The sequence below is a fragment of the Collinsella aerofaciens genome (assembly GCF_039758965.1).
GTDB lineage: Bacteria > Actinomycetota > Coriobacteriia > Coriobacteriales > Coriobacteriaceae > Collinsella > Collinsella aerofaciens_BR.
The window spans coordinates 1-57,671 of sequence record NZ_JBDMSL010000011.1 but is presented as its reverse complement, the minus strand read 5'-3'; the positions used below and the strand labels follow the sequence as shown (position 1 = coordinate 57,671).

Sequence of the window (57,671 nt, the reverse complement as noted above, 5' to 3'; positions counted from 1 at the left end):
TGCGGAAAGTACGAGCTCAGCTTTGACCGTCCGCGCATCATGGGCGTCCTCAACGTGACGCCCGATTCGTTTAGCGATGGCGGGGAGCACTTCGACCCCGATGCCGCCATCGAGTACGGCCTGGCGATGCTCGACGCCGGCGCCGACATCATCGACGTGGGCGGCGAGTCCACGCGCCCCGGCTTTACCCCGGTCAACCCCGACGAGGAGGCTCGCCGCGTGCTGCCCGTGGTGCGCGCGCTGGCCAAGGAGGGCGCCATCGTCTCGATCGACACGCGTCATGTGGCGGTTGCCAAGGCGGCCGTGCGCTGCGGCGCCTCGATCGTCAACGACGTGACCGGCTTCACCGATCCCAAGATGGTCGAGTTTGTTAAGACGAGTACCTGCGGCGTCATCGTGATGCATGCCGGCGAGGTCGCCGCGCCCGCCCGCACGCACGCAACGGTGCAGCTCGATACCTCGGCAGCGGCGTTTGTTGCCGAGAAGGCCCGCGAGGCGGCTGCCGAGGCCGCGCGTGAGGCCGAGAAGCCGGCTCGCCGCCGTCGCGGCAAGTTGCTGGGCGAGCCTAAGCCGGAGGCCAAGCTTCCGGGCGGCGTGGTGCAGCCCTCGTTGCCGTTTGGCGAACCGGAGCCCACGTCCGAGCCTTCAAGCGAGCAGGAGACGCCGGCCGCCGAGCAGGCTGCTGCCGCCGAGACCGTCGCGCCCGCGCCCGAGGCCACCGAGGCCGCATCGGAGTCCAATGACCGACTGGCCGCCATGATGCGCCGCAGCGCCCGCCGCGAGGAAGCCTACGTGCCCACCTCGCAGCTCCGCCGCTTCACCCTGCCCGATTCGGCGCCCATCATGCGCCGCGTCATGGGCTTTCTGTCCGACCAGGCCCGCACGCTCATCCATGCCGGCGTGTCGCGCGACCGCATCTGCATCGATCCTGGCCCGGGCTTTGGTAAGTCGGCTAACGAAGACATCGTCATCCAGCGCGAGACTGCCAAGATGGCGTCGCTGGGCTATCCGCTCATGTGCGCCGTGTCGCGCAAGCGCTTTGTGGGCGCCGTCTCGGGCGTGACCGAGGCCGCCGAGCGCGATGCCGCCACGTTTGGCGTGTGCCTGGGCGCCATCCAGGCCGGTGCCAACATCGTGCGCGTGCACGACGCCGCGGGTTTTGCGCAGTTCCTGAACGGTTACTGGGCGGTTGCCAAGCCGCAGTCGCGCCGCGCGTTTGTGGCTGTGGGCTCCAACCTGGGGCATCGCTGCGACAACATCCGCGCTGCACGCGAGATGATCGCCGAGATTCCACTCACCTGCGTGTCCAACTCCTCCAAGATCTACGAGAGCGAGCCTGCCTACGAGACGCGCCAGGACGCGTTTGCCAACGCCGTCATCGAGATCAAGACCGAGCTGGCGCCGTTGGTGCTGCTCGACGAGCTTATGAAGATCGAGGCTGAGCTGGGGCGCGACCGCTCCAAAAAGGCCAAGGCCAACGGCCCGCGCACCATCGACCTGGACCTGCTGTGGATGGACGGCGAGACCCACGGCGGCAAAAAGCTGCGCCTGCCGCATCCGCTGATCGGCGAACGCGACTTTGTGCTGGTGCCGCTCGAGGACCTGATGCACGACCCGGCGCGGTTCTTCCGCTACAACGGTGTCGAGGTCAAGGAGCCCGAGGACCGCGTGGGCCATATCGTGGGCGAATTGGGGCGTATGTAGATGATCGAGATGAATGCTGTTGCCGCCGGCACCGAGCTCGACGCCGCGCGCGATGCGGGCCGCGAGGGTGCGTCCGCGGGCTGGTGCGCGTGGAACGCGGGCGATGCATCGCTGACGTTTTCGCTGGTCGTGCGTCCGGATGTGAATATGCATGCCTTCCACGGCCTGCCGTTTGTGGCCGCGATGGGCATGATGGACGCGCTCGTGGGCACGGCTTCGACGCCGGGGTTGGGCCTTGCCGGTAAGGTGGGTATCCAGTGGCCGAGCGATATCGTGTGCGGTGCGCCTGCGTTTGAGACGTCGCTCGCGCGTGTTGTCGTCAACGGCGGTGCCGGAGCTGCGGGCATGTTCGGTGCCGTGACGGTGGATATTGAGCGTTCGGCGCTGAGCGAGCTCGGTGTAGATGTGGCCGACGAAGCGCTGGTCGAGGAGTTGGCCGCCGCCGTGCTGGCCCGCGTGGACGCCTGGGCGGTTGTTGCCAACACGCCGCAAGGCGCCGCAGGGCCGCTGGCTCCCGTACTGGGCGAGTACTTTGACATGGTGCCACTGCTGGGTCGTCAGGTCGCGGCGGTGTCGCCCAACGGTTTGCCGCTTGCGGTCGGTGTGTTTGCGGGCCTGGACATCTGGGGTCGCGCGACCATTAAGACCGACGCCGGCGAGCAGGAGTTTCCGCCCGAGGCCGTACGAATTCGCGGGCTGTAGCGCGGGGCGTTCGCGCCCAAAGATAGACATGACAACAAGACCCTCCTCGGCCTGTGCCGGGGAGGGTTTCGCCTGTCTGAGGAATAGGCTTGGCGAGCATTTGCGGGGACTGTGGCATCGGGCGCGCTCGACTTAAGCCCCTGCTCTATCCCAGCTTCTGCATGCGGCGGTAGATTTCGCAGATGCCCTTGATGGTGAGTTGGCCGTCTACCACGTCGAAGGCATCGGTCGAGCCGGCGACGATGCCGGCGAGGCCGCCCGTGGCGATAACGGTGGCATCGTCGCGGCCCAGCTCGCGCTTCATGCGCGCGACCAGGCCTTCGGCCATGGCGGCGGCGCCCATCACGGCGCCGACCTTGATGCACTCCTCGGTATCGCGGCCGATGGCGTGCTCGGGCGCCTCGAGCGGCACGCTGGCGAGCTTGGCGGCACGGGCGGCAAGCGCGTCCATGGAGATGCGAATGCCCGGCGCGATCGCTCCGCCAATGTAATAACCGTCCTCATCGATGACGTCGATATTGGTCGCGGTGCCAAAGTCCACCACGATCGCCGGCGCGCCATAGAAGGTCTCGGCAGCGACGGCGTTGGCGATGCGGTCGGCACCAACGGCCTGGGGGCGCGCCGCCCGCAGCTTGGTTACGGCGGCCGTCTGCGGCCCGATGACGATGGCGTCCGCGGCAATGCGGTCGGCCACGGCGTGCCACTCGCGCGAGAGCTGCGGCACCACGCCCGCAAAGGCGATCGCGTCGACCGCATCGAGCGAAAGGCCGTACATCTTAAAGAAACCCATCAGGCGCACATGGATCTCGTCGGCGGTATAGGAGCGGTCGGTGGGCATGCGCCACGACTGCACCAGCTCGTCTCCGTCAAACAGGCCCATGGCCGTCTGCGTGTTTCCCATATCGATAGCGAGCAGCATGTCTACTCCCGGTGTCGGCATAAAAGGACGCGCACCATTGTATACGTGCCGTCGACGGCGCTCGGCTGCGATTCGTTTACGGTGATAGGGGCTGAGGGGTTTAAATATGAAGGAATTATGCTCTACGAGATTTTCCTTGCCGTTTACCGAACTCCCGCGTAATATTCTTTCTTGCGCACATGAGGCGCCCAGACATTGCGGGGTGGAGCAGTCTGGTAGCTCGCCGGGCTCATAACCCGGAGGTCGTAGGTTCAAATCCTGCCCCCGCGACCAAGACTTTTAGCAGCTCAGAGGCATTGTTCCTCTGGGCTGTTTTCTTTTGGCTAAATAGTGCGGCGAAGAAATAGCGAAGAAAATAAGACGGAACCACGCACAAAGAAGCCTACCGGAGTGCAATAAAGCCAAACGCTGGTAAAAAAGACCGGACTAGCACGTAGAATCTTTCTTAGTGGAAAAGGCTATCAAGTGAGGGTCCGTATGCCGGGGAAGAAAGCCGATGCAGAAGCTTTTGCAAGCAGGTGGGCGAACAAGGGGATCGAGAACCAGGACACCCAGCGGTTCTGGATCGACTTCTATCAGAACGTTCTGGGCGTGGAGGATGCGGTCTCGAGACTTGAGTTCGAGAAGCCCGTTTCCACCGACGCAAGCGCGCACGATGGGTATATCGACGTCTTCATACCGTCGGCCAAAACCCTTATCGAGCAAAAGTCGCTGGGAATCGATCTTGCCAAGGAGGAGACGCGCCAGGGCCGCAAGGTGACGCCCGCGAAGCAGGGCAACGCCTACGCCCAGGGTATGCCGCTCTCGCAGCAACCGCGCTATATCATCGCCTGCAACTTCTCGGATTTCTGGGTCTTCGACCGCGAGAGAGATTCACTCTGCCGGGAGCCTCTCTTCAGGTTGTCGCTTGCCGAACTTCCGAAGAACCTCGCCGCCATCCAGTTCCTCAAGGGCGGGGCGGAGGCCCCGGCCACGATCTCCCGCGCCGTTTCCGTCGAGGCCGGCAAGATCATGTCGAAACTTCACGACCAGGTCGCCGAGGCGTTCGATGACCCCGACGCGCCCGAGAACCACCATGCGCTCTCCGTGCTCATGACGCGTCTCATGTTCCTCATGTTCTGCGAGGACTCGGGACTCGTGGCCCCCAACGCCTTCCGCGACTACGTCTCGCACTTCCAAGCGGGCGATCTCAGGCGAGGTCTCAAGGACTTGTTTGTTTGGCTCGACACCAAGGACGAGGACCGCGACAAATATGCCGAGTCCTGGCTGAAGAAACTGCCCTACATGAACGGTGGCCTCTTCCGCGAGAAGACGGAGATTCCGCCCCTGTCCGAGAACTTCCGCCATACGCTCATCGTCGAGGGGTGCCAGGAGTTTGATTGGTCGGGCGTGAGCCCCACGGTCTTCGGCTCCATCTTCGAGGGGGCGCTGTCCCATGACCACCGCCGCGCAAACGGCCAGCACTTCACGAGCCCCGAGAACATCCACAAGGTCATAGACCCGCTCTTCCTCGACGGCCTCAAGGCCGAGTTCGACGAGGCGTGCGCGAAGCCCGTCGCGGGCGGCGCGAGAACCCGTGCGCTCAAGGATCTTCACGAGAAGATCGGTGGCATCTCCATCCTCGATCCCGCTGCCGGATCGGGTAACTTCCTCACAGAGAGCTATCTCTGCTTAAGGCAGCTCGAGAACCGTATTCTCTTCGAGCTCCAGGGCGTGCAGGCGTCAATCAGTTTCGAGGAATCCGGAGACCGAGATGTTCTGGTGAGCCTAAGGAACTTCCATGGTATTGAGCTGGAGGACTTCGCTTGCTGCGTTGCCCGCACAGCGCTCTGGATCGCTGAGAAGCAGGCGGACGCTGACACCGCAAAAGTGACTCAGCGCGTCTACCAGGAGTTGCCGCTCAGGGACTACGAGGGCATCGTCAACGCGAACGCTCTCCGCATCGACTGGAACGATGTCGTCCCGTCTGATGAAGTTGACTACATTCTCGGAAACCCCCCATTTATCGGTAATGCGCGTCTCGAGGATTCCCAGAAAGAGGACCGTGCCAACATATTTGGGAAATCGGCCGGATCGCTGGATTATGTAGCTTGCTGGCATAAAACGGCCTCGGAGTATATGGCGGGACATCACATCCGTTGCGCCTTCGTCTCAACAAACTCTATCTGTCAGGGCCAGCAGGTTGAGCCCCTTTGGAAGCCCCTGTTCGAAAACGGGGTTCATATTGACTTCGCATATCCGACTTTTGAGTGGGACTCTCAGGCCTCAGATGAAGCGCACGTCCACGTAATCATCGTCGGCTTTTCAAGGGAGCACATAAAAGAAAAGGTGTTGTTCGATCGGGAAGGGACCCCAAAGGTTGTTGGCAACATAAATGGATATTTGGCCCCAATTAAAGATATGTTCGTATCTCGTCGTTCGCGGCCCCTCTGCGACGTTCTTCCAATGGTTAGAGGTTGCCAGCCAACCGATGATGGGAACCTGCTCCTTAGTGCAGAGGAAAGAGATGCCCTTGTCGCACGTGAGCCGGAAGCGGAGGGATTGATCCGCCCGTTTTCAATGGGTGCAGAGTACATAAAGGGTACTTCGAGATATTGCTTATGGATGGATGGCATCGACCCCGCAGTCCTCACAAAGATGCCGATCACGAGGGAGCGAGTGCAGCGTGTTCGCGAGTTTAGACTCACGTCTACAAAAGAGGCAACTCGTCGAAAAGCAGAGACTCCGTGGCTGTTCGATGAGGTAAGGCCGCCTCAGGAAAAGAGTTACATTGCCTTCCCCGCTGTGTCCTCGGGCAGGAGGAAGTATGTCCCAACGGGTTTTGTAACCAACGGAATGATTCCCGGAAATAAGATTTACTACGTAGACGGTGGCGGACTATATGAATTTGGAATACTAACAAGTGCTATCCACAACTGCTGGATGCGTGCGGTCTGTGGGCGTTTGAAAAGTGACTTCAACTATTCCAATACGATCGTATACAACAACTTCATTTGGCCGAATTTGACAGATTCGCATAGGGCCGAAATTGAAATGTGCGCCCAGGCCGTCCTTGATGCCCGCAGCTCACATCAGGGGTCAACTCTCGCCGACATGTACGACCCAGACAACGAGTTTCTCTTTCCGGATCTCATGAAAGCGCATGCGGAGCTTGATGCAGCAGTTGAATCGGCGTATGGCGTCGACTTTAATGGCGACGAAAACAAGATCGTCGCTCATCTGTTCAACCTGTATGCCGAAAAGGTCGGTGAGTAGCGTGAAGGGGAGTGCCGTAAAGCCGAAAGAGGGAGCGGAGCTATCCGATCCCGATTCCGTGGAGGAGGGTATCAGGGACCTAAAGGCCGAAGCTGATCGGCAGGAGGAGGAAGCCCAGAGATATGCCATTGCTTTCCTGAAAAAGGTGATGAGGCTGAAGGGCGTGGCGATCGAGCGCGACCGTTTCCTCCGTTCTGAGTTCCGGAAGCGAGGCGTCTCGGAAGAGCGAGTGGAGCTCGCGATTTCAGCAAGTCCGGCTGCCGCTGGGGTGGATTCCAACCTTGTCGACTCTATTGCTATGGACGTTATTGATTTCGAGACGAAGAAATCGACCGTTCTTTCGTTCTCCGCGGGATTACCCGGCGGGTTAGCGATGCTCGGAACGATCCCGGCGGACGTGACGCAGTACTATGTCCACGCCTTTCGAATCATGCAGAAACTGGCGTATCTCTACGGCTGGCAGTCCTTCATCGACGATTGCGACGAGATGGACGATGAGACCTTGGCGGCTTTTGCCCTTCTCCTGGCCGTGATGGTCGGAGTGAGCGGGGCCAACTCCGCGTTGACGGCGTTTTCCAAAACGGTCCAGTCGAATATCGCCAAGAAGGTCGCCAACAAGGCTCTTACGCAGACAAGCTACTACCCGATCATCAAAAAGGTTCTTGCCGGAATCGGCGTCAAAATCACCAAAAGCAGTTTCGGCGACGCGGTGAGCAAGGTCGTTCCGGTCGTCGGCGGTCTCGTCTCGGGAGGCCTCACGTTCGTCAGCCTCAAGGGCGGGTCGAGGAGACTTGCAGGGGAGCTCAGGTCATTGCCGCAGGCGACAGGTCCCTTGACCGCAGCGGCGGTTGATTCTTTTACTGATTTTGCCGAAATGAAGGGGATGATGAGCGATGACGATGCCCAAATGGCATGAGACCATGCGGCCCATCCTTGAAGCGCTGGCGCATGTCGATGGATATCTGGCAGGCAACGACCTCCAGGATGCCGTGGCGATCGAATTCGACATGACCGATGACGAACGGGCCGAGCGTCTCAAGAGCGGCCAGTCGAGACTCTACAACCGCGTGTACTGGGGTATCACCGATTTGGAGAAGGCTAAGCTCCTGGAATACGGCGAGAAGAAGGGAACCTACCGTATCACCGATGCCGGCAGGACGTACCTCTCTGATTATCCCGGACCCATTACAGCCAAGGGTCTCTATGAGAACTGCATGGCATTCAAGAAGTGGAAAGACGGCTATCAGGCCGCAAGCAAGGCCAAAAACGCTTCAGAGCCCGAGGGCGTTTCGACGCTGGAGGACCAGGAGTCCCCTCAGGAGGCGATGGAGTCTGCCTACGGCGAGATTCGCGACGCGCTCGCCGACGACCTCATTTCGATCATCATGGGAAAAGATCCGTATTTCTTCGAGCACCTGGTCGGAAAGCTGCTCGTGGCGATGGGTTACGGCGAGAGCCTGGACTCCCGTGCCGACGTCACCAAAAAGAGTGGTGACGAGGGGATAGACGGCGTCGTCCGTGAGGACCGACTCGGATTTGGAACCATCTGCTACCAGGCTAAGCGGTGGGATCCGCAAAGGACGGTCGGACGGCCGGAGGTTCAGGCATTCGTCGGGGCGCTTTCCGGAAAGGGCGTATCGAAGGGCCTTTTCATCACCACGGCTCGCTTCTCCAAGGATGCCCGCAAATATGCTGAGGGCCTCCTGGGGCAGACGGTCGTGCTCGTCGACGGCCCCGCGCTCGCCGGCCTCATGATCGACTACGGCGTCGGCGTGAGCACGAGACAGGTCTACGAGATCAAGGCCGTTGACACGGATTTCTTCGAGGAATGACTGTCTTGGTAAGTTTGTCTGCGGACCCGGGCCACATCAGCGGTTGCTAGATCAGCCTGCCCTGAAGCCGTTCGTTGGGCATTTCGTCGCGCCGGGTAGGACCTTGATCCCGTTGCCGTCGTAGCCGTGCCAGCATGCCCCGATCCCCGCGTCGTCCGGGGACACGGTCCAGTAGCGGCAGTAACGGCAACGCGCTTCGTTCTTGTCGGGTGCCAGCAAGTCGCCAAAGGCCTCGGCCGCAGCGCGCTTTGCACTGTCGTCCGTATGAGAATAGCGTTTCAGCATTTCGACTGTCTTATGGCCGGTAATCTGCATCGTCGTCGCCATGTCGACATGGCAGTCCCTTTGCAAGATGCTGGTCGCGGTATGGCGCAGTCCGTGTATTGTGATCTCCGGCGGCAGATTGTAATTGTGCTTCTGTAGCCTGAACCACTTCTCGAACGATGTCTTAAGGGTGTGCTTGCCCCGCCTCGCCTGAACGATGGGGGTCGATCCAGTCTGGCTCAGGCCGACGCGTTCGAGCTGGGCCGCCTGCAATTCCTTCCACTCTGCTAGGACGTCGACCAATATCGGGGGGCAGGGGTCGTTCCTCACGTCCCCCGTTTTTGTCTCCTTGGTCTCCTGGCTATCCTTTTTCATCGCCTTGCTGATGCGGAGGGTGCCGCTGGAATAATCCGCCCAGGTCAATGCGAGCATTTCCGATAAACGTGCGGCGGTGCACAGGCAGATAAGGAGGCCGACGCTCTTCGCCTCAAGCCCTTTGTCAAGCACGGACCCGATGAATGCGCGGCACTCATCAACCGATAGGGCATATTTCTCCTCGGTGTCCCTTTTGGGTTTGTCGACATCCTTGCAGGGGTTCGAGCCAATGTAGCCGTATACGACCGCTCGGTCGAAGACCAGGGACAGGGTGCTGTGTATGTGCTGGAGGTACGTGCCACTGACGGGCGCCGCCCCACCGTTGCGGCGGTCGTTGCTCCGGAGGCCGGAGTACATGGCGTTAATGTCCTTGGGCCCGATGGCGCTTATTGGCATGCTTCCGATATACGGATCGATTCTCTTCAGGTGGGTGCGGTAGTCCTTGATGGTCCGTTCTGTGACCGCCTTCTGTTTCTCTCGGTCGGCGACGAAATTCGCCGCGAATGTCCGGAAGGGCTCCGCCTCCTCCTTCGCCTTGGCATCTTTTTTCATCCTATGGGCGGGCACCTCGGCGGCGGTGCCGCCGTGGTAGATGAAGTCGTTGATCTCCTTGATTGCCGCGATAGCCTCTGCCTCTGATGGGAAGTTTTCGTTGTAGACGCCGTACTTTCCGGTTTTCTCGTTGAACCCGAGGGGGAACTTGATCTGGGCCCGTCCGTCTTTGTAGACACTGTAGGAGCCCTTGTTGCGCGGGACCTTGGCCATCTCTTTCCTTTCCGGTTATCGATATAGGACACGGCGAATCCTTCAAGCGTGAGGGCGTCGCCCTCGGAATGCCCTTTTGCCCTGCGTCTCCACTCGGGCACGTCTTGGGGAAGGCCTCCATGATAGACATAGTCGTTGATGGCCTTGATCAGCGCGATGGCCTCGGCCTCCGAAGCGACCTCTTCGCGATATTCGTCGTAACGCTTCTTGCGCTCATTCCAGCCGAGCGGATACTTTACCTGCCAGGAGTTGCCGCCCGCTCTAGATGCGTAGCTTCCCTTGTTACGAGGCACCGTCGCCATGCCAACAGACCCCCTATTGAATAAAAATAGTTGCCACGCCGGCGACGGCAAACGCGAGCGCCGCGAACAGAAGCCCGAAACCGATCGACGACATAGCCAAGTCGCGCCAAGACGCCTCGACCATCGAGCCCCGATCCCCGAGCTTCCTGCGGACCACTTGATACAGCAAGGTTGCGGTGGCGACCGCCAGCCACACCGCGCCCGCGATGATAAACGGATTCATCTAGAGCCCCGCCTTTCGATTCGAATACTGCGTCCTGCACGACGGGGAACAGAACTCGCGCCTCTTCCCCCTGGTTTTGACCAAAATGCCGTTTCCGCAATTTTTGCACGTCGTGGGGACACAGCCGTATCGGTAGAAGATAGCCCCGAACATCGCCGCCGCCGTCGAGTGGAAATGGTATCTGGGCACCGGCACATCATCGAAGATCGAAGGCCCGCCTACAGACCACCCAAGTCGATCGCCGTCCTTCGTCGTCAGCCCGGCCAGCATTTTGGCAACGGACTCCACGAAGGCAATGGCCTCGTCTCTCTGGGTACCCCCGTCATCGATACCGAGATACAGCTGGGTCTTCTCGACCTCCGGCTTCCAGCCGATGTCGAAAAACGGTGCGCCCTCGCCGGTCTTTATCTGCGCGGTTATCAAAACCGCGTTGGGAACCGATCCGAAAAGAACCTTACTCTTTCTCGGCCTAAGATCGAGGATGCGCGTCTCAAGCGGATTAATGACCATATAGGAAAAGACGTTCTTGAACCACTTGGTCGAGTAGTTGAGAGTCATATCGAAGGAGGAATTGTGCTGGAACGGCAGAACGTAATAGGAGTCCTTGAGCTCCCCAGTAATCCACCAGCGACGTTTCTTTTCGAAGCGCTTGAACCCGCTTTTCTCAAGGACGTTCTCATGCCCCGACATGATGTTTGCGATCAACCTGAGCAGAACCGAACCGAGATTTCGGCATAGGACGACGTCCCTCAAGGGTTCAATCACAACGACGCAGCCGGGATCTTCTTCCCGCCATTTCTTCAACTCGTCAAGACCGTTGGACTCAATAAGCCCATGGCGATTGAGGTCGCGAGCAATGGAGGCCTGAGAGGGATAGAGTGACGAAGCACTGCCCGTCGTAGACATCCCCTCAAGGCACAGCTGGAGATAGAGGAAGTCTTCGTCACAACGGGTGAAACCACGCTCGCCGCCGACGGACTCCTCCACGACCTCGATGGCCTCGTCGATAGACAACCGCCTATTCTCCTCTTTATAGATGCTGCGGTCGATGAGGGGACCAGACTCCGAAATGGCCGTGACGAGCTCGTCGAGAGTGCCCCAGCGCATGAGGCGCTCCGCAAGTTCGAAGTCCATTGGAGCCGACTTCTCCGCCGCCTCAACCCCACGAACCACCTCGACCAGGGAGTGGAATCCGGTGCTTCGGTTCCTCGCGATGAATACTTTTCTAGCCATTACTTAATCAACTTTCTAAATAAAGCTTTATAGCGATGTTGGTTTCAACTTTAGCCTTTATCTATATCTCATTTCAATTTGATTTTTATTTTACCTTGTTTCTCTTTGTTAAGAGTGTACAATGGAATTAACGAAAAGAGAGGAGGTATATATGGACAAGCTTCTGACCCTCGAGGAGTGCGCGCCCATCCTGCGCTGTAGCTATTCCAAGGTGTATAAGATCGCGCGCGCCGGCACGTTGCCGTTCAAGCAGATTGGCAACGCATGGCTCATTCCGCGCTCCAAGCTCTACGCCGCTCTCGGCCTCGCCATTGACGACGAGGGCGGCGAAAAGAAAGGCCGCTAGCTCCCCGACCAAAGTTCGCTAGCGACCGACTGCCCCCTAATCTACGATAAGGAGAACCATGAAGGATTATAGCGGCCTCAACGCCGCGCGCTTGCGCACGCTCCTGCGCGAGCACGATCTCGACCATCCGCTCACGGATATGGACCTCGCGCTCCGCATCCTCGACATCGAGAGCCGCCTCGACGGCATCCGCGAGGATATGATCGCCGTCGACACCACACTTCAGGACCACGGCATTGAAGTCCATTATTCCTGGGAGGCCTAGCATGGCCGCCCCAGATAATGCCCGGTCCGTTCCCGGCGCGCCCGTGCCGCAGCCGCAGGAGAAGAAGGCCCCGACCGTTCATCAGGTGGTCGCGGCCATTATGTCCGATGGCATTCCGCTTGCCTACAACGAGCTCGCCGACGCGACCTTCGCGCTCGGCCCCACGCCCTGGAACGGCGTCAAGGGCGTCCGCTCCTGGACGCCGCTGGACGACGCCGAGCTCTATGCTCACCTCCAGGACACAATTGGCCTGCGCTCCGACAAGACTCTCGACCATGCCATGACCATCGTCGCCTATGGTAACTCGTTCAATCCGCTGACGCAGATGCTCGACGGCCTCAAGTGGGATGGCGAGAAGCGCGCCGGCACCCTGCTGCACACCTACCTCGGCGCGGACGACTCCCCGCTCACGGTTGCAATCGAGCGCCTGTTTCTCTGCGGTGCCGTGAAGCGCGCCTTCCATCCTGGTTGCAAGTTCGACTACACCATGGTACTTGCCGGCCGTGGCGGTATCGGAAAGTCGACTTTCGCGCGCCGCATCGCCCTCGACGACCGCTACTTCTGCGACAGTATCTACGACCTCGGTAACATCAAGGCAACGGGCGAGGCCCTGCGCGGCAAGTGGGTTGTTGAGCTCGCCGAGCTGACTGGAATCAGCGGCCGCTCGCTTGAGGCGGTGAAGGCCGGCCTAGTGCGCCAGACGGACACCTTTCGCGTAGCCTACGGCAAGCGGTCGACGGACTTCCAGCGCCGCTGTGTCTTCGTCGCTACGACCAATACCATCGGCTTCATCGCCGAGAAGTCGTCCGGCGCGCGCCGTTTTCTCCCCGTACTCTGCGGCACGGTCGAGCCTACGAAATCGGTGCACTCAGCTGAGTTTGCCCACGACGCGCGCCAGGCTATGGCCGAGGTCGTCTACTGGATGAAGTCCGGCGACCCGCGCTTCAGCGCGGTGCTTTCGGCCGAGATGGAGGGGGAAGCAGCGAAGCGCCGCGAGGGCTTCCTCGAGGAGGACCCGCGCACGGACGCCATCAACAGCTATCTCATCGCCCATCGCGACCATCCGGTTTGCACTCACGAGATCGCCGACTACGCCCTCCGCCAGGAGTTCACGCAGAAGCTCGCCAAGGACATCAGCGCCATCCTCACCGACCAGTGTCCTGGATGGCGCTTCGATGGAAAGCGCAAGTGCGGCCCCTACGGCAAGCAGCGGTGCTGGGTTTACGACCCCCGGCGCTAGTGCCAGCGGTGCCGATGTCAATGGCCGCCGGCACCGCTGACGCTACGGTTAGCTGGGATTTTCCGCGCGGTGCCGATGGTGCCGCGCCAAGCCCAGGATTTTTGCGTGCGGTTGAGGCGACCGCCGGATAGATTTCATCGACCAATCGGCACCATCGGCACCGTCATGCCGAGCCGCCCTTCCGACCAGCAGCGAACCGAAATACCTGTTATTTGCAGACCGGCACCGACCGGTACCGGTCTGCCTCTCCAAGAAAGGAACGATTCATGAACACTCTCGAAGAGAAGATCGCCCGCATTCCCGTCCCTGGTTACGCCCGTCGTCATGACGGCTACCCCAACCCGCTTCTCAAACGCGAGGTTGATGCGCGCATCGAGCGTCTGTTTGGCACTTCGACCATGACTGCCCTCGACTATATTCGCGCGGCTGACCCGGATATTCGCTTCTCGCCGGCAACCGTCCACGTTCACGGTCTGGGCATCAGGCTTATCGAGCGCGGTGGGGTTCTCTACATGGTTTCCAAGGCCTTTGCCGAACTCAACGGAAGCAACGTCCCCGGATGCGGTCTCCAGCTCATTGTAGGCGGCGACTACGACCAGGTGGGCATCCTCTATACCGCCGGAATTGACGCGAGCGGGCCGGAGGAGGCTTTCGCGCGGACCGCGTATCTCGTCGAGCTCGGCGTGCCCTGCGATCCTCTTGCTGTCGTCCCCGCCTATCTCCAGCCCCACATGCCCGTGAAGAGCCCGCGCAACATGTACCTTCTCTCTAAATACGGTGCCGACCTCGAACGCGCCTGGAAGTTCCATGAGTAGCAAGGCGAGGGATGGGCGCGTATACGTCAGGGTCAGCAGCGAGGAGCGCGCCGCCATCGTCCGTCGCGCCCGTGCGGCAGGTCTGAACGCGAGCGAGTACATGCGGAGGCGCTCGCTCGTCGACGGTGACCGGCCCGTGATTGAGACCGACGCTGAGACATTGAAACTGCTGTACCGCGATCTCAGGCTAGCGGGGTCCAACCTGAATCAGCTGTCGCGTGAGGTCCACATCACGCATGATCCTGGCCGTATCGCCCCGTTCCTCGATGCCGCGCTCGTAAAGGTCGGAGACGCAGCCGATGCCGTATCGGGCTTTCTTGCCGACGCGAGGAATGTATAGGAAGGGGATTTTCATGAACGATCTCAAGTTCAACGCGGTTCTTTCGGCTTCTTTCGCCGCCGCCCTCACCGTCGCATGCTATCCACTGACGGCACCCGTAATCTCCTGCGTTTTCGATTCACTCCCGGTCGATTGGCTCTCCTGGCTCGACTCCATCGGCTTAGACATGTGGTCGGCCTTCTGGCTCTCGGGAGCATGGCTCGGCCATATCCCGTTCATGTTCGCCGCGTTCTGCCTCCTCTTTCTCTTCCTCCTCGGCTATGTGGCCGCTAAGGACGCCGGGCGGACCCGAAGCGTCGACGACGGCATATACGGCGACGCCCACGTTGTCCGGGGCGCGGCGGGGCTCAACCGGGCTAACGATTTCTGGGATGGTCGCGGAACGCCGGCGAAGGCCGGCCTCGTCCTCGGCGCGACAGCAAAGGGTTATTGGTTCGATTCGTCCGTGCCTCATGCTCTGACCTGCGGAAAGACAGGTTCCGGCAAGACCCAGCTGCAGGTGCTGGAGACAATGCACCTGACGCTTGCGGCCGGATGGAACGTCGTCTCGACCGGCAAACCGGAGGTGCTTGAGCTCACGGCCGAAAAGGCGCGGGAGCTCGGCTACGAGATCGTCGTCCTTGATTTGACGGGATATCCGGGTGCCAGCCGGTACAACCCCATCGGGCTCGTCGCCGATGCCGTCGAGGCGGGCGACACCGATGCCGCAGTGAGGACTGCCCGGCAGGTTGCCGTCGATCTCATTCCCCTCGGCGGGGAGAAGAACACCTATTTCCCCAAGGCCGCGCGCAACATGCTCGCCGCCTGCATCCTCGTCGTCTGCACGGCCGACGTCCCGCGTAAACAGAAGAACCTTACGAGCGTCGCCGCGCTCGTCGAGCGCGGGACCGCCGGCGACGACCCGAAGGATCCGTCTGCTTCCCTCAAGGACTACATCCGCGGACTCGGCCCGACGCACCCGGCGTTCTCGCCGGCGTCCGACCTCCTCGGGGACGGCGGGGCGACGACGGCGGGCAAGAACGTCGTGTCCACCCTCAAGGAGGCCCTGAGCATCTTCTCGGACGGGGCGCTCCGCGCCGTGACGTCCGAGAGCAGCGTGTCGATCCGCGACCTCATCGAGAGGAAGACGGCCGTGTACATCGAGATGCTCGACGAGGGGGACCCGTACGGCGTCGTCTATACCTGTTTCCTCAACCAGTGGTGGCAGGTGGCGCAGCAAGTATGCAAGGAGAGCGGCGGCCGGATGCCGCACGAGACGGCTCTCGTGCTCGATGAGATCGGCAACCTTAACGTCAAGGTGGCGTGCCTGCCGGCCATCGCCACACTCGGACGAAGCATGAGAATCCATGAATACCTCTTCGTTCAGAATCTCAAGCAGCTGAATTCGTACAACGAACCCGGCGACGGCGGGGCCGGACGCGACAAGCTGGTCGGCTCCGTCGGCACCAAGGTCGCCCTGTCGCTTTCGGAGCCCGAGGATTTCAAGTTCTTCACCTCGCTCGTCGGAAAGCGCACGGTGCGCTCGATGGGGACGTCCAGCCAGAAGGGCCAGGGCCGCACGTCCGTTGGAACGAGCTACAACGAGGCGGCCGTCCCCCTGATCAACGAGTGGGAGTGGCAGCAGCGCATCCCCATCCGCGACGGCCTCATCGCCGTCAAAGGTGGTGAGAACTCGAAGCCCGGGCGCGAGGGCGTGTTCGAGTTCCCGCTCGACTACGCCAGCCGCACCCCGGCGGGCCCGTTCTTCGGGCTTGGCGACGAGCAGGCCGAGCGTGCGAAGCGGGTCACTTACTACACCCGTGCCAAGGCCGCAGCGGAGGGCGATGCGTACGAGGTTCCGGAGCCGTGGTGCCCCGAGTTCGAAGCCGGCAACGGAGCGGACGATGACGAGGTCGCGCCCGACGACGTGTTCAAGGCGGACGAGGACAACGCGACCCTTTCGGACGAGTGGGCCGCATGGGACGAGTAGGGGGACGGACATGACGGCTATCAAGCAGGTGGCGATCACGAGCGCGCAGCACATGAAGAGTTTGTCGGGCTATCTCGACCGAACGAGCGAGAAGCACGATGCGCTCGACTTCGACTCGCAGAACCTCAACGAACCGGAGAACTGGGCCAGGGAGATGGACCGTACGCGCGAGGCCTACGGCCACAACGAGCCCGGCCGCAAGGGCTCGAAATGCACCTACTGCTACCACCAGATCATCGCGTTCAACCCTGACGAGTGCGACGTCAACGGGGGAAAGATGTCCAGGGATGGCTGCATGGAGTTCGCCCGGGAGTGGGTTGCCCGCTACTACCCGAACCAGGAGGCGGCGTGGGCGCTCCATCTGGAGCACTCGAAGGACGGGACCGACCGGTACGCCGTCCATATCGCCATCAACCGGACCGACCTCTCGACCGGAAAGCGCCTCAACGACGGCAGGTCGTCCCGTCAGAAGACCCTCCACGCGGCGAGGATGCGCGAGATGGACGAGCGTTGGGGGCTCTCCCAGCTTGAGCGCGGGGCGCGCAACAGCCGCGTTCACGCCCGGCAGGAGTCGAGGGGCGAGCGGCGGGCCCGCGAGATCGGCTCGAAGGCAGCCCCGGGCTTCGAGACCGACCAGGACCATGTGCGCCGGGTCGTGCGCGAGAGCGTTCGCGAGGTCGCGGCGTCCGGCGCGCCGAACAGGATGCGCGCGCTCAACGAGGCCTTGGAGCGGAGGGGCGTCCACATGCGCCTCAGCCGCGACCGGAACCTCGGGGAGCGCGACCTCGTCTTCGAGTACCGCCCGACATACGACCGCAGGGATGCGCGCGGGCGCGCCGTCAGGAAGGCCGCGATCAGCGGCCGCAAGCTCGGTCGCGGCTTCACGAGGGGCGGCATACAGCACGCCCTGGGCATCGGTGCCGCCGTCTACCGGATGGCGGAGAGGTCGATGGACGACGGCCGGGACAACGAAATGTAGAAGGGTGCGAGATGCGCCCGGCGAGAGGAGTAATGGCTATGGAAATCAACATCAAGCTCGATGCCAAGCTCAAAATGCGCGATGGCATAGCCGAGCTGAGGCTTACCGACAATGTTCCGGATTCTCCCTGGTACCAAGATGGCGCGGGGAGGGATTTCTTCGACGCTCTCTGCCGCGTCGATGGAGATGGCGGGGGATTCCGCGTGCGCCGCGCTTCCGGTCACACGGCCGTCCTCGTGGTGCGCGACACGGGCATCGATACCGGTTGGGCGAACGAGCGACAAGCTTAATCGGCACATCTTGAAGAGGGGCCTTGGCCCCTCTTCTCGTCTCCCGGGACCGGAACGCAACAGGCGTCCCGCAAGCCCGGGGGACGGCCCCGCAGGGCAAGATATCTGTGCGTACGCGGAGGCTGCAAGTCGCCGCGTACGCACAGATACACATCTTGCATGTCCCGAGAAACGTGGGGCGAATAGCAGGAGTGCAACGGGACAGGTGAGCGGAGGTGCAGTGATGGCGACCCATGGGAGCCATCGAACGGAGCCGGAGCGAGAGCCGGCGGGGCGTGTGACACGGCGGGGCGATCGCGAGTTGAAGCCGAGTGATTGGCCCGCCGTTCACGGCCCGCCGGCGGCAGCCCGGGGTTCCAAGGGGACTCGTCCCTTTGGCGCACAGGGGTCCGGGGACGACGCGAAGCGTCCCTGGGAGACGCCGCGAGGGACACGCCGTCGCCGGCATGCCCGTGCGGGCGGCGGCCGGGGCTACTCCGCCCCGGCCGTGAAGACCGTCCGGCCCGTCTCGCAGTCGATGGTCTCGGCGTCCCCGAAACCGACCCGGACGGCCGCCCATCCGCCGGCGGCTGCCAGCGCGTCGGCCTCGGACCTCGCGGCGGCAATGATGCGCTCGAGCTCGGCCGAGCCCGCCGGCGCGGTCCCCACCTCGAACGCGCCGCCGTCGCCGCCCGACTCGTACTCGACGACGACCGTCGAGCCGAGGGCCTCCTCGAGGGTCTCGCTCAGGCCGCCCATGCCGCCGAGGGCGTGCTCGGCGACCGTGGCCAGCGGGTAGCGGGCCATCCCGGACGCCGCCGAGCGGTCGGCCATCCGGACCGTGCCGGCGGCCTCGAGCGCCTCGAGGAGCGCCGCGGGCGCGTCGGCGTCTATGGCGATGTTGCCCCGCCCGCGGCACCACTCGGCGGCCGCCGGCACGTTCGCCGTGAGCACGCCCCACTCGGCCATGTAGCCATCGGAGCGCGGGTCCGTGGCGTCGAGGAGGAGGACGGCCAGGCCGCCGTCCACGTACTCCCCGGCCACGAGGGCGAGGCGGACCGCCTCGCCCATGGAGTCGAACTCGACCGTCACCATGCGGCTACCCCCTCCTGACGGCGCTGAGCGGCTTCGGGGAGAAGTGCTCGTCGCGCTCGACGGCGGCAAACCCCATCTGGCGGTTCAGCTCCTCCATCTCCTTGATGCTGAAGTAGCCGAGCTCGTCGTCGTAGCCCTCGACGAGGCCGAACGCCTCGTCCGTTCCGTCGAACTCGAGCAGCCACCAGTCCCATCCGTTCACGCACGAGAAGTAGTGGGCGTAGACCGTGGGGTCCTCCGCCCCGTCCTGCTCGTAGAGCCTCGGCACCGTCTTGGCGATTTTCTCGGTCATCAGCTGCTGCATGTCTTCCTCCGTTCCGGGCACATGGCCCTCAACATCTCGCCCCTGCGGGCAAAGCCGAATGGCGACGCCGCGCGTCGTCGTCGGCTTTGCTCCCTGCAAAGCCATGCCGGAGCGAAGGCCTGTCAAGGTCCTCCATGACGGCCTCCACCAACCGGAGCGGAGCGGAGGTTTGTGCGGGGCCTCATGGAGCGGCCTTTACAGGGCGCAGCGGAGGCATCACCCGGCCACGGAGCCGTGGCCGCCGTCGGCGGATGCCGTAAAATGTAAAACGCTGTTTATGCTGGCCCGAACAGCACCTGCTATCATCGCCTTTCTCGCATAGAGAGGATTGTTTCGGCATGGAAGAACGTCATGTCACGACGGGGGACGGGCCGAGCGAAGCCGCTCAGCGGCTCATGGACGGTATCGGGGTATTCTCCGAGATCGAGGATTATGGCAGAAGGATTGAAGTCCTCGCCGAGGCCATGTCGGTCGGGATCAGGATCGCGGACTACGAACTGCTCGCGGCATGCGGTGCGCTCCTCGCGGCGACGAGGAACCGGAGCGAGTGGACCGGAGCTTGGCTCTAGCCGACGTCACCCTCTGCGTTCCGCATGACGACCCAACCCGCGTTCACCGGACGCGCGTGTCGGCAGGCGGTGCGGAAACGTCGTTCTTCGAGCGGGTGTTCTCGAACGCCCAGACCCACCATCGCAGGCGGTCATCTGCCCCGTGAATGGGGTCCTCCCTGTGGTAGTGCTCCAGCATGAGCTGAGTGGTCCAGCCGCCGAAGCGCACCGTGTAGACCGCCGTCTGCGCGTCGTGGATGACCGCGCCGAAGGGGTCTATTCGAATGATTTCGTCGATCGTGAAGCCGCGGCCGTCCGGCCAGCAGACGCGGACAGGCACCGTCGTTCCGTCGGCGTTAGTGCGGGCGTAGACGTCTACGTACTGCTTATGGACGCGTCTGCCGGGCTTGTCGCCGTTGGCGCGAACGGTGATGCCGCCGCCGAAGTCCTTTGTGTGGCCTATCACTCGGGCATCACCGCCATGCCGCCACCGCGCTCGACGAACCAGTCGCCGTGCTCCCACCAGACCGTTTTGCGCTGCTTCGCGATGCAGACGTCGTAACGCACACAGAGGTTACCGAAGATGGCGCGGCCGAACTCCTGGCGGGCGTAGATGCTCTCAACCTTCCAACTGCGGCCGTCCGGCCAGTGGATGGTGACGGGATCGGACGGGCCGTGGTCGGGGTCGTCCGCGCCGTTGGCGTCCACGGGGATGTAGATGCGCTGTGCATCGGTGGGTATGCCGCAGGTTCCCGCAAGCGAGTGCTTTTTCATGATCATGCGCGTACCCCCGAACATCCGTTTGTATCTCACGGGCTTCATTGTCGAACGAATGTTCTTGATTGTAAAGCGAACGTGGTGTGGGGGTTCGGTGTGCGGTGTCCGGACGGAGGGGCATGGATGTATCGCGTGGAAAGCGCCCGCGATCCGGAAGACCCGCGTCTTGGTATCATTTTGCCATCCTTGGGGAAGGAAGAATGCCATGACTCAGCTCTATGAGATAGACGGGTACCACTATATAGTCGACCTGACGCCCTATTTCGTTCTCGGCGTGCTGGTCATAGCCCTGGTCTGTGCAATCGCGGTCCTGGTTCGCAGGATTCTGGCGAGCCCCTTTAGGTATCCCTACTACGTGGCCCGCTTCGATGTGTCTGGCAGGCCAACTACGTGAAGACGTCCTACAAGGTGTCGATGGATGATTCCGAGCTTGACGTGAACTGGGAGTGGATCGTCGAGCGCCGTATCCGCCTCGCCGCCATCAACGACGAGGCGACGCTCAGGGACTATCACGCCAAGAACCAGCGAAGGCTGATGACGAAGCAGCTGCGCGAGCAGATCGCCCGCCGGGACAACTACACCTGCCAGATATGCGGGAAATACATGCCGGACGGCGTGGGCCTGCACGTCGACCATATCGTGCCGGTCGCGAAGGGCGGCAAGACCGTTCCATCCAACCTGCAGGTGCTCTGCTCGAAATGCAACGGGCGGAAGGGCACACGGTAGCGGCGCGTTGCAGACACGCGCTATTCGTCGAAGAAATCGGTGTCAACGGCCTTGATCTCGTAGACCTGTCTCGTGCTCACGCCGACGCCGTAGTCGATCATGAGGCCGCGCAGCGGAGGTGCAACCCGGTCGCGGGGCCGTGGGCACATCTCGGCGGATGCCGAGTTTGGTTTCCCAGCGCGTTTTCCCCGGAACGTAAACTATGGTTTACGTCTGCTGTGCAGGTATTCCTATGCTCTTGGCTGGGATCGAGGAGGAAGGATGTCCATGAACCCCGATAAGGATGTTAATAGCCCGAACATCAGCCAGGAGGCGCGCCGGATCGCGAACGCAATCGGGGCGTTCGGCGACCTTGGCACCGCTGACCGTCTCAATCTCCTGGCTGAGCTCATGCAGATGGCGACGACATTGGCGGACTACGAGCTCTTTGCGGTGTGCGGGGCCCTGCTCGCGGCCACCCGCGTCCGCGCCGAGTGGTGGGATGCCGCCAGATCGTCCTGGCTGTAGGCCATTGACCTCGCCGGCTCGCGGCGCAGCGCTCAGGCGAGCTATTCAATCCCGGCAGGGCGGAGCACAATATGTTTGAGCAGGACCTTAATATCGGCGAAGTGGTCTCGAACGACCGCATCCACGATATCTTCGGATGCCAAACGCAAGGCGGGATACGCCTGAGCAACTTGCAGAAACGTCCAATCTTGCTGGAAGTCCAGGCCGATATTTCGATCGGATTTCGAGGTGTTTCGCTGCATTTCCGCTGCGCACATTGAGCGAAGATTCGAAGAAGAAAAGCGCCTTACGAAGAAATAGAGTAGAAAAATACGAGCAATAGCGCCAAACATCTACAAATAAAACCGCAGGTAAACACACATGTATATTATGAGTGCCAGCCTCCAACGGGCTCATAACCCGGAGGTCGTAGGTTCAAATCCTGCCCCCGCGACCAAGAACTTGCAGCTCGTCGGCCTAGCCGGCGAGCTTTTTTGTTATTCCGGGACTGTGTTTTCGGTCCAATTCTCGGCCTCTCAAACAAAATCTCGATCTGTAACATCTAGACCCGATTTGGGCGGCTTGGTGTTACAGATCGAGATATACCGGTGGGTTGGGTCGTGTTTGTCTAAATCTGTAACACGAGGGACGGTTTTTGCCGAGTAACCGTTACAGATTGAGATTTTCTAGCAGGCGGGTTTGGTTTGTCTCGATCTGTAACAGATAGGGGCCAAAAGTGGGCCTAGCTGTTACAGATCTAGATTGTTGAGGATGGGCCGAGAGGAATGTCTCGATCTGTAACAGTAAGACCCGGTTTTGCCGCGTAACTGTTACAGATTGAGATAAACCGGCGGGCAAACCGACGGGCCGCCCTGCCCCATCCACCTGCCGCTACCTGCTGTCCGCCGATTTCCGTTGCGCTGTTGTATTCCCATGCCATATCCTCTAGACAACTACGCGGCATCATCGCCGCCGCGCCTACAAGAGAGGAATGTTCATGACCGCACCTGCATCCAAGCTGCTCCAGCCAATTACGGTTGGCCCCCTTGAGCTCAAGAACCGTATTATGTTCCCGCCGCTGACCACCGGCTACGAGGAGCGCGACGGTTCCATCGGCGAGCGCAGCCTGGCTTTTTACGAGCGCCTGGCCCGTGGCGGCGTGAGCTACATCGTCATCGGCGACGTCGCTCCCGTTATGACCGCAAGCCCCACGCCCAAGCTGGCGACCGACGCCCAGATCCCCACGTTTAAGGCCCTGGCCGACACCGTCCACAAGCACGGCGCCAAGGTTGCGCTGCAGCTGTTCCACCCCGAGTACGACGTGCCCGGTGTCGGCCGCATGGTCATGGGCTCCATGGCTGCCGCCAAGGCCGCGCAGGAGGCCAAGGCCGCCGGCGACGAGGAGACCTTTGCCGCCAAGATGGCCGAGTCCAACGAGATCCGCAATCAGGCCTACGCCAAGCTGCACCACGACATGCAGCACTTTGTGAACGAGGCGAGCGTAGAGCAGCTCACCCAGATCAAGGAGGCCATCGCTGCCTCGGCCGCCCGCGCGCAGCAGGCCGGGATCGACGCCATCGAGGTCCACGGCGACCGTCTGGTGGGTTCGCTGTGCTCGGCCATCCTCAACCAGCGCACCGACGAGTACGGCGGCTCGTTCGAGAACCGCGTTCGCTACGCGCTGGAGGTCGTCGCTGCCATTAAAGAAGCCGCGCCGCAGCTGATGGTGGAGTACAAGCTCCCCGTGATCATGGAGAACCCCGACGGCACGCCGCGCGGCAAGGGCGGCCTGCTGCCCGACGAGGCCTGCGAGTTTGCCAAGCTGCTTGAGGGCGCGGGCATCGACATGATCCAGGTCGCACAGGCCAACCACACCGGCAACATGGGCGACACCATTCCGCCCATGGGCGCCATGCCCTACAACTGGACGCTGCCCGTGGCCGAGCGCGTCAAGGCCTTGGTCTCCGTGCCGGTGGCAACCGTCGGCCGTGTTGTTTCGGTCGAGGCCGGCGAGAAGATTCTGGAAGACGGCGCCGCCGACATCATCGCCTATGGCCGGTCGCTCATGTGCGACCCCGACATTGCGCTGAAGGCCGCCACGGGTGAGCCCATCCGCGAGTGCCTCAACTGCAACAAGGGCTGCGTCGATGCGATTCAAAACCGCAAGTACATCTCGTGCGTGCTCAATGCCGAGAACGGAGATGAGGCGACCATCGCCATTAAGCCGGGCGAGGGCGACAAGAAGATCGCCGTGGTGGGCGGCGGTATTGCCGGCCTGGAGGCCGCTCGCGTGGCGGCCAAGCGCGGCTACGATGTGACCGTCTACGAGGCGAGCGATCATCTGGGCGGCCAGATTGTGCTGGCGGCTGCGCCTCCGCGCAAGGACGAGATCATGCGCTCGGTCGAGTACTACGAGAAGATTCTGCCTGGCCTGGGCGTGAAGGTTGAGCTCAACCATGCCGCTACCGCTGAGGACCTCAACGCCGCCGACGCCGCGATTGTGGCCGTGGGCGCGCACGACGTGGTCATCCCCGTTCCGGGCGCCGACTCGGAGAAGGTCGTCTCGAGCTGGGACGTGCTGGCCGGCAAGGTGGAGCTCAGCGGCCGCGTCGCCGTCATTGGCGGTGGCCTGGTGGGCACCGAGACTGCCGAGTACCTGCTGCAGCACGGTTGCGAGGTGGCGATCGTGGAGATGCTCGACAAGATTGCCGCGGGCGAGTCCGAGACCATTCTGCCGCTGATCATGAGCGACTTTGCAGAGCACAACGTGGAGCAGTACGTGAAGACCCGCCTGACCGCCATTACCGAAGAGGGCGTGGAGGCCATTCGCACCACCGAGGACGGCGCCGAGGAGCCGGTGAAGATCGCCTGCGATTACGTGGTGATGGCCGTGGGCTCCAAGGCCAACGCATTTGACCTGGACGGCGTGACGGTGCCCGTGACCTGCGTGGGCGACTGCTCGGGCGAGCGCACCGCCGACATCGCGAGCGCCATCCGCACGGCATATCACGCGGCCAACGAGCTCTAGTTGAACATCGCGGCCAGGCGGGGCGGTAGCACGGACCTGTCTCGCCCGGCTGCGTCCTATCGGGTGTCAACCGGGGCGGGATCTGCAAGCACAGCAGGTCCCGCCCTTTTTGTTTTGCTCCGGTGGATGGCAAGCGCGCTAATCATGAGGAGTGAGGACGTCTGCTGCCTTGCAGACCGTTCAGAATTGTTGAGGGAGGGGTTAATAACTATATCCTCTATACCAAAGGACATAAAGAGATGCCAATTTTGTTGACAAGCGAATGACGATTAGCCGTGAGTCAGCTACCAGCGTAAATAATCGATAAAGAAATGTCGTAATTTGGTGCCAAATGCCCAGATAACGCCGCGTCTATTTTAATTAACTGCTTTGAGCAAACAGTAAAATGCTACTATCTAACTTGCACGTAAGAAGGCAGATTAACGGTTAAGGCTAAGAAGTGGCAGGTATGTCGGAAGCAACTAGGACTCGCACGCATGCGCCCGAGGTTAGGCAGCGCGCCGTCGAGATCCTCCAAGAGGGGGTCGGTCATCGCGCCCTCGCTGCGGAGCTTGGCATTCCCCAGGCCACGGCTCGTCAGTGGGCCCGCGCGTATGCCGTGGGCGGTGCCGACGCCGTTCTCAATGCCGGTTCGCATCATCACACCTATTCGTACGACGTAAAGCTCGCTGTGGTTAAGGACCGTCTGGAAAACGGCTTGACGGTTCGCGAGGCCATGATCAAGCACAAGATTCCCAGCGAGTCTTCGGTCAAGGCTTGGTGCCGTCAGTACCGCGAGAGCGGTGAGGCCGCACTGGTCGATAAGCCGCGCGGTCGCAAGCCGCGCGTTAAAAAGGCGGAATAGCAAACGGGATGGTGCGCCCACAGGGGCGCATTTTTCTTGCTGCCCCACTGCTCCAAAGCGGACGTGCCCTTACCCCGTACGCCTAAAACTCCCCAGTTGACCGAAAACCTGCCGCCGCTGCTCCTCAATTGAGCTATAACGTTAAACAATTGCAGCGTTTTTGCATGGGGGAGTGATGGTATGACGCTACTGTATTTCCTTACCCTGTTTCCGCTGGTACCGGCGCTGGGCATGCTGCTCGCGCGCGGTGACCGCGCCCGCGATGCGGTGGGGCTCATAGGTTCCGGCATTATTATGGCGGTGACAGTTGTAGTCGCCGTCATGTTTTTTGGCACGGGTCCGCAGAGCTTTGAGGTTGCCCCCGGCACCTCGCATGTGCTCTCGATCATCAGCTCCGCCATCGACGTGATTCTGTGCGCCGTTATCCTGTACAACGCGTTCAAATATGGGAACGCGCTCACAACGGTACTCGGCATAGTCCAGCTGGTGGGCTCGCTCGCCTTTGCAGCCATGACGCTGCCCGCGGCCGAAGCCGTCACGGCGACGCCGCTCTACCTAGACTACATGAGCGTGATCATGGTCCTCGCCGTCGGCATTGTCGGCAGCCTAATCTGCGTGTATGCCTTGGGCTACATGAAGGACTTCCAAGCGCACGATGAGCACGAGGCTGCGCTGCGCGGGCAGACCGCGCCCGACCGACGCCCGCAGTTCCTGGCGCTCATGTTCCTGTTCCTCTCAGCCATGTTCGTCATCGTGACGAGCGACAACCTTGAGTGGCTGTTCTGCGGCTGGGAAATCACTACCGTGTGCTCGTTCCTTATGATTGGCTACACGCGCACGCCCGAGGCCATCAAGAACGCCTTCATCCAGATCATCCTCAACATGCTGGGCGGTATCGCGTTTTTGGCCGGACTCATGTATCTGCACGTCAACGGCATGCCGCTGACCATCTCGGGCATGATCGAGCTTTCCGGTGCTGGAACCGCACAATCCGCGCTGCTGGTGATGCCGGTCATTCTGCTGTCGCTCGCCGCCCTTACCAAGGCCGCACAGATGCCGTTCCACACTTGGCTGTTGGGTGCCATGGTTGCCCCTACTCCCACGAGCGCCCTGCTGCACTCGTCCACCATGGTCAAGGCCGGCGTCTTCCTGATGGTCAAGCTCAGCCCGCTCTATGCCATCTATCCCGTGACCGGCTTTATGGTTACGAGTGTGGGTGCCATCACGTTTTTGCTCGCCGCTCTCATGGCCATTTCGCAGAGCAACGCCAAGCGCGTGCTCGCGTACTCCACCATTTCCAACTTGGGTCTCATCAGCGCCTGCTTGGGTGTCGGTGCGCCCGAGGCCGTATGGGCGGCCATCTTCCTGATCCTGTTCCACACGGTGGCCAAGTCGTTGCTGTTCCTGTGCGTGGGCACGGCCGAGCATCATATCGGCAGCCGCAATATCGAGGACATGGACGGCATGTTCAGCCGCATGCCTCACCTGACGCGCCTGATGATGCTGGGCATCATGGGCATGTTTGTGGCGCCGTTTGGCATGCTCGTGTCCAAGTGGGGCGCCCTGGTGGCGTTTGCACAGACCGGCAACGTACTCATGATCATGGTGCTTGCCTTTGGCTCGGCCACGACGTTCTTCTTCTGGGGCAAGTGGCTTGCCAAGCTTTCGGGCGTCGACCCCACGGCTCAAAACGTTGAGGTCAATGTCCATAAGACCGAATGGATGGCCCTCAACACCATCGCCGCGCTGCTGATTCTGTGCTGCGTGGCGTTCCCGGTTATCTCGAGCGGTCTGGTGTCGCCTTACTTGGCCATGGTGTTTGGCCGCGTGCCGTACGTTATTGGCAAGGACTCCATGTATCTGATGGTGGTTATCGTGGCGTTTATCGCCGTGGTGCTGCTGACGTCGTTCCGCGTGAGCAATAAGCCGCACGTCAACGTGTACCTTTCGGGCGTGGGAACCGACAAATATCGCCATTTCCGCGGCTCGATGGGACACGAGGTGAAGGCCGAAAAGCGCAATTGGTACTCGGAGGACGCCCTTGGCGAGAAGCGTATTGGCCCCGCGGGTAGCGTCGTGTGCTGCAGCATTATCTTGTTTGCGCTGCTGTGTTGCGCATGGATTGGGCCCGAGAGACTTGCCATGAGTGCGCCCTCGGTGCTGCGCGGCAAGTATTTTGAAGGTTCGGGTGTCGTGGGCATTTTTATTGGCACCGTGGCGTTTGCCCTGCTGGCGCCGCTTGTGGGTGGCATGATCGACGGCATCGACCGCAAGCTGTCCGCCCGCATGCAGGGCCGCGTGGGCCCGCGCCTGCTGCAGCCCTTCTACGACGTTGCCAAGCTGCTGCGCAAGGCCCCCGCCAGCGTAAACACCATGGACGATACCTATATGGCGTGCGCGCTCATCTTTACCGTGGTGGGCGGCGGCATCTTTGTGTCGGGCTCTAACACGCTACTGTGCGCTTTTATGGTGACGCTCGCCGCGATCTTTGTGGTGCTGGCGTCCGCCTCGACGCAAAGCCCGTTTGCCCAGGTTGGCGCCGATCGTGAGTTACTGCAGGTTATGAGTTACGAGCCCGCCGTTTTGCTGATGAGCGTGGGCCTGTACCTTGCCACCGACAGCTTTGATTCCATCGCCGTGACGGGGCAGTCGGTCCCCATCATCGTGTACAGCGCACCCATTTTCCTCGCGTTGCTCGCGGTGCTTACCATCAAGCTGCGCAAGTCGCCGTTTGACCTTTCGTACTCGCATCATGCGCATCAGGAGATCGTCCAGGGCGTCGCCACCGAGATGAGCGGCGGCACGCTGGCCAAGATGACCCTTATGCACTGGTGCGAGACCGTGCTGTTTTTGATGTGGGTGGGCATGTTCTTTGTTTGGGACAACCCCGTGAGCTGGGTTGTAGCCCTGGTCGTGATGGCCGCGACGTATTTTGTCGAGGTCCTGATCGACAACACCTTCGCACGCAGCACCTGGCGCAGCTGCTTTAGGCTCGGATGGGGCGTGGCGCTGGTGTTTGGCCTGCTCAACCTTATGCCCATCCTCGTCGACGTGTTTATTTAGGAGGCGGCATCCATGGATCATAAAATGTCGCGCTCGCCGTGGGTTATTCATTACGACGGTTCGAGCTGCAACGGATGCGATATCGAGGTGCTGGCCTCGCTCACGCCGCTGTTCGATGCGGAGCGCTTTGGCGTGGTCAACACCGGCAACCCCAAGCATGCGGATATCTTTTTGGTGACGGGGTCGGTCAATGCCCAGAACCTGCCCGTCGTGCGCCAGATCTACAACCAGATGCTCGAGCCCAAGTGCGTGGTGGCCTGCGGCATCTGCGCGTGTTCGGGCGGCGTGTTCCGCGATGCCTACAACGTGATCGGCGGCGTGGACCGCGCGATTCCCGTGGATGTGTACGCGCCCGGGTGCGCCATTCGCCCCGAGACCGTGATCGATGCCATCGTGGAGGCGTGCGGCATCCTGGACCAGAAAGAGGCCGTGATGCGCGCCGGTGGCGATCCGCTCACCGTGGGCGGTGCCGCAACCTGGGACGGTGGCGTTGAGCTGGGCGAGGACGGGTTTGTGGCTGCGGGGGCCGGGGCTGATGGTGCCGGTGACGCGCCTGCCGAGAAACCCGCAGCGCCCGTCGCTGCAAAGGAGGCCGAGTAATGCAAAAGGCTATCTATGCCACCGTTGGGATCGACGAGCTTCTGTCGCATGTCCAGGCGCTCAAGGGTGCCGGCGCGCGCTTTGTGCAGATGCATGCCGAGCGCTGTGTGGACGACGGATCGTATCGCCTGGTCTATACGTTTATCAACGTCCGCGCTGCTCAGGAGCATATTGCGCAGGACGGTAGCTATGCGATTGAGAACCTGGTAGTCGAGGGCATCGACCAGTACCAGGAGATTCCGTCCATCAGCTCGTACTATCCGGCGGTATTCCCGTTTGAAAACGAAGCGCACGACCTGTTTGGTCTTGCCATCACCGACATGCAGATCGACTTTAAGGGCTTTTTCTACCAGGTCTCGACTACCGAACCCATGAGCGTTATCACGCCCGAGGTGAAGGCCGCGCGCGAGAAAGCCATGAAGGTGCGTGCCGCTGCCGAGGCCAAGGCGCGCAAGGCCGCGGCCGAGAAGGCCGCCGCGGCTGCGGCTGCTGCAGGGGAGAGCGCTGCGGGCGCCGGCGATGCCGCGGGCGCCGCTGCTCAGCCCGCTGCGGCTGCCGGCTCCGATGCTCAGCACGATGAGGCTGCTGCGAAGGCCGCGCTCAAGGCTGCCGAGATGGAGGCAAAGCTCGCTACCATGGATCCCGAGAAAGCGGCCAAGGTCCGCGCGGCGCTTGCCGCCAAGGCCGCCCGCGACAAGCAGAAAAAGGAGGCGTAAGGTCCATGGCACATCGCTCCGTTATTCCGTTTGGCCCGCAGCACCCGGTGCTGCCCGAGCCGCTTCATCTGGACCTGGTGATCGAGGACGACCGCGTCATCGAGGCAATTCCGCAGATCGGCTTTGTGCACCGTGGACTCGAGAAGCTCACCGAAAAGCGCGATATGCACCAGTTTGGCTACATCGCCGAACGCATCTGCGGCATCTGCGCCGTGGGCCACAGCTATGGCTATGCCAGCGCCTGCGAGCGCATGCTCGACATCGAGGTGCCCGGCCGCGTGCAGTATATCCGCACCATTTTGCACGAGCTTTCGCGCATTCACTCGCATCTGCTGTGGCTGGGCCTGCTCGCCGACGCCTTTGGCTTTGAGGCGCTGTTCTATCGGTCGTGGACGCTGCGCGAGCAGATTCTCAAGATCTTTGAGAGCACGTGCGGCGGCCGTGTGATTCTGTCGATTAACGAGATCGGCGGCCTTAAGCACGACATCGAGGACTCCGAGCTGGCGGGTATAGTCCAGACGCTCGATGCCATGCGCCCCGACTACGAGGCCCTGGTGCATACGTTTTTGGACGACGACAGCTGTGGCGAGCGCCTGCATGGCGTGGGCGTGATCAGCAAGAAAGACGCGCTGAATCTGTCGATGGTCGGCCCGTTCGGTCGCGCCTCGGGCGTGGATTACGACGTGCGCATGTTCGGCGACGGCGCCTATGCGGATCTGGCTGCGTTTGAGCCCATCGTTGCCGCCGATGGCGACTGCTATGCCCGCTGCCAGGTGCGTTGTGCCGAGGTCACGCAGGCCATGGACATCATCGAGGAGCTTGTCGGCAAGATTCCACACGACGGCATCGGCGGGCGCACCAAGCTCACGCCGGCCGACGGCGCGCGTGGCGAGGTTGTGATTGAGCAGCCGCGTGGCGAGGCGTATTACTATGTGCGCGGCAACGGCACCAAGAACCTGGACCGCTTCCGCGTGCGCACGCCAACGTCGCAGAACCTGGCGGGTCTGACACATGCGCTGCAGGGCGTGCTCCTTGCCAACGTGCCCATGATTATCCTGACCATCGACCCCTGTATTAGCTGCACGGAAAGGTAGGCGCGGCATGAGTTTGCTGACATTTGCCAAGACGGCCTTGGGCTCTATGGTCAAGCAGCCGGTCACGGTGTGCTATCCGCAGGAGAAGCTGACGGCGCCCGAGCGCCTGCGCGGACATATCGTTAACGACATGAACGTGTGCATCTGCTGTGGCATGTGCGCGCGCCGTTGCCCGGCGGGCGCGCTCGCGGTCGATCGCAAGGGCGGTGCCTGGTCGATCGATCCGTACGCTTGCGTGGTGTGCGGCGAGTGCATCGAGAGCTGTCCCAAACACTGCCTGGCTATGGACACCGCCCGTACTCCGGTTGCGGCGGACAAGACTCCCACGGTAGAAACCAAGCCGGAGTAGCGTTGGTATAGAGCTGGAATAGGGGCCGGTGGGGCAAAATTGCCCCACCGGCCCCGCGCGTGAGCGCGCGGTCGGGCCACCACGAACAAAACTATGCCGGATTACGGGGCTGGATAGCGAACCTCCGACCATACAGAAAATCGCAAAAACAAAACCGCAGGTAGACTGCTTGCTGTTTTTGAAAAAATGAAGGTATGAATGAGGGCTCCGGCTTTTGCCCCGTAATCCGGCATAGTTTTGAAATAGCACCATATCCGTAACAGCCCTTTAACTCCCGTGGACGGAGGAAAACGGACCATTTTGGCCTTGCGAGGGCTGCCACGTGACCCGTCTGCCACGAAAGGGGCCCATCTACTACGTTTGGGTGGCTACCCTCAACCACGGCAAAAAATGCGAAAAGAAAACCACAGGTAGAACGCTTGCGGTTCTTCGTAAAACGCGGTTATGGTCAGGGGTATCGGGCTAAACGTAGTAGATGGGCCGGTTTCGTGGCGAGCGTTACCAACTGATCCCCCGGGGACGGAGGAAAACGGATCATTTTTGCCTGATGGCTCCGAGTCGCACCCGTTTTCCTGCGAAAACCCTCGTGTCTCAACTTTGGTGAGACATTTGTCTCACGCCCAAAACCGAATCTGGAACATGTGTCACCTGCCCTAATTGTGTCTCATTCCGTAACTTTAGGCTGATGCAAGGTCTGAGACCGCGAGAAGGGAGACGCGATGAGTAAGTACACGAGGGGTCTCTTGGCGGTGATACTTGCCGTAGTGCTTGTGTTGCCGGCTGCAGCATTTGCCATGCTGCCCGAGGCCAACGCCAGGTCCAGCACAGGAATGGACGGACCGGCCATGACCGGAAAAACGGTCGTCGACCCCGATACCAGCAACTATTGGAAGTTCTGGGCCGGCGGCTATGACGGCAAGGAAGTAACAACTCAAAACGTCGGCCGAATCTGGACCGACAAGACGGTCAAGGAAACCGCGGCAAACGAAGAGTCGGATTTCCTGACCACGCTGTCAGCCATCTCTTCGACATCCGATACGACGGTTTCCGGCAAGCCGCTCGATATCGTGATGGTGTTGGACGCTTCAGGCTCGATGGATGATGAGATGAGTAGAAGCGACCGTACCAAGCGTATTGACGCGCTGAAGACGGCCGCCAATCGCTTTATTGACACCATCGCCACGCAAAACCAAAGCATCACAGATGAATCCAAGCAGCATCAGGTTGCCATCGTTAAGTTTGCAGGCGATATGACTCCTGAGCTTGGCAACAAAACATATCACGATGGTTGGTGGGGAGGACCCATCTGCAACTACTCGCAGACCATGAAGAAGCTGACGCTCTGCAAGGGCGAGGACGCGGAGAGCCTTAAGGGTACGGTCGACTCCATCAGTCCCGCTGGCGCCACGCGAGCCGATTATGGCTTACAGCTGGCTGAGGGCATTTCGTCTGATCGCGCCGACGCCAAGAAGGTCGTCGTCTTCTTCACCGATGGCTCACCTACGAGTTCCAGTGGATTCGAGGCCGAGGTTGCCAATAGCGCCATCCGTAGCGCCAAGAACCTCAAGAATAAAGGTACCGACATTTACGCTATCGGCATCTTTGACGGTGCAAATCCCAATGACGTCCCCACGGAAAAGAGCACAAGCAGAGAGAATAAGTTCATGCATGCCGTGTCGAGCAATTATCCCGACGCAAATTCGTATAAGAGCGATGAGCTTGGCACACGTGCAGAAAACTCCGATTACTACAAGTCGGCAACTAGTGCCGACGAGCTCGAGAAGATCTTCGAAGAGATCTCGGGAAGCATTGTCCAAACTGGTTACCCGACCGAAGTTCACGGCGGTTATGGCGAGCATAAGTCTGGCTACATTACGTTTACTGACGAGCTGGGCGACTTTATGCAGGTCGACAACTTTACGTCTGTCGTGTACAACGGCGAAACGTTTGCCAAACCGGCAATAAAGACTGAGGGCAATGTCGACACCTATACATTTACTGGTGCCGCTGCGAACCTGGTCATCACCGTTCAGCATGCCGAAGAGGGCAAGCCTCAGACCGGCGATATCGTAACGGTTAAGATTCCTGCGTCGCTGATTCCGCTGCGCCACTTTAAGATCACCGACGGCGTGCTTACGGTCGACAATACTGAGCCCATTCAGGTGAACTACACCTCAAGCGTTAAGAAAGAAGCGCTCGATAACCTGTTTACGCCCAAGAACGTAAAGGGGCTCGAGGACTACATCAAGAGCAATACGACCACCGCGGAGAACGGTTCCAAGACCGTTAACTTCTACGCGAACAAGTGGAACGCTGGCGCGCTGGGCGATACGATCGCGAACTTTGAGCCTGCCGACACCAACCGCTATTACTATTTCCAGAAGCAGACTCCCATTTACACGGATAAGAACTGCACAACGCCTGCGACGGGCTCGCTGGCTGCCGAGGGCATCTATTACTACAAGGATGAGTTCGAGGCGCTGGGCGCAGACAGTAAGGCCGAATCCCGTATTGCCGTTATTGAGTTTACCGGCGGAGACGCCGCGAGCTTTGAGGGCGCCATCGTGCCCGACGCGAGCGGAAACCTGTCGTTTAGCAAGGGAACCGCGCGCTTGGCCTTTATTGACGAGCTCCACACCACCAAGGAGCGCGTGGGCGGTAACCCCACCGGCACTGCGGCCGACGTGCTCAATCCCAAGTGGAACAACACATCTGCTAAGTCGAACGCCACGGAGGTTGACGTTCACCTGGGCAACAACGGCAAGATCAGCTTTAACGTGACGCCAACAACGGTGGATACCAAGGCCGGCTTTGGCCTGACCAAGGTGCTCGAGGGCCGCGATTGGACGGATGCGGATGAGTTTAAGTTTGAGCTCTCAGCGACGTCCGAGAATGATGCCCCGATGCCCGACCCCGCGACCGTAACTGTGACCAATGCCGATCTCGACAAGGGCAAGGCAGCCATTAACTTTGGCAAGATTACTCATGCCGAGCCGGGCGAGTACACCTATGAGGTCCGCGAGGTCAAGGGCGACGCCGGTGGCATTACCTACAGCAAGAACGTTGCCACGTTCAAGGTGACTGTGACGGTTAACGCCAGGGGCGAGCTTAAGGCCGACGTTGAAAAGACCTCGGGTGAGACTAAGTTCACGAACACCTATAGCGCCAAGACGGAAACCCCGCTGACTCTTGAGGCTACCAAGACGCTCACGGGGCGCCTGATGGCCGACGGCGAATTCAAGTTTACGTTGAGCTACGCGGGGCACGACGAGGTCCTGCTGAACGCAACCAACAAGAGTGGCAAGGTTGAGTTCAGTCCGTTGACGTACACGACCAAGTCGCTTGCCAAGCTTGTCGAGGAAGACAAGGCGTCGTTTGACGCCAGGGCAGACAAGCCCACGTGGACCATTCATTACATTGCTGCCGAACAGACCGGCGAGCTGCCTGCGGGCGTGAGCGCTACCACGGCGGCAATTGACGCATATGTGACCGTTGTCGACAACGGCGATGGTACCCTGACGGCGACGGCTGTCTACGGCGACGCCGGCAACGAGTTTGTGAACACCTACACTGCCGCGCCTGTCGAGGCATCGCTTGTGGGCAAGAAGAATCTGCAGGTTCCTGATGACCTGACCCCGGCTGACATTACCGGTAAGTTCACCTTTACCGTGACCGGTGAAGAGGGCGCACCCATGCCCGCGAACGCGAGCGTGACCAATGATGCCAAGGGCAAGGTCGACTTTGGCAAGATCACCTTTACGCTCGACGATCTCAACAAGGCTCTGGGCAAGAAGCCCGAGAAGCGCGAGCACACCTTTACCTACACCGTGACAGAGTCCGGCGAGGTCGCTGGCGTGACCAACGACGTCGAGCCTTCGCGTACGGTTTCCTTCACCGTGACAGAGTCCGGCGAGGGTAATCTGAGGGTGTCCCGCAAGTCGGATGGCGATGTGGCATTTACGTTCACCAACACCTATAACGTGACGCCTGTTGAGACGCGCGTCACCGACCAGATCACCGCGACCAAGTTCCTGACCGGGCGCGAGCTTGCTGCCGGCGAGTTCTCCTTCGAGCTCGTCGAGGGCGAGGGCGAGGACGCCAAGGTTATCGCCACCGGCACTAACGCCGCCGATGGCAAGATCACGATGAACGCCGTGAAGTACACCAAGGCCGGAACGCACACCTACACGCTGCGCGAGGTCAAGGGCGGAACCACCAGCAAGGGCGTCACCTACAGTGATGCCAAGTACACCATCGAGACCACCATCACGGACAACGGCGACGGTACGCTCAGCGCCACGCATGTTCTGAAGGACGTCAAGGTTGCCGAGTTCAAGAACTCCTACAACGTGACCCCCAAGAGCTCCAGCGTCACCGACCTGATCACCGCGGACAAGGTCCTGGACGGGCGCGACCTCAAGGCTGGCGATTTCCGTTTCGAGCTCGTCGAGGGCAATAACGTGGTCGCTACCGGTACCAACAATGCCGACGGCAAGATCGTAATGGATCCCGTCACCTACACTGCGGCTGGCGAGCACACCTACATACTGCGCGAGACCAAGGCCGGCACCACCGAAAACGGCATTACTTACAGCACCGCTGAGTACACTATTGTGACCACCGTCAAGGATAACAACGATGGCACCCTCAGCGTGGAGCACAAGCTGCAGAATGTTGACAAGGCGACCTTCGAGAACGCCTACACCGTAACCCCCAAGAGCTTCAGTGTTACTGATCAGATCACGGCGACCAAGGTCCTGACCGGGCGCGATCTCAAGGAAGGCGAGTTCTCCTTCGAGCTCGTCGAGGGCAACGACGTTGTCGCCGCCGGCAAGAATGACGCCCGCGGCAAGATCAAGATGAGCCCCATCGAGTACACCGCTGCCGGCAAGCATACCTACACGCTGTGCGAGGTCCCGGGCGACGCCAACAACGGCATCACCTACGACGGCAAGACCTACACCATTGAGACGACCATCACCGACAAGGGCGACGGCACGCTCGAGGCGAAGCATGTCCTGAAGGGCGACGACGAGGCGAAGTTCAACAACAGCTACAAGCCGAATCCTGACGAGTTCAGCGTCACCGACCAGATCACCGCGACCAAGGTTCTGACCGGACGCGACATGGCTGAGGGCGAGTTCTCCTTCGAGCTCGTCGAGGGCGAGGGCGAGGGCGAGGACGCCAAGGTCGTCGCCACCGGCACCAACAATGCCGAAGGCAAGATCACGATGAACGCCGTGAAGTACGACAAGCCCGGCAAGCACACCTACACGCTGCGCGAGGCCAAGGGCAACGCCGGCGGTATCACCTACAGCGATGCCAAGTTCGCCATCGAGACCACCATCACCGATAACGGCGACGGCACTCTCAAGGCCGAGCATGTCCTGAAGGGCACCGAGCCCGCCGAGTTCAAGAACACCTACAGCGTGACCCCGATCGACACAGAGCTCGACTTTGGCCTGAGCAAGGCCATTGACGGCCGAAAGTGGACTGAGGGGGACAAGTTCAGCTTTACCATCACCGCCCCCGAGGGCACCCCGCTGCCCGACCCCGCAACCGTGACCGTGAGCAAGAATGACGCGAAGGACGGCATCGCAGCCATCAAGTTCGGCAAGATCCACTACACGGCTGCCGGAACCTACAAGTACGAGATTCGCGAGAATGCAGGCAACGCGGCAGGCATGACGTATGACGGACATGTCGCGACCGCCGAAGTGACCGTGACTGATAACGGCAAGGGCGTCCTGACCGCCAACGTTACCAAGAAGGAAAACGGCCGCTTCACCAACACGTACCGCTCTGAGCTCGATTACGCCGCGGCCGGCGGTCTTAAACTCAGCAAGACCCTCTCCGGACGTCCCATGACCGAGGGCCAGTTTACCTTTACCGTGACGCCCGTCGACGCAGCTTCTGCCAACGCGCTCGGCCTGCACGAGGGCGCCAACGTGTACAAGTCCCCTGCGACGGCAGAGGCAACGGTCGGCCTGATTGACATCCTGGCGGGTCATGAGGTCAAGTTTACGCAGGCTGACGCAGGTAAGACCTTTACGTACACCGTGGCCGAGAAGAATGACGGCCAGCCCGGTTACACCTACGACGAGGCCGTACGCACCGTGACGATCGCTATCGCCGACGATGGCGCTGGTACGCTCACTGCCACCACGACCGTTACTGGCAACCCCGACAAGGGAACGCTGGTAACCGAGTACAAGACTGGTGCCGCTACGGTCGAGAGCGCCGTGGTTCCGTTCCGCAACAGCTATAGCGCCACGACCGATGCACCTGGTGGTGCCGTTGCTCAGGTCGTTGCCACCAAGACCCTGACCGGTCGTCCGCTGGCCGACGGCGAGTTCTACTTTGGCATCGCCTATGCGGGCGAGAAGGAAGCCATCGAGGGTACGTGCGTTACCAACGTTAACGGCCAGGTGAGCTTTGGCGCTCTGCATTACACGACCGAGATGCTCGCCGATCTGGTAAACGCCAAGCGCGCCATCCGTACCGACACGGATGCGAATCTTGCGTGGACTATCAACTACACGGCGTTTGAGTACACGTCCCCGCTCGCAGCAAAGGGTATTACTGCCGCGAAGTCGAGCTTTAGCTTTAAGGTCATCGTCGTCGACAACGGCGACGGTACCCTGACGGCAAAGCCTGACTACGGTGGCGTCGAGCCCGTGTTCGAGAACGTCTACGGCACCGATGCCGCTGATGCCGCACTCGCTGGCACCAAGAAGCTCCAGGCAGCCGAGGGCCTGACCCCGGCCGACATCGTGGGTAAGTTTACCTTTACCGTGACCGCTGACGAGGCGGGTGCCCCGATGCCCGAGCGCACGACCGCAACCAACGACGCGGCCGGCAACGTGGACTTTGGCAAGATCCACTTTACGCTCGAGGACCTCAACCGCGCCCTGGGCGTGACGGACGATGCGACCGATAAGGCCGAGGCAGACGAAGCTGACGAGGCTGAGGCCGACGAGGCAGAGGCTGAAGAGGCCGACGCCGACGCTGATGCCAACGCCGACGAGCCCAGCGACGAGTCCGAGCCCGCAGATCCCGCTGCCCCGCGCTCGCACACCTTTACCTACACGGTGGCCGAGTCCGGTAGCGCCCCTGGCGTGACCAACGACACCAACGCCACGCGCAAGGTTTCCTACACCGTGACCGATGACGGTGCCGGACATCTGATCGTCAAGCGCGACGGCGGCGACGGTGCGGCCTTTACGTTCACCAACACGTACGGCGTGGCGCCTACCGATTCTTCCGTGACCGATCAGGTCAAGACGGTTAAGCGTCTGACCGGCCGCGACCTTGCAGCTGGCGAGTTCACGTTTGAGTTGCTCGAGGACGGCGTGACTGTCGCTAGTGGCACCAACGACGCCAACGGTAACGTTACGCTGAGCCCGATTCGCTACGAGGCGCCCGGTACGCACACGTACACGCTGCGCGAGGCTTGCCCCAACGCGCTCGGCCTGTACAAGGGCGTCACCTATGACGGCACGACCTACACCGTCGTGACCACCGTCTCCGACAACGGCGACGGCGCGCTGACCGCGACGCACAAGCTCGAGGGAACCACCGAGTCGGCTGGCTTTACCAACAAGTATCACGCCATGCCCACGCAGGTTTCCATCGGCGCCATCAAGGTGCTCGAGGGACGCGAGCTCAAGAAGGACGAGTTTAGCTTTAAGCTCGTTGGCGAGGACATCGAGTCTACGGTTACCAACGATGCCGGCGGCAAGATCAACTTCGACAAGTTCGAGTACGACGAGCCCGGTACGTACGTCTACACCATCAGCGAGGTCAAGGGCGACGAGGCCGGTATGACCTACGACAAGTCCGTCTTTACCGCGACCGTCAACGTGGTCGACGACGGCGAGGGCAACCTCAAGGCGAACGTTGCCTTTACCAAGGGCGACAAGAGCGTCGAGGGTATCGTGTTCAACAACACGTACAAGAAGCCCGAGACGCCCGTGCCGACGCCCGACCCCGGCACGCCCAAGACCGTGACGAACATCGTCAAGACGGTCAAGGGTTTCCTGCCCACCACGGGTGACCAGCAGGCCGCCGCACTGCTCATGGCATTCGTCATCGCCATGGCCGGCGTCGGAGCCCTGGTCTGGGGTATCCGTAAGCGCTAGGCACGCTGGCAGCGCCCGGGGCCAAAAGGCCCCGGGCGGCCGGCGGGGAGCCAGAACATAGCCCCCACCCCCACCCCCAGCCGCCACGGAGGTATCTCCCTCCTCCGTGGCGGCGCTTTTGTGCGTAGGCGAGAAGGGTTCGCCACGAAACCGGCCCATCTACTACGTTTAGTCCCTTACCCCCAACCATGCTAAAAAACGCGAAAACAAAACCGCAGGTAGAACGCCTGCGGTTTTTCATGAAAAGCGGGTATGGTCGGGGGTATCGAGTCAAACGTAGTAGATGGGCCCATTTCGTGGCGAGCGGTTCCGGCTGATCCCTTGGGGATGGAGGAAAACGGATCATTTTGATCCCGCAAGGCTTGCGGAGGCGCTCGTGCAGGGTTGCTCGAACAAAACTATGCCGGTTTACGGGGCCGGATTGCGAACCTCCGACCATACAGAAAATTGCAAAAACAAAACTGCAGGTAGATAGCCCGCTGTTTTTCAAAAAATGAAGGTATGGATGGGGGCCTCGACTTTAGCTCCGTAATCCGGCAAAGTTTTGAAATGGCATTAAATCGGTAGCGGCCATTTTGCTATGCCGGGGCGGTCGACCGTTGGGTAATTACCCTCGCAGGTAGGCAATAGCGATTTGGGTGCGGTTGCGCAGACCCATTTTGGCAAGGATCGAGCTGATGTGGTTGCGCACGGTGCCTTCGCCCATATAAGCGGTGGCGGCAATCTCCTTGTTGTCGAGGCCGCGGGCGATGAGCTCGGCGACTTCGAACTCGCGGTCGGTCAGGCTGACAAAGGCCGCGGGCCGGCGGAGCGTGCCCGCCTCGACGCCCGTTCCGTCAAAATCGATATCCTCGATCGCCTTACCCTCGAGCACGCGTTTGCCGTCCATGACTTGCGCCAACGCAGGAGGAATGGCGGCGACATCGGTCTTGATCAGGTAGCCGCGGGCGCCCAGTTTGAGCGCCGACACAATGTACTCGTCATCCGAGAATGTCGTCAGAAACACCACGCGTGCCGTAGGGTCGTGCTCAAGGATTTCGCGTGCTGCCGAAAGCCCGTCGCGCCCCGGCATCTGGATGTCGAGCAGCGTGATGTCGGGCGCGCGCTCGCCGTAGAGCGCGACCGCGTCGTCGCCATTGGCGCCGGTGCCCACTACCTCGATTTGCGGCTGGGCGCCCAGGATAATCTTGAGCGAATCGACCACCAAGCGGTCGTCGTCGACAACGATGAGCCTCATCGGCCCTCATCTCCTTGCTGTTTGGGAACGGTGGCAAACACACGCCAGCCGCCGGTGCCGGCGCGCGGACCGGCGGTGAAGGTGCCGCCAAGCGCCTCGACGCGCTCGCACATGGAGGCGAGCCCCATGCCTTCTGCGACGTTGCTGCTGCTCGCCGGGGTCGCGTCCGTGCCATCATCGGTAACGATGAGCTGGTAAAACGACGGATGCTCCATGCACCGCACGGCAATGGTTTTGGCATGGGCGTGGCGCATGGCGTTGGAAAGCGCCTCGCGCAGGACCGCCGCAAAGCAGTTGGCGACATTTGCGGGCGCATGCTCGGCCAAAACTTCAAGCTCAATCTGCGGGCCGCCGTCCGAGCGCGCGCCTTCAACAATGCGTTCGAGCTGCACGGAAAGGTCGACGGCGTTGTCGTTGAGCGCGTGGACGCTGGTGCGCACAAGCTGGAGTGCCTCGTCAACCGTGCGTTTGACGTCGGCGAAATCGGCGGCGACGCCGGGCTCGTCGGCGTGGACCACGCGCAGGGCTTCGGTCTGCAGTGAGGCGCGCGTCAGTTGGTGCCCGACGTTATCGTGGATCTCGCGCGCGATGCGGGCGCGTTCGGCGAGCGTCGCGAGCTCGACTTCGTAGTCCTGGCGGTCGGCAAGATCGCGGTTGCGCGCTTCGAGCACGAGGGCTCGTTCCTGCAGCTCGTCGCGGATACGGTGCATGCGCTGCTGCTCGCGCTCCAACTGGGCGGTACGTAGCGATAACAAGGTGGCGGCAACCGAAAGGATGGCGGTCAGCAGGAGCGTTCGGGAGGTGAGCGCGTCGGTGCGAAGGTCCGCGACGAGCGCAAAGGCAAAGACGGAACCAATGCCCAGCGCGACCCAGGCGTGTTCGCGGCGCACGCGTCGCGCGATGTCATAGAGGGCGAGGGGCGCAAACGGCACAAACGGCGGCACGAAGACGGCCGCGATGATGTAAGCGTAGCTCGCGGCCTTGCTTGTGCGGTGTGTGCGTTCTCCCTGTGCGATCTCGGCCAGCGAGGTGGCGATAACTCCAAGGCAAAACGCCGTGACCAAGCGAGTGTCCACGGCAAGACCCATTGCGGCCGCAATGCAGCACGCCAGCACGATCGATTTGTCGAAAAGCCTGTTCATACGGGTATTGTACGCGAAGCTGCGCGTGGTGGAGGGACCGCCTGCGCAACCGTGACATTCCTCCCGCGCGGCAAAGCGGGAGCGTCGGCAGGCCGCACGACCAAGACCCCCGCACTCGTGACAAAGCTCACTGGCGCGGGCCGGCGGCTCCTGCGATGATGCAATCGTACCGGGCCGCAATCAACAGAAGGGCCGCCTCATGACAGACATCGTCCACGTCGAAAACCTCGTCAAGCGCTATGACGACCTTATTGCGCTCGACCACTTTAACCTGAGCATCGCCCCCGGCGAGATCTTTGGCCTGCTGGGCCCCAACGGCTCGGGCAAGACCACGTCCATCAACTGTATTCTGCAGCTGCTCGCCTACGACAAAGGCACCATCGAGCTGTTCGGCGAGCCCATGACGCCCGCCCGCTACGACCTCAAGCGCCGCATCGGCGTGGTGCCGCAGCAGGTGGCGGTATTCGACGAGCTCACCGTGCGCGAGAACATCGACTATTTCTGCAGCCTTTACGTCAACGATCGAAAGCGTCGCCGCGCACTGGTCGACGAGGCCATCGACTTTGTCGGGCTGGGCGACTTTACCAAGTTTCGCCCCGGTAAGCTTTCGGGCGGCCTAGCACGTCGCCTCAACATTGCCTGCGGCATCGCGCACAAACCCGAGCTCATCTTTTTTGACGAGCCCACGGTGGCGGTCGACCCGCAGAGCCGCAACGCCATCCTGGAGGGCATCTGCCGCCTGCGCGACGAAGGCGCCACGGTGGTGTATACCAGCCATTACATGGAGGAAGTCGAGCAAATCTGCAGCCGCATCATGATCATGGACGGTGGCCGCGTGCTGGCGCAGGGCACCAACGACGAGCTCAAGCGCATGATTCAGATGGGCGAGCGCGTGACCGTCGAGGTCGGCGCCGTCGAGGCCGCCACGGTCGAGCGGCTGCGCGCCCTTGAGCACGTGCTTTCGGTTGAGCTGTCCGGCGGCGAGCTCGTCTGCGCCTGCGAGGCGAGCCCGCATAACCTGGTCGACATCCTTGACACGCTGCGCGCTGCCGACGTTGCGCTCGGCCGCGTGTGGAGCGAGCCACCGACCCTCAACGACGTGTTCCTTGAGATCACCGGCCGCGAGCTGCGCGACTAGGGGGCGGCCATGTTCAACACCATTATCATTACGGTCAAGACGCTGCTGCGCCGGCCGAGCACGTGGGTTTGGGGCGCTCTCTTTCCCATCGCGCTTTCCACGATGTTTATGTTTATGTTTGCGAACCTCAGCTCCGACGGCAAGATCGACCCGGTGCCAGTGGCCGTCGTAGCGGATGAGGCCTGGGACGCCTCGACCTTTAAGGATGCGGCGGCTTCGCTTGCCAAGGAAGGCGACGATCAGCTGCTCGAGATCTACGAGCTCGACGACGCAGCCGATGCGAACCGTGCGCTTAAGGCCGGCGAGGTTGCGGGCATCTATACGGTCGACGACGCGGGCGTACCCAAGCTCACACTGCTATCGAGCTACGACAGCTCGCGCGCATCGTCGGTGCTCACCGATCGCAGCATTTTGGAGACGGTGGCAAGCTCGTATACGCAAAATGCCGAGCTCATGCGCCAGATTGCCCAGGACAATCCGGCGGCGCTCGCCGACCCGGAGGCGGTTGCGCGCGCCCTGTCGCTCGAGGGCGGCACCCGCCGCGTAAGCCTGACACGCACCACGCCCGACGGCACGGTCATCTACTACTACGCGCTCTTTGGCCTGGTCGCGATGATGTCTGCCGAGTTTGCCGCCTTGAGCGTCGTCGACCTGCAGCCCAATCTGTCCGGCCTTGGTGCACGTCGCTGCGTGGGCGGTCTTTCCAAGACAGCGTCGCTGGCCGGCATCTTTGTCGGCTCGTGGCTGGTCTCCTTTGCCTCGATGACGATCGCGATCGGCTACGTGCGCCTGGTCGTGAGCGTCGACTTTGGCGGGCGCGAGGGGCTGTGTCTGGTGGGCGGTGCCGCTTCCGCGCTTGCCGCCACGGGCCTGGGGCTCTTTGTGGGCACGCTTCCCGTTAAGGGCGGCAAGGCGTCCAAGTCCGGCATCCTCACGGGCTTTGCTACCACGTGCGCCTTGTTCGCCGGCCTCTACGGCGAGCCGGCGATGGCGCTTGCCGACGACGTCGCCCGCGCCTGTCCGGCCGAGTGCTGGCTCAACCCCGTCAAGCTTATCTGCGACATGTTCAACCGCCTGTATTTCTTTGAGGACCTGGGTCCCTTTGTCATCCGTGCGGGCGCGCTGGTCCTTATGGCGCTGCTGTTCGTTGCCGCCGCTACGCTGATCTTTGGAAGGAGCCGCTATGAGCACCTTTAAGACCGCGCTTCGCATGGCGCTGGCGCACCCGTTCTACCTGATCATCTATACGGTGTTCATCTCGCTCATGGGCGTATTTATCGCGGCATCGGTGAGCTGGAACTCGTCGCAGCTCACCGAGTACAAGCCCTACGATGCCAACGTGATCGTGGTCGACCGCGACGACAGCGACCTTTCGCGTGCGCTTACCAAGCATCTAGGTTCGCGGTTTGACCTGGTCACGGGTATCGGCGACGACACGTACGACCTTGCGGACGCGCTCTCCAAGAGCAACAGCGCCAAGGGCAGCGCCGACTGCGTGTTCTTTATCCCGGAGGGGTTTGAGGACGACCTCGTTGCAGCCGCCCGCGTGGGGGAGTCCCTGCCCAAGCTCGATGTGACCTACGGTGCCGGCACCATGGCGGCGGCGCTTTCGTCTGCCGAAGCCTTGCGTTGGATCTCGCTCGCGGGCGCTGCGGCGGCGCTTGAGCCCGCCGCTTCTAACGGCAGCGTCGCCAAGGCCGCCGAGCATGCCGCTGCAAAGCGCGCGGAGGTCCAGATCGAGCAGGTCAAGGTCGACTCGACTGCTGCTGCCACGCTCGAGTCGTACTTCAACTTTGGCGCGTACGCGATTATCTCGTCGGTCATCGTATCGGTGGGATTGGTGTTCTCGGGCATGAACGAGCCCGAGCGCGTGCGCCGCATGGAGGCCGGCCCGGTCTCCGAGCGCCAGCGTTCACTTGCCGTGTTCGCGGCTGCCGCGGTGCTCACCGTCTGCATCTGGCTCGTGTCGAGCATGATGGGCATCGTGGGCTTTGCCAGCGCGGTTGCCGAGGTCGGCGTGGGCCGCGTGTGCCTTGCGCTGGCGGCAACGTTTGCCTTGGCGTGCACGCCGCTGGCCGTTGGCTTTACGCTGTCGAGCTTGGGCGCGCGCGAGGAGCTGCTCAACGGCGTGGGCAACTTACTCGGCATGCTCATGACGTTTTTGGGCGGCGCCTGGATGCCGCTGTCGCTCATGGGTTCGGCCGTGCAGGCCGTGGCGCACTTTGTGCCGACATATTGGGTGAACGACGCGATCGGCAAGGCGCTCGCGTCGGACCTGACGTCTGCCATGTTGGGCGACATCGCCTGCGACCTGGGCGTCACCGTGCTCTTTGCCGCGGCCATCGCCGCCGTAGGCCTGGCCCTCTCACGCACCAAATCCCGCGCCTAGTCACCTAGTCATCGGGTACTCATTGGGGACAGACTTAAACGACCAAGAGTGGTCATTGGGGACAGACTTAAACGACTAGTCATTGGGGACAGTCTTTGCCGAACCGCCGGCTTGCCGGCCGGGTTGCCAAGGACTGTCCTCAGCTGCCGGCAGAAAGGGAACGTCCCTAACTGCCGGGTGGCGAAAGAGTGTCCCCAACAGCTAGTCATTTAAGAACGTCCCCAATGACTAGTCTGAAATAAAATCCAGGCCTCGACCAAAAATAGTTCGCCAAGGTTTACTATTATGTTCATAAAGTAGTACAAGGCTAACAATGGGGGATATCATGGCAACGCGGGAGGCCTACGTCCAGGTTAAGGATCTCAAAAAGCACTACGGCGATGGAGATGCACGCCTGACGGTGCTCGACGGCATCGACACGTCCATCAACCGCGGAGAGATCTGCGTCATGCTGGGGCCTTCGGGTTCGGGCAAGTCGACGTTTCTTAACCTGATCGGCGGCCTGGAGGATGCCGACGGCGGCTCCATCATGGTGGACGGCTGCGACCTCACGGTGCTCAAGCCTACCGACCTGGGCGAGTATCGCCGCCGTGAGCTGGGTTTTGTCTTCCAGTTCTACAACCTGGTGCCCGATCTCACCATCAAGGAGAACATCGAGGTCACGGCGCACCTGTCCAAAAACCCGCTCAATGTCGACGACCTGCTGCGTTCGCTGGGCCTCTACGAGCACCGCAACAAGTTCCCGCGCCAGGTCTCGGGCGGCCAGCAGCAGCGCTGTGCCATCGGCCGTGCGCTCGTCAAAAACCCGGGCCTGCTGCTGTGCGACGAGCCCACCGGCGCGCTTGACTACAAGACGTCCAAGGAAATCCTGCAGCTCATGGAGGATGTCAACCGCACCTACGGCTGCACCATCATCATTGTCACCCACAATGCCGCCATCGCGCACATGGCCAATCGCGTGCTGCGCCTGCGCGACGGGCACATCGTCGAGGATGAGCTCAACGAGTCGCCCGTTGCGGCCGCCGAGCTCGATTGGTAGGCGGCGCCATGGCACCTCTCGCAAAACGTCTCCCGCGCGAGCTGCGCCGCAATATCGGCAAGTACCTGGGCATCTTTTTGCTTATGTGCGGAAGCATCGCTCTCACCTCGGGATTTTTGCTCGCAGCGCATTCCATCGGCTGCCTTATCGATGACATGCGCGATGCGTACGCGATTGAGGACGGCCGCGTGACCACCTCCTTCGAGGCTACCGACGATCAACTCAAGGCCGCCGAGGATGCAGCCGGCGACGTCGGCGGCGTCACGCTCTACAAGAATTTCTCCATCGACGCCATCATCAAAAAGACCGCCGGCGACGACGGCACCAAGCGCACGCTGCGCACCTATGCGCACCGCGCTAAGGTGGACATTGCGTCCTACTGTGAGGGCAAGGAACCCAAGGCGGATGACGAGGTGGCCATCGACCGTGTCTTTGCCACCAATAACAACCTGTCCGTGGGCGATAAAGTCGAGCTCGAGGGTCGCACCTACACCATTTGCGGCATCATGACCCAGCCCGATAGTCAGGCGCTGTTCCTCAACAATTCGGACTTTACGGTGAACACCATCACGTACGGCGTGGCCGAGGTCACCGATGGCGGCTTTGCCGCGCTCGAAGATGCCGGCGGCGCACCCGCCTACACCTACTCCTTCACCTTTACCGATCGCGACCTCCCCACCGCGGACCGCATCGACGCCGAGCAAGATATGGTCGAGGCACTGACCGACGCCGATGCGCGCGTGGACGATCTGACCGACGCCGATTCCAATCAGGGCATTGGCTATGCGCGCGATGACGTGGACGGCGACTCCATGATGTGGATGACGCTGCTCGACATCATCATCGTGATCATGGCGTTCGTCTTTGTGGTCCTTACCGACGCCACCATCGAGGAGGAGAGCGCCATCATCGGCACGCTGCTCGCCAGCGGTTATCGCCGTCGCGAGATCGTGCTGCACTACCTGGCACTTCCCGCCATCGTGGGCGTGGTCGCGGCGCTTTTGGGCACTGCGCTCGGCGTTGTGTTCTTTACCGAGCCCATGCGCAGCCTCTATTACGGTTCGTACAGCCTGCCGCCCTTCCAGGTGTACTGGAGCTGGGAGATCTTTGTGAAGTGCGCCGTGGTTCCCGCCGCCGCGCTCATCCTCATCACGCTGGTGGGCCTGTTTCGCAAAATGGGCAAGACGCCGTTGCAGTTCCTTCGTCACGAGGCGAGCGGCAAATCGGGCACCAAGCGCGGTATGCAACTGCCGGAGCGCATGGGTTTTGTTTCCCGCTTCCGCCTGCGTATCTTTCTGCGCAACCTGGGCAACTTTGCCACGCTCTTTGTGGGCATTGCGTTTGCCTCGCTGCTGCTGCTCTTTGGCCTGGCGATTCTGCCCACGATGACGCACTACGCGGACAACCTCGAGACAAGCCTGGTCGCCGAGCACCAGTACACGCTCAAGGCGCCGCTGGAGCTCGAGGGCACTGCCGAGGAGCGCGAGCAGTGGTCAGCACTCGAGCGCTTGCAGTCGGTTGACGGCGCGCTGCTTTCCGCCGCCCAAGATGCCGATGACGAGCTTGACGACGCGGCCGATGCGGCGCAGACGGCAGCCGATGCCGCGACCGCATCTCCGTCTGCCGAGAGCCTGACTGCGGCGCAGGATGCGCTTACCAAGGTCCAGGACAAGAAGGATGCGCTTTATGCGCGCCTCGATGACCTTGCCGATATCCTCGGCTGCAACCGCGACGAGGCTATCGACCTGATTGACAAGGCCTCTAAGATCGACACCGACAACGACGACATTCACCCGGTCAACACGATTGACAACGGCGCGGGCGCAATCGCGCAGGCCGAGAAATATGCCGTTTACCAGTTGCAATACGACCGAGGCGATGGGAATGGCGAGGAGACGATTTCCGTCTACGGCATTTCAACCGATTCGTGCTATTGGAAAGGGCTGGACGTCGGCGACGGACGCGTCGTCTTTGGCGGTGGCTTGCTCGACAAGTTTGGCTGGAGCGAGGGTCAGAAGGTCACGCTCGGCGACAAGTATGAGGGCGAGAATTATTCCTTTGAGTACGTGGGCAAGGACTGTGCCTGGGGCTCCAAGTCGGACATGAATATCTATATGAGTATCGATGACTTTAACGAGCTCTTTGGCAACGATGCGGCCTACTTCAACGGCTATGTGAGCGACGAGAAGCTCGACCTCGACGCGCGCTACTTTGCCGGCGACACCACGCCCGACGACATGCGCGCCGTGGGCGACCAGTTCATCGGCATGATGAGCAAAATGATCGGCATGATGGTCGGGCTCGCGGTGTTTATCTTCCTGCTGTTTATGTACCTGCTGACCAAGGCTGTGATCGACCACAGCGCCCGTTCGATTAGCTACATGAAGGTCTTTGGCTATCGCGATGGCGAGATCTCGCATCTGTACATCCGCTCGATCACGCTGTGCGTGGTGGCGTCGCTCGTGCTGAGCCTGCCGGTCATTATTGGCTCGTTCACGGCCATCTTCCGCTCGATGTTGCTCGCCTACAACGGCAATATCGAGATCTACGTGCCCGCTTGGTCCATGGCGGCGTGCGCAGGAATCGGCTTTGCGACCTACCTGGTCGTGGCGTTGCTGCACATGCGTTCCATCAAACGTGTGGGCCTGGCCGAAGCACTCAAAGTCCAAGAGTAGTCATTTAAGAACGTCCCCAATGACTAGGTGCCGTACTTGACTTTAACTCTGCTTTAACTGGTACCATCCTCTATGTCTGTAACGCCATATAGACCGAGGGGATATATCTATGACCGCAACTGCACCCGCAGCACCCGCCAAGGTGTACTTCACCAACCTGCGTACGCATGCTCGCGAGAGCCAGCTCGACAAGCTCAAGCGCCTCATCCGTCACGCCGGAATTGAGCAGATCGACTTTGAGAACAAGTTCGTTGCTATCAAGATTCACTTTGGCGAGCTGGGCAACCTGAGCTTTTTGCGCCCCAACTACGCCCGCGCCGTCGCGGATGTCGTCAAGGAGCTGGGCGGCAAGCCCTTCCTCACCGACTGCAACACGCTCTATGTCGGTAGCCGCAAAAACGCGCTCGAGCACATCGATACCGCCTACCAGAACGGCTTTACCCCGTATGCCACGGGCTGCCAGATCATCATCGCCGACGGCCTTAAGGGCACCGACGAGGCGCTCGTCCCGGTCGAGGGCGGCGAGTACGTGCACGAGGCCAAGATCGGTCAGGCGCTCATGGATGCCGATATCGTGATCAGCCTCACCCACTTTAAGGGCCATGAGCAGGCCGGTTTTGGCGGCGCCATGAAGAACCTGGGCATGGGAGGCGGCAGCCGTGCCGGCAAGATGGAGCAGCATGCCGCCGGCAAGCCGAACGTCGCGACCGAGCACTGCGTTGGCTGCCATGCCTGCGAAAAGATCTGCGCGCACAACGCTATCTCGTTCGACGGCACCCGCGAGCGCGAGCTTGCCAGCGGCGCTACTCGCACGGTGCACGTGGCTGCCATCGACCACGATCGCTGCGTGGGCTGCGGACGCTGCATTGCGGCATGCAACCAGGACTGCATCAAGCCCGGTTATGAGGCCGCAGCCGACGTGCTCAACTGCAAGATCGCCGAGTACACCAAGGCCGTCGTCGACGGCCGCCCGAGCTTCCACATCTCGCTTGCCATGGACATCAGTCCCAACTGCGACTGCCATCCCGAAAACGATACGCCTATCGTCAACGACATCGGCATGTTCGCGAGCTTCGACCCGGTCGCCATCGACCAGGCCTGCGCCGACGCCGTCATGGCGTCTGAGCCGCTGCCCAACACCGAGCTCACCGATAGCGCGGCCAAGATGGAGCATAACCACGAGCATCTGGAGGGCGAGCAGGCTAAGGATCCCTTCTGCATCACGCATCCCGACACCGACTGGCGCGTGTGCATCGCGCATGCCGAGAAGATCGGCCTGGGCACGAGCGAGTATGAGCTCATCGAGGTCAAGTAGCACCTAGCTATTAGACAAAACAAGCGCCTTTGTAGCACAACTGTTAGCAAAAGCCGCCCGTGAGCACAGTGCCCACGGGCGGCTTTTCGGAAGTGCTAGGGGGTCAGATAGGCCAGTAAACCGTACTATTTGCCTAAAAATACTCGTCGAGGAAGTCGTCGACCGTGTTCCAGTAGAGTTCGGGGTCGACCTGCGCGCTCTTGGCGTGGGTGGCGCCATGGACGGTGAGCTTTTGCTTGACCTTGCTGGCGCACGCGTCGTAGTTTTGGTCGAGCATGCTGTACGGCACAAAGGTGTCTTGGTCACCGTGGATAAACAGCATGGGAACCGTCGCACGCTTGAGCTGTTCCACGCTGCTCGCCTTATGAAAGTCGTAGCCCGCGCGCACGTTGCACACCAAGTTTGCTACATCGAGCAAGGGAAAGCTGGGCAGGCCGAACACGTCCTTGAGCTGCAGAGAAAACTCGTCCCAAACACTCGTATAACCGCAGTCCTCGATAATGCATTTCACGTTTGCGGGCAGAGGTTCCCCCGCGACGTTCATGGCGGTCGCCGCGCCCATGGATTCGCCAAAGACCAGGATGCGCGCCTTGGGGTCAGCCTGAACGATTCGCTCGATCCATGCGACGATGTCGAGGCGCTCGGGCCAGCCCATGCCGATATAGTCGCCGCCGGAGCGCTCGTGGGCGCGGGCGGCGGGTGCGAGTACGTTCATGCCACGGTCGTGGAAGCGTTTGGCGTATCGGGCCATACCGATGGGCTCGTTGGTATATCCATGCAGGCAGACGGCGTAGTCGTGCGTGCTCTCCGACGCAGCAAAATACCAGGCGGCAAGCTCGGTCCCGTCGTCCGCGGTGAGGTTGCTGCTCTTGCGGTTCTCTTTAAACCATGCCCGCGCCTCGGTATCCTCGGCATCCGGCTGCTCACCTTCTTTGTCGTTCTTGCTATCCTGCATCATCTTCATGGTGTATGGCGCGCGGGGATTCAGCGCGAAGTCAAACAGAAAGTTGCCGGCAAATCCGAGCAGCGCAACGACAACCACCAGTGCAACGATGCCGGCTATCTTGAGCTTTCGATGGGAACGTGCGTTTTGAGCCATGCGGTATTCTCCTATAAGATGTTAATACATCAACATTTAATGCAAGCGCATTATGGACGTTCGCCGTTGATGCGTCAACAGGCAAAGAATGGGTAAACAAAGGGTCACGTATGGTGCAAATTTCGCACGTACCTAGACGCTTTGATATAGTGTTGAGAACTCTTTACGTTGGAGGATGTAACCGGCATGTCCGATTCGAGCGACAGTTCTAAGCCGCGACCCAAGACCGCGGTCGTTCCACACTACACAGTGGGCGAGGAGATCATGAACTCCGTCACCCATGGTGTCGGCTGCCTGCTGGGTATCGCGGGCCTGGTGCTCCTGATCGTATTCGCCGCCCTGCGCGGCGGAGGCCCGGCCCATATGGCCGCGGCGATTGTCTATGGCGTCAGCATTATCCTCGAATACCTAGCCTCCACGCTCTACCACGCGATTCAGCCCGCGCGCGCCAAGCGCGTGTTTCGCATCATCGACCACAGCTGCATCTACCTGCTCATAGCCGGCAGCTATACGCCGTTTTGCCTCATCACGCTCGCAAACGACGGCGGCGCTGTGCTGTTCTTTGCCGTATGGGTCATCGCCATTATCGGCATCGCTCTCGAGTGCTTTATGCGCGAGCGTCAACCGCACTGGGTAAGCGGCCTGGTCTACCTGCTGATGGGCTGGCTCGTTGTCTTTAAGCTGCCCGAGCTCGTGTCTCTGCTCAACCCCGTGGCACTTGCCCTGCTCGCCGTTGGCGGCGTGTGCTACACCGCGGGCGTGCCGTTCTATATCGCCAAAAACGTGCGCTATCTGCACAGCGTGTTTCACCTGTGGGTGCTCGCCGGCAGCATCTTCCAGTTCATGGCGGTGATCCTCTTCGTAATCTAGCGATCGCGCCTGCGCCCGCGGGCCCGTCCGGGCGCCCGCCGGGTGCAACTGCCCTATCCGCCATCAACGTTTTGACCTGACGTCCCGAATCTTGGAGGTTCGAGAAACTCCCGATGGACATAACCATCTCCCTTATCACCACCCTCGTTTTGACCCTCATCAACGGCTACTTCTCTATGTCCGAGATGGCGCTCACCACGGCCAAGCGCGCCGTGTTGGAGCACGAGGCCGAGGAGGGCGACAAGCGCGCCGAGCGTGCCATTAAGCTGGCTGCCGACTCCGACCAGCTGCTCGCTACCATCCAGGTTGCCATTACGCTCGTGGGCTTCGCCTCGTCCGCCGTCGCCTCGACGAGTCTGTCCGACCCGCTCGCCACGTGGCTCATGAGCTTTGGCATCGCGCCGCTCTCCGCCATCGCGCGCGGCCTGGCGCCGGTCATCATCACCGTCGCGGTCGCCTTCGTGTCCATCGTGATCGGCGAGCTCGTCCCCAAGCGCATCGGCCTGGCCAATGCCGAGGGCGTGTCCAAGCAGGTCGTGGGACCGTTGTCGTTTTTCCAAAAGATCGCCCGTCCGCTCGTGTGGCTGACCGGCGCCTGCTCCGATGGCCTGGCCCGCATCCTGCGCATCAAGAGCGCCGACGACCGCCAAAACGTCTCGGAAGAAGAGATCAAGTACATGGTCTCGGAGCAGGACGACCTGCTCGACGAGGAAAAGCGCATGATCCACGAGATCTTCGACCTAGGCGACACCGTTGCCCGCGAGGTCATGGTGCCGCGCGTGGACACCACCATGTGCGAGGACGACGAGACGGTCGCCGACGTGCTGTCCACCATGCGCCAGACCGGCTTCAGCCGCATCCCCGTCTATCACGAGGACCCCGACAACGTCGCCGGCATCGCGCACATCAAGGACCTGATCCAACCCGCGCTCGACGGCAAGGGTGACCAGCCCATCGCCGGCTTTTTGCGCGACGCCACCTTTGTGCCCGACACCAAGGACATCCTGCCGCTACTGTCCGAGATGCAGACCTCGCACGACCAGATCGTGGTGGTCGTGGACGAGTACGGCGGCACGGCCGGCATTATCACCATCGAGGATATCGTCGAGGAGATCGTCGGCGAGATCGAGGACGAGTTCGACCCCGACAACAAGTATCTCACGCGCCTTTCGCGCCGCGAGTGGCTCGTTGATGGGCGTTTTTCGTGCGATGACGCGATTGAGCTTGGTTGGCCGCTCGAGGAAAGCGATGATTATGAGACCATCGCCGGCTGGATTTTGGAGCTTTGCGACTCGGTGCCCGACATCGGAGAGGTGTTTGAGGTCGCGGGGTACAAGTTTAAAGTTCAGTCGATGCGTGGCCAGCGCATCTCGCTCATTCGCGTGATCGCTCCGGCCGAAACCGATAAGAAGGATTCCGAGTCTTCGGTAGACGAGCCGACGACGTCGGGTGCGGGTTCCGCGAATCCGCACGACGGCGACGAGTAGGACAAGGAAGAGTAGGGGAGAGTTATGGCAGGCCTGTTCAACATCCTTAAGGTCACCGTCAGTGAGGACAAGATCTGCGCGCATGTGCTGGTGAACCCCGGCATGCCGCTCATGACCTCGGAGGACATCGAGGCCACGGCGCGCGTGTACTACCTGGTGCCCGCGATTGCCAAGCACCTGTGCCTGGGCGATTCCGGTCGCGAGTTCCAGGACTGCATGGGCCAGACCGAGCTCTGCCACTTGCTGGAGCACGTGACGGTTGAGCTCATGAACGAGACCGGTCTTGCCGGTAGCATCTCGTGCGGCCGCACGCGCGTAAGCGAGCACGACGAGCGCGTCTTTGAGGTTGAGCTTTCGTGCCCCGACGACGCGCTGGCCATCGGCGCGCTGTCTTCGGCCACCTTTATGATGGACTGGGCCTATCTGCACGCCGACCAGCCTGCCCCTGACGTGGAAGGCACGGTCGCGGGCCTGCGCAACCTGGTGCTGGGCATGCGCGCCGAGGCCGAGGGCAAGGATCCTCACGAGGCCGTCGCCGCTGCGAACGGCGAAGATGCTGCCGAGGACGAGGGCGCTGACGAGGGCGATGTGCCGGTCGACGCCGAGCCCGTTGCCGATGCGACCGCCGAGCCTGTTCCCACCGAGCCCCAGGGCGTCCCCAACTTTGACGACGAGCCCCAGGTGGCGATTGATACCGAGGGTGCGGTTGCCGAGAACCACGAGGCCTCCGCTGCCGTCTTTGGCGGTGCGGCGACGGTTCCGGCAGGACCTGCGCATGAGGGCGGTCTGCCGCTCGTGGACGGCGCCGGCGAGGACCCGGGTGCCACGGTGGCCATGCCGGCTATGCCCCAGGAGTAGGCCTAGGCGTTTATCACCATCACATACCTGCGCCTTTGCCGTACGCAGATGAGCGGAGCGGCAAGTGATGCGCTGCGGGTATAATGGACAGCATTCAAACGGTGGGCACCGACGTGCCCGCAGGAGAGGAATGATCATGGGTAAGACTTTCAGCTTTGTCTCCGGCGCACTTTTTGGTGCCGCTGCCGGCGCTATTGTCGGCGTTGCTCTGGCCCCGCGCTCGGGCGCCGAGACCCGCGCCATGGCTGCCGATATCGCCAACGACGCCTGGGACAATATGCGCGACACCTACGAGCACAGCGCCGAGGAGGCCCGTGCTGCGGTGAATGACTTTGGCCCGATGGTCGACGCCAAGACCGACGACCTGCGCGCCAAGGTCGACCTGGCCCGCGAGCGCATGGACCAGCTGCGCGAGCAGCTCAACGACGCCATTTCGGGCGGCAACGTGACGCCTGCCGCCGACGTCGTGGTCGAAAACGCCGTCGAGGCTGATACCGAGGCTGCGGAGCCCTCGACCGAGGCATAATGCGCGCCGGGGATTTTGTCGGCGCCAAGATCTATCGCAAGCCTACCGAGGACAAGCGCACCAAAAAGGACGGCACGCCGCGCAGCCCTAAAAAGCTCGGAAAGATTCACTTTCCGGTCTTTACCCCGGGCGGTACGCGCGTGGTCGGCTTTATGGTCCGCCAGTCCGATATCGCGGGCATGATCGAGCGTCCCGACCGATTCGTAGCGCTCGACGCCATTGGTGTCTACGAGGGCGCCATTGCGGTCGATGACGTCAAGGACACGTACGATGCCGCCGCTGCCAAGCGCCTCGACATCAACCTGGACGATTGCATCATCTGGGTCGGTATGGACGTGCGCACGGAATCGGGCGACGTCGTGGGCTATTGCTCGGACGTTGAGTTCAAGCCACGCTCGGGCATCGTGCAGGCATTCTATGTGACCGCCGGTGCTGCTTCGAGTGTTTTGGTTGGTGACACGCAGGTGCCGCCGACGATGCTGCGCGGCTATGAGAACGGCGCGATGGTCGTCTCGGACGAGGTCAAGTCGCTCGGGTATTCGGGCGGTGCGGCTGCCAAGGCCGCCGAGGCCAGCGTCGTGGTGGGCGACAAGGTCAAAAAGGGCGCCAAGGTGCTCGACGACAAGGGATCGGTTGCCGTGGACAAGGGCAGTCGCGCACTGGGCAAGCAGCTCGGCAAGACGCGCGGCATGTTCAAGGCCTTTAAGGACGAATACCAAAAGGCGAGCGGAGGCTCGTCAAAAGCTACAAAATAGCGACGTACCAAATGATGGGAGGCAAGCCGGAGACCTGTTGCTCCGGCTTGCTGTGTTTATGGGGGAGGGCATATGCGCCAAAACGGATCCAACTTAAACGGGCGTTCGGGTGCGCGTCCGACGGCGCGCCGCGACCTGGGGCAGCTGCCCAGCGGTCAGCGCAAGCGTCACCGTAAGCCCGGCGCGATGTATCTCAACCATAGCCGCGGCTTTAGCGACCGCAGCGCTCGCATCGGCAACAGCCGCACACCCCGTCGTTCGTCTCGCCTGCCCTATGCGCTCATCGCCGTGGGTTGCGCACTCGTGCTGTTTATCGCTGCCGTCGTGGGCTACGTCAACCGCAGCGTGGACGTGGAGCTCAACGGCCAGAAGACCGCAGTGCGCGTCGGCTCTACGCTACAAAACCTCATCGACGACCAGGAGTTGACTGACACCTACGACGCAGGCGACCTGCTGGCCGTCGATGACAGCGTGCTCAAGCGCCATGGGGGCGAAAAGCTGTCGGTGAAGGTCGACGGCAAGCGCGTGAAGCAGGGCAAATGGGATAGCCGCGAACTTGAGGGCGGCGAGAAGGTGACGGTCAAGGATGGCCGTAACATCTACGAGAAGCACGAGGTTCAGGCTACGGTTATCGAGCCCAAGCTCAAGGTCGAAGGCACGGGCGCTATCGAGTATGTGCAGGCGTGGGGTGTCCAGGGCCGCTCCGAGGTGTGGGTTGGTGAGCAGTCGGGCAAGACGCAAGACCGCGGCGAGGTTGTGCCCGCCACCGATTGCGTTGTTGCGTGCGCCAGCGTGGCGCCCAAGGGCAACAAAAAGTACGTGGCGCTGACGTTTGACGAGGGTCCGAGCGGCGCCACCAAACAGATCTTGCAGGTGCTCAAGGAAAAGGGCGTCACCGCGACGTTTTTCCTTTCGGGCGATGCGGCCGAGGCCTCGCCTGCCACGGCCAAGGCGATTGTCGATGCCGGGTGCGAGATCGGATCCAACAGCTACAGCGACGATTCGCTCAAGGATCAGGACCGTGAGGCGGTACGCGAGCAGATCACGAAAGGCACCGATGCGATTAAGTCGGCGACCGGCGTGAAGACGATGCTACTGCGTGCTCCCTACGCTGCCTTTGACGAGCAAAACTGGATTGATGCGATGGACCTGGTCTCCGCCGTGGTCTCGTGGAATATCGACTCGGGCGACTGGCTGCTCAACGGTGCCGACGAGCAAGTCTCGACGGTGCTCGATTCGGTGACGCCGGGCAATATCGTGCTGCTCACCGATAGAGACGAATGCGCTGAGCAGACACTCGAGGCGCTGCCGCAGATTATCGACGGCCTCATTGCCGACGGCTACAAGATCGTGACGCTCAGCGACCTGGTCAAGACGGACACGTCGCTGAGCAAAAAGCTCACCTCGCTGACGAAGGTCACCATGCCCAAGGACGCCGTGTTCCCCCAGCTTGCCGAGGACGACGACACCACAGAGTAGTCATTGGGTGGTCGTTTAAGAACGTCCATTACAGTCGAAATTGTCAGCCTGGGACCATCTCGGGCTACGATTGAGGCGCGCCCAGAACGGGCCG

At 61.4% G+C, this 57,671-nt stretch carries 49 protein-coding genes and 1 tRNA gene (1 of these 50 running past the window's edge); 39 read left to right on the top strand and 11 right to left on the bottom strand.

Going from position 1 to position 57,671, the window contains the following annotated elements; all coding sequences use genetic code 11:
- Positions 1-1,704: the 3' portion of a dihydropteroate synthase gene (folP, locus tag ABHU32_RS04950; RefSeq protein ID WP_346979232.1), read on the top strand. The gene continues 27 nt to the left of window position 1, outside the view; the window shows 1,704 of its 1,731 coding nt (coding positions 28-1,731); its start codon lies off the left edge, out of view; the stop codon is at positions 1,702-1,704.
- A complete protein-coding gene (locus ABHU32_RS04945) occupies positions 1,705-2,406 on the top strand; it encodes a hypothetical protein (RefSeq protein ID WP_346979231.1) in 702 nt (233 codons plus the stop codon).
- A gap of 145 nt (positions 2,407-2,551) precedes the next feature.
- Here the strand turns inward: ABHU32_RS04945 and ABHU32_RS04940 are convergent, their stop codons facing one another.
- Entirely contained in the window at positions 2,552-3,325 is a 774-nt protein-coding gene (locus ABHU32_RS04940) for a type III pantothenate kinase (RefSeq protein ID WP_346979230.1), read from the bottom strand.
- A 196-nt stretch (positions 3,326-3,521) separates the two neighbouring features.
- Between ABHU32_RS04940 and ABHU32_RS04935 the strand changes: the two genes are divergently transcribed.
- The 4 genes from ABHU32_RS04935 (at position 3,522) to ABHU32_RS04920 (ending at position 8,412) form a co-directional block, all read left to right on the top strand.
- Positions 3,522-3,598 (top strand) — tRNA-Met (locus ABHU32_RS04935).
- Between the two features lie 204 nt (positions 3,599-3,802).
- Entirely contained in the window at positions 3,803-6,580 is a 2,778-nt protein-coding gene (locus ABHU32_RS04930; RefSeq protein ID WP_346979229.1) for a class I SAM-dependent DNA methyltransferase, read from the top strand.
- On the top strand, positions 6,573-7,496 hold the full coding sequence (locus ABHU32_RS04925) for a hypothetical protein (RefSeq protein ID WP_346979228.1): 924 nt from the start codon (positions 6,573-6,575) through the stop codon (positions 7,494-7,496). The genes ABHU32_RS04930 and ABHU32_RS04925 overlap by 8 nt, the downstream gene beginning before the upstream one ends.
- Positions 7,497-7,500: 4 nt before the next feature.
- On the top strand, positions 7,501-8,412 hold the full coding sequence (locus tag ABHU32_RS04920) for a restriction endonuclease (protein WP_346979226.1): 912 nt from the start codon (positions 7,501-7,503) through the stop codon (positions 8,410-8,412).
- Between the two features lie 51 nt (positions 8,413-8,463).
- Here ABHU32_RS04920 and ABHU32_RS04915 read toward each other — a convergent pair whose 3' ends face one another.
- The 3 genes from ABHU32_RS04915 to ABHU32_RS04905 all read right to left on the bottom strand — a co-directional run bounded on the left by ABHU32_RS04915 (position 8,464) and on the right by ABHU32_RS04905 (position 11,574).
- Positions 8,464-9,816, bottom strand: coding sequence for a tyrosine-type recombinase/integrase (locus ABHU32_RS04915; RefSeq protein ID WP_346979225.1), 1,353 nt, complete (start codon positions 9,814-9,816; stop codon positions 8,464-8,466).
- 315 nt (positions 9,817-10,131) lie between these two features.
- Positions 10,132-10,341: a hypothetical protein gene (locus tag ABHU32_RS04910; protein ID WP_346979224.1), complete on the bottom strand. Its 210-nt coding sequence runs from the start codon at positions 10,339-10,341 to the stop codon at positions 10,132-10,134.
- The gene (locus ABHU32_RS04905) at positions 10,342-11,574 is read right to left on the bottom strand and encodes a hypothetical protein (RefSeq protein WP_346979223.1); all 1,233 of its coding nucleotides are present in this window, start codon (positions 11,572-11,574) and stop codon (positions 10,342-10,344) included.
- Positions 11,575-11,725: 151 nt separating this feature from the next.
- Here ABHU32_RS04905 and ABHU32_RS04900 point away from each other — a divergent pair, with 151 nt between their 5' ends.
- The 8 genes from ABHU32_RS04900 (at position 11,726) to ABHU32_RS04865 (ending at position 17,818) form a co-directional block, all read left to right on the top strand.
- On the top strand, positions 11,726-11,920 hold the full coding sequence (locus ABHU32_RS04900) for a helix-turn-helix domain-containing protein (RefSeq protein ID WP_346979221.1): 195 nt from the start codon (positions 11,726-11,728) through the stop codon (positions 11,918-11,920).
- Between the two features lie 58 nt (positions 11,921-11,978).
- Positions 11,979-12,185 (top strand): hypothetical protein, encoded by a 207-nt coding sequence (locus ABHU32_RS04895; RefSeq protein WP_346979219.1) that lies wholly within the window; start codon positions 11,979-11,981, stop codon positions 12,183-12,185.
- A 1-nt stretch (position 12,186) separates the two neighbouring features.
- Entirely contained in the window at positions 12,187-13,425 is a 1,239-nt protein-coding gene (locus ABHU32_RS04890) for a VapE domain-containing protein (protein WP_346979218.1), read from the top strand.
- A gap of 266 nt (positions 13,426-13,691) precedes the next feature.
- Positions 13,692-14,240: a hypothetical protein gene (locus ABHU32_RS04885; RefSeq protein ID WP_346979217.1), complete on the top strand. Its 549-nt coding sequence runs from the start codon at positions 13,692-13,694 to the stop codon at positions 14,238-14,240.
- Positions 14,233-14,580: a plasmid mobilization protein gene (locus ABHU32_RS04880; protein WP_346979216.1), complete on the top strand. Its 348-nt coding sequence runs from the start codon at positions 14,233-14,235 to the stop codon at positions 14,578-14,580. The genes ABHU32_RS04885 and ABHU32_RS04880 overlap by 8 nt, the downstream gene beginning before the upstream one ends.
- 13 nt (positions 14,581-14,593) lie before the next feature.
- Positions 14,594-16,549, top strand: coding sequence for a type IV secretory system conjugative DNA transfer family protein (locus ABHU32_RS04875; protein ID WP_346979214.1), 1,956 nt, complete (start codon positions 14,594-14,596; stop codon positions 16,547-16,549).
- 10 nt (positions 16,550-16,559) lie between these two features.
- Positions 16,560-17,528 carry a relaxase/mobilization nuclease domain-containing protein gene (locus ABHU32_RS04870; RefSeq protein ID WP_346979213.1) on the top strand — a complete coding sequence of 323 codons (969 nt, stop codon included), beginning with the start codon at positions 16,560-16,562 and terminating at the stop codon, positions 17,526-17,528.
- Between the two features lie 38 nt (positions 17,529-17,566).
- Positions 17,567-17,818: a hypothetical protein gene (locus ABHU32_RS04865; protein WP_346979212.1), complete on the top strand. Its 252-nt coding sequence runs from the start codon at positions 17,567-17,569 to the stop codon at positions 17,816-17,818.
- A gap of 471 nt (positions 17,819-18,289) precedes the next feature.
- On the opposite strand, the gene ABHU32_RS04860 is transcribed toward ABHU32_RS04865, so the two are convergent.
- Together ABHU32_RS04860 and ABHU32_RS04855 are read right to left on the bottom strand one after the other, a co-directional pair.
- Positions 18,290-18,892, bottom strand: a complete 603-nt coding sequence (locus ABHU32_RS04860; RefSeq protein ID WP_346979210.1) for a hypothetical protein — start codon at positions 18,890-18,892, stop codon at positions 18,290-18,292.
- 4 nt (positions 18,893-18,896) lie between these two features.
- Complete coding sequence (locus tag ABHU32_RS04855) at positions 18,897-19,196, bottom strand: DUF2958 domain-containing protein (RefSeq protein WP_346979208.1); 300 nt, start codon at positions 19,194-19,196, stop codon at positions 18,897-18,899.
- A gap of 338 nt (positions 19,197-19,534) precedes the next feature.
- Here ABHU32_RS04855 and ABHU32_RS04850 point away from each other — a divergent pair, with 338 nt between their 5' ends.
- Entirely contained in the window at positions 19,535-19,765 is a 231-nt protein-coding gene (locus ABHU32_RS04850) for a hypothetical protein (RefSeq protein ID WP_117847931.1), read from the top strand.
- A gap of 43 nt (positions 19,766-19,808) precedes the next feature.
- On the opposite strand, the gene ABHU32_RS04845 is transcribed toward ABHU32_RS04850, so the two are convergent.
- Positions 19,809-20,210 (bottom strand): hypothetical protein, encoded by a 402-nt coding sequence (locus ABHU32_RS04845; protein WP_346979206.1) that lies wholly within the window; start codon positions 20,208-20,210, stop codon positions 19,809-19,811.
- Entirely contained in the window at positions 20,207-20,524 is a 318-nt protein-coding gene (locus tag ABHU32_RS04840) for a hypothetical protein (RefSeq protein ID WP_346979205.1), read from the bottom strand. Before ABHU32_RS04840 ends, ABHU32_RS04845 begins: the two co-directional genes overlap by 4 nt.
- 202 nt (positions 20,525-20,726) lie before the next feature.
- Here ABHU32_RS04840 and ABHU32_RS04835 point away from each other — a divergent pair, with 202 nt between their 5' ends.
- The 12 genes from ABHU32_RS04835 (at position 20,727) to ABHU32_RS04780 (ending at position 39,568) form a co-directional block, all read left to right on the top strand.
- On the top strand, positions 20,727-20,915 hold the full coding sequence (locus ABHU32_RS04835; RefSeq protein ID WP_346979204.1) for a hypothetical protein: 189 nt from the start codon (positions 20,727-20,729) through the stop codon (positions 20,913-20,915).
- 20 nt (positions 20,916-20,935) lie between these two features.
- Positions 20,936-21,247 carry an HNH endonuclease gene (locus ABHU32_RS04830; RefSeq protein WP_346979203.1) on the top strand — a complete coding sequence of 104 codons (312 nt, stop codon included), beginning with the start codon at positions 20,936-20,938 and terminating at the stop codon, positions 21,245-21,247.
- Positions 21,248-21,514: 267 nt separating this feature from the next.
- Complete coding sequence (locus tag ABHU32_RS04825; protein WP_346979202.1) at positions 21,515-21,754, top strand: hypothetical protein; 240 nt, start codon at positions 21,515-21,517, stop codon at positions 21,752-21,754.
- 71 nt (positions 21,755-21,825) lie between these two features.
- Positions 21,826-22,014 (top strand): hypothetical protein, encoded by a 189-nt coding sequence (locus ABHU32_RS04820; protein WP_346979201.1) that lies wholly within the window; start codon positions 21,826-21,828, stop codon positions 22,012-22,014.
- Between the two features lie 716 nt (positions 22,015-22,730).
- Positions 22,731-24,761, top strand: a complete 2,031-nt coding sequence (gene bilR / locus ABHU32_RS04815) for a bilirubin reductase, long form (protein ID WP_346979199.1) — start codon at positions 22,731-22,733, stop codon at positions 24,759-24,761.
- Positions 24,762-25,209: 448 nt separating this feature from the next.
- Complete coding sequence (locus ABHU32_RS04810; RefSeq protein WP_035136573.1) at positions 25,210-25,605, top strand: helix-turn-helix domain-containing protein; 396 nt, start codon at positions 25,210-25,212, stop codon at positions 25,603-25,605.
- Positions 25,606-25,785: 180 nt separating this feature from the next.
- Complete coding sequence (locus ABHU32_RS04805) at positions 25,786-28,668, top strand: proton-conducting transporter transmembrane domain-containing protein (RefSeq protein WP_346979197.1); 2,883 nt, start codon at positions 25,786-25,788, stop codon at positions 28,666-28,668.
- A 12-nt stretch (positions 28,669-28,680) separates the two neighbouring features.
- Positions 28,681-29,268 (top strand): NADH-quinone oxidoreductase subunit B family protein, encoded by a 588-nt coding sequence (locus tag ABHU32_RS04800; RefSeq protein ID WP_346979195.1) that lies wholly within the window; start codon positions 28,681-28,683, stop codon positions 29,266-29,268.
- Positions 29,268-29,984 (top strand): NADH-quinone oxidoreductase subunit C, encoded by a 717-nt coding sequence (locus tag ABHU32_RS04795; RefSeq protein WP_346979194.1) that lies wholly within the window; start codon positions 29,268-29,270, stop codon positions 29,982-29,984. Before ABHU32_RS04800 ends, ABHU32_RS04795 begins: the two co-directional genes overlap by 1 nt.
- Before the next feature lie 5 nt (positions 29,985-29,989).
- Positions 29,990-31,078: a hydrogenase large subunit gene (locus ABHU32_RS04790; protein WP_346979192.1), complete on the top strand. Its 1,089-nt coding sequence runs from the start codon at positions 29,990-29,992 to the stop codon at positions 31,076-31,078.
- A 7-nt stretch (positions 31,079-31,085) separates the two neighbouring features.
- The gene (locus tag ABHU32_RS04785; protein WP_346979190.1) at positions 31,086-31,427 is read left to right on the top strand and encodes a 4Fe-4S dicluster domain-containing protein; all 342 of its coding nucleotides are present in this window, start codon (positions 31,086-31,088) and stop codon (positions 31,425-31,427) included.
- Between the two features lie 719 nt (positions 31,428-32,146).
- A complete protein-coding gene (locus ABHU32_RS04780) occupies positions 32,147-39,568 on the top strand; it encodes a Spy0128 family protein (RefSeq protein ID WP_346979188.1) in 7,422 nt (2,473 codons plus the stop codon).
- A 607-nt stretch (positions 39,569-40,175) separates the two neighbouring features.
- On the opposite strand, the gene ABHU32_RS04775 is transcribed toward ABHU32_RS04780, so the two are convergent.
- Together ABHU32_RS04775 and ABHU32_RS04770 are read right to left on the bottom strand one after the other, a co-directional pair.
- Entirely contained in the window at positions 40,176-40,805 is a 630-nt protein-coding gene (locus ABHU32_RS04775) for a response regulator (protein ID WP_346979186.1), read from the bottom strand.
- On the bottom strand, positions 40,802-41,881 hold the full coding sequence (locus ABHU32_RS04770; protein ID WP_346979184.1) for a sensor histidine kinase: 1,080 nt from the start codon (positions 41,879-41,881) through the stop codon (positions 40,802-40,804). The genes ABHU32_RS04775 and ABHU32_RS04770 overlap by 4 nt, the downstream gene beginning before the upstream one ends.
- A gap of 265 nt (positions 41,882-42,146) precedes the next feature.
- Here ABHU32_RS04770 and ABHU32_RS04765 point away from each other — a divergent pair, with 265 nt between their 5' ends.
- From ABHU32_RS04765 to ABHU32_RS04740, 6 genes are all read left to right on the top strand, one after another.
- Positions 42,147-43,085: an ABC transporter ATP-binding protein gene (locus tag ABHU32_RS04765; RefSeq protein WP_346979182.1), complete on the top strand. Its 939-nt coding sequence runs from the start codon at positions 42,147-42,149 to the stop codon at positions 43,083-43,085.
- A gap of 9 nt (positions 43,086-43,094) precedes the next feature.
- Positions 43,095-44,282: an ABC transporter permease gene (locus ABHU32_RS04760; RefSeq protein WP_346979180.1), complete on the top strand. Its 1,188-nt coding sequence runs from the start codon at positions 43,095-43,097 to the stop codon at positions 44,280-44,282.
- The gene (locus ABHU32_RS04755) at positions 44,269-45,474 is read left to right on the top strand and encodes an ABC transporter permease (RefSeq protein ID WP_346979178.1); all 1,206 of its coding nucleotides are present in this window, start codon (positions 44,269-44,271) and stop codon (positions 45,472-45,474) included. Before ABHU32_RS04760 ends, ABHU32_RS04755 begins: the two co-directional genes overlap by 14 nt.
- A gap of 325 nt (positions 45,475-45,799) precedes the next feature.
- Complete coding sequence (locus ABHU32_RS04750; protein ID WP_055310722.1) at positions 45,800-46,513, top strand: ABC transporter ATP-binding protein; 714 nt, start codon at positions 45,800-45,802, stop codon at positions 46,511-46,513.
- Between the two features lie 8 nt (positions 46,514-46,521).
- Positions 46,522-49,188: an ABC transporter permease gene (locus ABHU32_RS04745; protein WP_346979177.1), complete on the top strand. Its 2,667-nt coding sequence runs from the start codon at positions 46,522-46,524 to the stop codon at positions 49,186-49,188.
- Positions 49,189-49,297: 109 nt separating this feature from the next.
- Positions 49,298-50,503 (top strand): DUF362 domain-containing protein, encoded by a 1,206-nt coding sequence (locus tag ABHU32_RS04740; protein ID WP_250787356.1) that lies wholly within the window; start codon positions 49,298-49,300, stop codon positions 50,501-50,503.
- Between the two features lie 133 nt (positions 50,504-50,636).
- On the opposite strand, the gene ABHU32_RS04735 is transcribed toward ABHU32_RS04740, so the two are convergent.
- Positions 50,637-51,602 (bottom strand): alpha/beta hydrolase, encoded by a 966-nt coding sequence (locus ABHU32_RS04735; protein ID WP_006235741.1) that lies wholly within the window; start codon positions 51,600-51,602, stop codon positions 50,637-50,639.
- 186 nt (positions 51,603-51,788) lie between these two features.
- Between ABHU32_RS04735 and trhA the strand changes: the two genes are divergently transcribed.
- From trhA to ABHU32_RS04705, 6 genes are all read left to right on the top strand, one after another.
- Complete coding sequence (gene trhA / locus ABHU32_RS04730) at positions 51,789-52,472, top strand: PAQR family membrane homeostasis protein TrhA (protein WP_346979176.1); 684 nt, start codon at positions 51,789-51,791, stop codon at positions 52,470-52,472.
- 113 nt (positions 52,473-52,585) lie between these two features.
- Positions 52,586-53,959 carry a hemolysin family protein gene (locus tag ABHU32_RS04725; RefSeq protein ID WP_055285343.1) on the top strand — a complete coding sequence of 458 codons (1,374 nt, stop codon included), beginning with the start codon at positions 52,586-52,588 and terminating at the stop codon, positions 53,957-53,959.
- A gap of 24 nt (positions 53,960-53,983) precedes the next feature.
- Positions 53,984-54,817, top strand: coding sequence for a cyanophycin synthetase family protein (locus ABHU32_RS04720; protein ID WP_233504106.1), 834 nt, complete (start codon positions 53,984-53,986; stop codon positions 54,815-54,817).
- Positions 54,818-54,953: 136 nt separating this feature from the next.
- The gene (locus ABHU32_RS04715) at positions 54,954-55,343 is read left to right on the top strand and encodes a YtxH domain-containing protein (protein ID WP_035136593.1); all 390 of its coding nucleotides are present in this window, start codon (positions 54,954-54,956) and stop codon (positions 55,341-55,343) included.
- Positions 55,343-56,098 (top strand): PRC-barrel domain-containing protein, encoded by a 756-nt coding sequence (locus tag ABHU32_RS04710; RefSeq protein ID WP_055252569.1) that lies wholly within the window; start codon positions 55,343-55,345, stop codon positions 56,096-56,098. The genes ABHU32_RS04715 and ABHU32_RS04710 overlap by 1 nt, the downstream gene beginning before the upstream one ends.
- Positions 56,099-56,170: 72 nt before the next feature.
- Positions 56,171-57,577: a polysaccharide deacetylase family protein gene (locus ABHU32_RS04705; RefSeq protein WP_346979175.1), complete on the top strand. Its 1,407-nt coding sequence runs from the start codon at positions 56,171-56,173 to the stop codon at positions 57,575-57,577.
- Positions 57,578-57,671 lie beyond the last annotated feature (94 nt).

Excerpts from the sequence above, each read along its gene's own strand:
- ABHU32_RS04945 (WP_346979231.1), top strand. The coding sequence starts at position 1,705 with ATGATCGAGATGAATGCTGTTGCCGCCGGCACCGAGCTCGACGCCGCG.
- ABHU32_RS04940 (WP_346979230.1), bottom strand. The coding sequence starts at position 3,325 with ATGCTGCTCGCTATCGATATGGGAAACACGCAGACGGCCATGGGCCTG.
- ABHU32_RS04930 (WP_346979229.1), top strand. The coding sequence starts at position 3,803 with ATGCCGGGGAAGAAAGCCGATGCAGAAGCTTTTGCAAGCAGGTGGGCG.
- ABHU32_RS04920 (WP_346979226.1), top strand. The coding sequence starts at position 7,501 with ATGCGGCCCATCCTTGAAGCGCTGGCGCATGTCGATGGATATCTGGCA.
- ABHU32_RS04915 (WP_346979225.1), bottom strand. The coding sequence starts at position 9,816 with ATGGCCAAGGTCCCGCGCAACAAGGGCTCCTACAGTGTCTACAAAGAC.
- ABHU32_RS04910 (WP_346979224.1), bottom strand. The coding sequence starts at position 10,341 with ATGAATCCGTTTATCATCGCGGGCGCGGTGTGGCTGGCGGTCGCCACC.
- ABHU32_RS04905 (WP_346979223.1), bottom strand. The coding sequence starts at position 11,574 with ATGGCTAGAAAAGTATTCATCGCGAGGAACCGAAGCACCGGATTCCAC.
- ABHU32_RS04900 (WP_346979221.1), top strand. The coding sequence starts at position 11,726 with ATGGACAAGCTTCTGACCCTCGAGGAGTGCGCGCCCATCCTGCGCTGT.
- ABHU32_RS04895 (WP_346979219.1), top strand. The coding sequence starts at position 11,979 with ATGAAGGATTATAGCGGCCTCAACGCCGCGCGCTTGCGCACGCTCCTG.
- ABHU32_RS04890 (WP_346979218.1), top strand. The coding sequence starts at position 12,187 with ATGGCCGCCCCAGATAATGCCCGGTCCGTTCCCGGCGCGCCCGTGCCG.
- ABHU32_RS04885 (WP_346979217.1), top strand. The coding sequence starts at position 13,692 with ATGAACACTCTCGAAGAGAAGATCGCCCGCATTCCCGTCCCTGGTTAC.
- ABHU32_RS04880 (WP_346979216.1), top strand. The coding sequence starts at position 14,233 with ATGAGTAGCAAGGCGAGGGATGGGCGCGTATACGTCAGGGTCAGCAGC.
- ABHU32_RS04875 (WP_346979214.1), top strand. The coding sequence starts at position 14,594 with ATGAACGATCTCAAGTTCAACGCGGTTCTTTCGGCTTCTTTCGCCGCC.
- ABHU32_RS04870 (WP_346979213.1), top strand. The coding sequence starts at position 16,560 with ATGACGGCTATCAAGCAGGTGGCGATCACGAGCGCGCAGCACATGAAG.
- ABHU32_RS04865 (WP_346979212.1), top strand. The coding sequence starts at position 17,567 with ATGGAAATCAACATCAAGCTCGATGCCAAGCTCAAAATGCGCGATGGC.
- ABHU32_RS04860 (WP_346979210.1), bottom strand. The coding sequence starts at position 18,892 with ATGGTGACGGTCGAGTTCGACTCCATGGGCGAGGCGGTCCGCCTCGCC.
- ABHU32_RS04855 (WP_346979208.1), bottom strand. The coding sequence starts at position 19,196 with ATGCAGCAGCTGATGACCGAGAAAATCGCCAAGACGGTGCCGAGGCTC.
- ABHU32_RS04850 (WP_117847931.1), top strand. The coding sequence starts at position 19,535 with ATGGAAGAACGTCATGTCACGACGGGGGACGGGCCGAGCGAAGCCGCT.
- ABHU32_RS04840 (WP_346979205.1), bottom strand. The coding sequence starts at position 20,524 with ATGATCATGAAAAAGCACTCGCTTGCGGGAACCTGCGGCATACCCACC.
- ABHU32_RS04835 (WP_346979204.1), top strand. The coding sequence starts at position 20,727 with ATGACTCAGCTCTATGAGATAGACGGGTACCACTATATAGTCGACCTG.
- ABHU32_RS04830 (WP_346979203.1), top strand. The coding sequence starts at position 20,936 with ATGGATGATTCCGAGCTTGACGTGAACTGGGAGTGGATCGTCGAGCGC.
- ABHU32_RS04825 (WP_346979202.1), top strand. The coding sequence starts at position 21,515 with ATGAACCCCGATAAGGATGTTAATAGCCCGAACATCAGCCAGGAGGCG.
- ABHU32_RS04820 (WP_346979201.1), top strand. The coding sequence starts at position 21,826 with ATGTTTGAGCAGGACCTTAATATCGGCGAAGTGGTCTCGAACGACCGC.
- bilR (WP_346979199.1), top strand. The coding sequence starts at position 22,731 with ATGACCGCACCTGCATCCAAGCTGCTCCAGCCAATTACGGTTGGCCCC.
- ABHU32_RS04810 (WP_035136573.1), top strand. The coding sequence starts at position 25,210 with ATGTCGGAAGCAACTAGGACTCGCACGCATGCGCCCGAGGTTAGGCAG.
- ABHU32_RS04805 (WP_346979197.1), top strand. The coding sequence starts at position 25,786 with ATGACGCTACTGTATTTCCTTACCCTGTTTCCGCTGGTACCGGCGCTG.
- ABHU32_RS04800 (WP_346979195.1), top strand. The coding sequence starts at position 28,681 with ATGGATCATAAAATGTCGCGCTCGCCGTGGGTTATTCATTACGACGGT.
- ABHU32_RS04795 (WP_346979194.1), top strand. The coding sequence starts at position 29,268 with ATGCAAAAGGCTATCTATGCCACCGTTGGGATCGACGAGCTTCTGTCG.
- ABHU32_RS04790 (WP_346979192.1), top strand. The coding sequence starts at position 29,990 with ATGGCACATCGCTCCGTTATTCCGTTTGGCCCGCAGCACCCGGTGCTG.
- ABHU32_RS04785 (WP_346979190.1), top strand. The coding sequence starts at position 31,086 with ATGAGTTTGCTGACATTTGCCAAGACGGCCTTGGGCTCTATGGTCAAG.
- ABHU32_RS04780 (WP_346979188.1), top strand. The coding sequence starts at position 32,147 with ATGAGTAAGTACACGAGGGGTCTCTTGGCGGTGATACTTGCCGTAGTG.
- ABHU32_RS04775 (WP_346979186.1), bottom strand. The coding sequence starts at position 40,805 with ATGAGGCTCATCGTTGTCGACGACGACCGCTTGGTGGTCGATTCGCTC.
- ABHU32_RS04765 (WP_346979182.1), top strand. The coding sequence starts at position 42,147 with ATGACAGACATCGTCCACGTCGAAAACCTCGTCAAGCGCTATGACGAC.
- ABHU32_RS04760 (WP_346979180.1), top strand. The coding sequence starts at position 43,095 with ATGTTCAACACCATTATCATTACGGTCAAGACGCTGCTGCGCCGGCCG.
- ABHU32_RS04755 (WP_346979178.1), top strand. The coding sequence starts at position 44,269 with ATGAGCACCTTTAAGACCGCGCTTCGCATGGCGCTGGCGCACCCGTTC.
- ABHU32_RS04750 (WP_055310722.1), top strand. The coding sequence starts at position 45,800 with ATGGCAACGCGGGAGGCCTACGTCCAGGTTAAGGATCTCAAAAAGCAC.
- ABHU32_RS04745 (WP_346979177.1), top strand. The coding sequence starts at position 46,522 with ATGGCACCTCTCGCAAAACGTCTCCCGCGCGAGCTGCGCCGCAATATC.
- ABHU32_RS04740 (WP_250787356.1), top strand. The coding sequence starts at position 49,298 with ATGACCGCAACTGCACCCGCAGCACCCGCCAAGGTGTACTTCACCAAC.
- ABHU32_RS04735 (WP_006235741.1), bottom strand. The coding sequence starts at position 51,602 with ATGGCTCAAAACGCACGTTCCCATCGAAAGCTCAAGATAGCCGGCATC.
- trhA (WP_346979176.1), top strand. The coding sequence starts at position 51,789 with ATGTCCGATTCGAGCGACAGTTCTAAGCCGCGACCCAAGACCGCGGTC.
- ABHU32_RS04725 (WP_055285343.1), top strand. The coding sequence starts at position 52,586 with ATGGACATAACCATCTCCCTTATCACCACCCTCGTTTTGACCCTCATC.
- ABHU32_RS04720 (WP_233504106.1), top strand. The coding sequence starts at position 53,984 with ATGGCAGGCCTGTTCAACATCCTTAAGGTCACCGTCAGTGAGGACAAG.
- ABHU32_RS04715 (WP_035136593.1), top strand. The coding sequence starts at position 54,954 with ATGGGTAAGACTTTCAGCTTTGTCTCCGGCGCACTTTTTGGTGCCGCT.
- ABHU32_RS04710 (WP_055252569.1), top strand. The coding sequence starts at position 55,343 with ATGCGCGCCGGGGATTTTGTCGGCGCCAAGATCTATCGCAAGCCTACC.
- ABHU32_RS04705 (WP_346979175.1), top strand. The coding sequence starts at position 56,171 with ATGCGCCAAAACGGATCCAACTTAAACGGGCGTTCGGGTGCGCGTCCG.